The 57671-nt window shown below is 41.7% G+C and carries 55 protein-coding genes, 1 tRNA gene, 1 rRNA gene and 1 other RNA gene (1 of these 58 running past the window's edge); 52 read left to right on the plus strand and 6 right to left on the minus strand.

Features of this window, described 5'->3' with window-relative positions; genetic code table 11:
* Positions 1-10 precede the first annotated feature (10 nt).
* The 15 genes from rrf (at position 11) to LG369_RS00075 (ending at position 10350) form a co-directional block, all read left to right on the plus strand.
* Positions 11-126: ribosomal RNA gene (gene rrf / locus LG369_RS00005) — 5S ribosomal RNA — on the plus strand.
* Between the two features lie 5 nt (positions 127-131).
* Positions 132-205 (plus strand) — tRNA-Asn (locus LG369_RS00010).
* 198 nt (positions 206-403) lie between these two features.
* Positions 404-640 carry a sigma(X)-activator ComW gene (gene comW, locus LG369_RS00015; RefSeq protein ID WP_006149115.1) on the plus strand — a complete coding sequence of 79 codons (237 nt, stop codon included), beginning with the start codon at positions 404-406 and terminating at the stop codon, positions 638-640.
* A 240-nt stretch (positions 641-880) separates the two neighbouring features.
* On the plus strand, positions 881-2167 hold the full coding sequence (locus LG369_RS00020; RefSeq protein ID WP_225749904.1) for an adenylosuccinate synthase: 1287 nt from the start codon (positions 881-883) through the stop codon (positions 2165-2167).
* A 198-nt stretch (positions 2168-2365) separates the two neighbouring features.
* A complete protein-coding gene (gene tadA / locus LG369_RS00025; protein ID WP_004250346.1) occupies positions 2366-2833 on the plus strand; it encodes a tRNA adenosine(34) deaminase TadA in 468 nt (155 codons plus the stop codon).
* 32 nt (positions 2834-2865) lie between these two features.
* Positions 2866-2964: signal recognition particle sRNA small type (ffs, locus tag LG369_RS00030), an RNA gene on the plus strand.
* A 53-nt stretch (positions 2965-3017) separates the two neighbouring features.
* Positions 3018-3461, plus strand: coding sequence for a dUTP diphosphatase (locus tag LG369_RS00035; RefSeq protein ID WP_004250347.1), 444 nt, complete (start codon positions 3018-3020; stop codon positions 3459-3461).
* Positions 3412-3978 (plus strand): histidine phosphatase family protein, encoded by a 567-nt coding sequence (locus LG369_RS00040; protein ID WP_033630843.1) that lies wholly within the window; start codon positions 3412-3414, stop codon positions 3976-3978. Before LG369_RS00035 ends, LG369_RS00040 begins: the two co-directional genes overlap by 50 nt.
* Before the next feature lie 13 nt (positions 3979-3991).
* Entirely contained in the window at positions 3992-5353 is a 1362-nt protein-coding gene (gene radA, locus LG369_RS00045) for a DNA repair protein RadA (protein WP_080581389.1), read from the plus strand.
* Between the two features lie 71 nt (positions 5354-5424).
* Positions 5425-6120, plus strand: coding sequence for a TIGR00266 family protein (locus LG369_RS00050; RefSeq protein WP_225749905.1), 696 nt, complete (start codon positions 5425-5427; stop codon positions 6118-6120).
* 161 nt (positions 6121-6281) lie between these two features.
* Complete coding sequence (locus LG369_RS00055) at positions 6282-6776, plus strand: beta-class carbonic anhydrase (protein WP_004250355.1); 495 nt, start codon at positions 6282-6284, stop codon at positions 6774-6776.
* A 215-nt stretch (positions 6777-6991) separates the two neighbouring features.
* Positions 6992-7960 (plus strand): ribose-phosphate diphosphokinase, encoded by a 969-nt coding sequence (locus LG369_RS00060; protein WP_004250356.1) that lies wholly within the window; start codon positions 6992-6994, stop codon positions 7958-7960.
* 270 nt (positions 7961-8230) lie between these two features.
* On the plus strand, positions 8231-8860 hold the full coding sequence (gene abpA, locus LG369_RS00065) for an amylase-binding adhesin AbpA (RefSeq protein WP_225749906.1): 630 nt from the start codon (positions 8231-8233) through the stop codon (positions 8858-8860).
* 76 nt (positions 8861-8936) lie between these two features.
* Positions 8937-9779 (plus strand): class B sortase, LPKTxAVK-specific, encoded by an 843-nt coding sequence (srtB, locus tag LG369_RS00070; protein ID WP_004250360.1) that lies wholly within the window; start codon positions 8937-8939, stop codon positions 9777-9779.
* Between the two features lie 133 nt (positions 9780-9912).
* Positions 9913-10350, plus strand: coding sequence for a CoA-binding protein (locus tag LG369_RS00075; protein ID WP_004250362.1), 438 nt, complete (start codon positions 9913-9915; stop codon positions 10348-10350).
* Between the two features lie 28 nt (positions 10351-10378).
* Here the strand turns inward: LG369_RS00075 and LG369_RS00080 are convergent, their stop codons facing one another.
* The gene (locus tag LG369_RS00080) at positions 10379-11389 is read right to left on the minus strand and encodes a YeiH family protein (RefSeq protein WP_225749907.1); all 1011 of its coding nucleotides are present in this window, start codon (positions 11387-11389) and stop codon (positions 10379-10381) included.
* Positions 11390-11543: 154 nt separating this feature from the next.
* Here LG369_RS00080 and LG369_RS00085 point away from each other — a divergent pair, with 154 nt between their 5' ends.
* From LG369_RS00085 to purB, 16 genes are all read left to right on the plus strand, one after another.
* A complete protein-coding gene (locus LG369_RS00085) occupies positions 11544-12713 on the plus strand; it encodes a pyridoxal phosphate-dependent aminotransferase (protein WP_225749908.1) in 1170 nt (389 codons plus the stop codon).
* Positions 12710-13480: a DNA repair protein RecO gene (gene recO, locus LG369_RS00090; RefSeq protein WP_225749909.1), complete on the plus strand. Its 771-nt coding sequence runs from the start codon at positions 12710-12712 to the stop codon at positions 13478-13480. The genes LG369_RS00085 and recO overlap by 4 nt, the downstream gene beginning before the upstream one ends.
* Positions 13477-14469 carry a phosphate acyltransferase PlsX gene (plsX, locus tag LG369_RS00095; protein WP_225749910.1) on the plus strand — a complete coding sequence of 331 codons (993 nt, stop codon included), beginning with the start codon at positions 13477-13479 and terminating at the stop codon, positions 14467-14469. Before recO ends, plsX begins: the two co-directional genes overlap by 4 nt.
* Positions 14470-14479: 10 nt before the next feature.
* The gene (locus LG369_RS00100) at positions 14480-14716 is read left to right on the plus strand and encodes an acyl carrier protein (protein WP_070676964.1); all 237 of its coding nucleotides are present in this window, start codon (positions 14480-14482) and stop codon (positions 14714-14716) included.
* Positions 14717-14915: 199 nt separating this feature from the next.
* On the plus strand, positions 14916-15623 hold the full coding sequence (purC, locus tag LG369_RS00105) for a phosphoribosylaminoimidazolesuccinocarboxamide synthase (protein ID WP_004250372.1): 708 nt from the start codon (positions 14916-14918) through the stop codon (positions 15621-15623).
* A 55-nt stretch (positions 15624-15678) separates the two neighbouring features.
* Positions 15679-19404, plus strand: a complete 3726-nt coding sequence (locus LG369_RS00110) for a phosphoribosylformylglycinamidine synthase (protein WP_225749911.1) — start codon at positions 15679-15681, stop codon at positions 19402-19404.
* A 168-nt stretch (positions 19405-19572) separates the two neighbouring features.
* Positions 19573-21015: an amidophosphoribosyltransferase gene (gene purF / locus LG369_RS00115; RefSeq protein ID WP_074324917.1), complete on the plus strand. Its 1443-nt coding sequence runs from the start codon at positions 19573-19575 to the stop codon at positions 21013-21015.
* A gap of 220 nt (positions 21016-21235) precedes the next feature.
* Entirely contained in the window at positions 21236-22258 is a 1023-nt protein-coding gene (gene purM, locus LG369_RS00120; protein ID WP_074324918.1) for a phosphoribosylformylglycinamidine cyclo-ligase, read from the plus strand.
* Complete coding sequence (gene purN / locus LG369_RS00125) at positions 22258-22812, plus strand: phosphoribosylglycinamide formyltransferase (RefSeq protein WP_074324919.1); 555 nt, start codon at positions 22258-22260, stop codon at positions 22810-22812. Before purM ends, purN begins: the two co-directional genes overlap by 1 nt.
* An 82-nt stretch (positions 22813-22894) precedes the next feature.
* Positions 22895-24442 carry a bifunctional phosphoribosylaminoimidazolecarboxamide formyltransferase/IMP cyclohydrolase gene (purH, locus tag LG369_RS00130; RefSeq protein ID WP_225749912.1) on the plus strand — a complete coding sequence of 516 codons (1548 nt, stop codon included), beginning with the start codon at positions 22895-22897 and terminating at the stop codon, positions 24440-24442.
* A 122-nt stretch (positions 24443-24564) separates the two neighbouring features.
* The gene (purD, locus tag LG369_RS00135) at positions 24565-25827 is read left to right on the plus strand and encodes a phosphoribosylamine--glycine ligase (protein WP_070676970.1); all 1263 of its coding nucleotides are present in this window, start codon (positions 24565-24567) and stop codon (positions 25825-25827) included.
* A gap of 93 nt (positions 25828-25920) precedes the next feature.
* Positions 25921-26037 carry a phosphoribosylaminoimidazole carboxylase gene (locus tag LG369_RS00140; protein WP_080980075.1) on the plus strand — a complete coding sequence of 39 codons (117 nt, stop codon included), beginning with the start codon at positions 25921-25923 and terminating at the stop codon, positions 26035-26037.
* Positions 26038-26067: 30 nt separating this feature from the next.
* Positions 26068-26556 (plus strand): 5-(carboxyamino)imidazole ribonucleotide mutase, encoded by a 489-nt coding sequence (gene purE, locus LG369_RS00145; RefSeq protein ID WP_000805610.1) that lies wholly within the window; start codon positions 26068-26070, stop codon positions 26554-26556.
* Positions 26543-27634, plus strand: coding sequence for a 5-(carboxyamino)imidazole ribonucleotide synthase (purK, locus tag LG369_RS00150; RefSeq protein WP_070676971.1), 1092 nt, complete (start codon positions 26543-26545; stop codon positions 27632-27634). Before purE ends, purK begins: the two co-directional genes overlap by 14 nt.
* Before the next feature lie 9 nt (positions 27635-27643).
* A complete protein-coding gene (locus LG369_RS00155) occupies positions 27644-27871 on the plus strand; it encodes a hypothetical protein (RefSeq protein ID WP_004250386.1) in 228 nt (75 codons plus the stop codon).
* A 55-nt stretch (positions 27872-27926) separates the two neighbouring features.
* A complete protein-coding gene (gene purB, locus LG369_RS00160; protein WP_225749914.1) occupies positions 27927-29225 on the plus strand; it encodes an adenylosuccinate lyase in 1299 nt (432 codons plus the stop codon).
* 44 nt (positions 29226-29269) lie between these two features.
* Here purB and LG369_RS00165 read toward each other — a convergent pair whose 3' ends face one another.
* Positions 29270-29728, minus strand: a complete 459-nt coding sequence (locus LG369_RS00165) for a YSIRK-type signal peptide-containing protein (protein ID WP_225749915.1) — start codon at positions 29726-29728, stop codon at positions 29270-29272.
* Between the two features lie 269 nt (positions 29729-29997).
* Entirely contained in the window at positions 29998-30714 is a 717-nt protein-coding gene (locus LG369_RS00170) for a GntR family transcriptional regulator (protein ID WP_004250391.1), read from the minus strand.
* 321 nt (positions 30715-31035) lie between these two features.
* Here LG369_RS00170 and LG369_RS00175 point away from each other — a divergent pair, with 321 nt between their 5' ends.
* From LG369_RS00175 to LG369_RS00205, 7 genes are all read left to right on the plus strand, one after another.
* Positions 31036-32823: a glycoside hydrolase family 35 protein gene (locus tag LG369_RS00175; protein WP_004250393.1), complete on the plus strand. Its 1788-nt coding sequence runs from the start codon at positions 31036-31038 to the stop codon at positions 32821-32823.
* Positions 32820-33296 (plus strand): PTS sugar transporter subunit IIB, encoded by a 477-nt coding sequence (locus LG369_RS00180; protein ID WP_004250394.1) that lies wholly within the window; start codon positions 32820-32822, stop codon positions 33294-33296. The genes LG369_RS00175 and LG369_RS00180 overlap by 4 nt, the downstream gene beginning before the upstream one ends.
* 26 nt (positions 33297-33322) lie before the next feature.
* Complete coding sequence (locus tag LG369_RS00185) at positions 33323-34228, plus strand: PTS mannose/fructose/sorbose/N-acetylgalactosamine transporter subunit IIC (protein ID WP_006149155.1); 906 nt, start codon at positions 33323-33325, stop codon at positions 34226-34228.
* A complete protein-coding gene (locus LG369_RS00190) occupies positions 34215-35036 on the plus strand; it encodes a PTS system mannose/fructose/sorbose family transporter subunit IID (RefSeq protein WP_074324929.1) in 822 nt (273 codons plus the stop codon). Before LG369_RS00185 ends, LG369_RS00190 begins: the two co-directional genes overlap by 14 nt.
* 3 nt (positions 35037-35039) lie before the next feature.
* Positions 35040-35444, plus strand: a complete 405-nt coding sequence (locus LG369_RS00195) for a PTS sugar transporter subunit IIA (protein WP_000167445.1) — start codon at positions 35040-35042, stop codon at positions 35442-35444.
* A gap of 219 nt (positions 35445-35663) precedes the next feature.
* Positions 35664-36827 carry an SIS domain-containing protein gene (locus LG369_RS00200; RefSeq protein ID WP_070676974.1) on the plus strand — a complete coding sequence of 388 codons (1164 nt, stop codon included), beginning with the start codon at positions 35664-35666 and terminating at the stop codon, positions 36825-36827.
* A gap of 13 nt (positions 36828-36840) precedes the next feature.
* Complete coding sequence (locus LG369_RS00205) at positions 36841-37878, plus strand: aldose epimerase family protein (protein ID WP_225749916.1); 1038 nt, start codon at positions 36841-36843, stop codon at positions 37876-37878.
* A gap of 42 nt (positions 37879-37920) precedes the next feature.
* Here the strand turns inward: LG369_RS00205 and rnjA are convergent, their stop codons facing one another.
* Positions 37921-39600: a ribonuclease J1 gene (gene rnjA, locus LG369_RS00210; protein ID WP_004250408.1), complete on the minus strand. Its 1680-nt coding sequence runs from the start codon at positions 39598-39600 to the stop codon at positions 37921-37923.
* Position 39601: 1 nt separating this feature from the next.
* On the minus strand, positions 39602-39835 hold the full coding sequence (locus LG369_RS00215) for a DNA-dependent RNA polymerase subunit epsilon (protein WP_070676976.1): 234 nt from the start codon (positions 39833-39835) through the stop codon (positions 39602-39604).
* A 270-nt stretch (positions 39836-40105) separates the two neighbouring features.
* Here LG369_RS00215 and LG369_RS00220 point away from each other — a divergent pair, with 270 nt between their 5' ends.
* The 12 genes from LG369_RS00220 (at position 40106) to LG369_RS00275 (ending at position 49492) form a co-directional block, all read left to right on the plus strand.
* Positions 40106-40321 (plus strand): hypothetical protein, encoded by a 216-nt coding sequence (locus tag LG369_RS00220; RefSeq protein ID WP_070676977.1) that lies wholly within the window; start codon positions 40106-40108, stop codon positions 40319-40321.
* A gap of 110 nt (positions 40322-40431) precedes the next feature.
* Positions 40432-41115: a tRNA (adenosine(37)-N6)-threonylcarbamoyltransferase complex dimerization subunit type 1 TsaB gene (gene tsaB, locus LG369_RS00225; protein ID WP_070676978.1), complete on the plus strand. Its 684-nt coding sequence runs from the start codon at positions 40432-40434 to the stop codon at positions 41113-41115.
* The gene (rimI, locus tag LG369_RS00230; RefSeq protein ID WP_070676979.1) at positions 41112-41549 is read left to right on the plus strand and encodes a ribosomal protein S18-alanine N-acetyltransferase; all 438 of its coding nucleotides are present in this window, start codon (positions 41112-41114) and stop codon (positions 41547-41549) included. Before tsaB ends, rimI begins: the two co-directional genes overlap by 4 nt.
* Complete coding sequence (gene tsaD, locus LG369_RS00235; protein ID WP_070676980.1) at positions 41539-42549, plus strand: tRNA (adenosine(37)-N6)-threonylcarbamoyltransferase complex transferase subunit TsaD; 1011 nt, start codon at positions 41539-41541, stop codon at positions 42547-42549. Before rimI ends, tsaD begins: the two co-directional genes overlap by 11 nt.
* Before the next feature lie 66 nt (positions 42550-42615).
* Positions 42616-43218, plus strand: a complete 603-nt coding sequence (locus LG369_RS00240) for a hypothetical protein (RefSeq protein WP_070676981.1) — start codon at positions 42616-42618, stop codon at positions 43216-43218.
* Positions 43219-43288: 70 nt separating this feature from the next.
* On the plus strand, positions 43289-43984 hold the full coding sequence (locus tag LG369_RS00245; RefSeq protein WP_148131961.1) for an AzlC family ABC transporter permease: 696 nt from the start codon (positions 43289-43291) through the stop codon (positions 43982-43984).
* Positions 43974-44297 carry an AzlD domain-containing protein gene (locus LG369_RS00250; protein ID WP_070676982.1) on the plus strand — a complete coding sequence of 108 codons (324 nt, stop codon included), beginning with the start codon at positions 43974-43976 and terminating at the stop codon, positions 44295-44297. Before LG369_RS00245 ends, LG369_RS00250 begins: the two co-directional genes overlap by 11 nt.
* Positions 44298-44399: 102 nt before the next feature.
* Entirely contained in the window at positions 44400-45242 is an 843-nt protein-coding gene (locus LG369_RS00255; RefSeq protein ID WP_070676983.1) for an amino acid ABC transporter substrate-binding protein, read from the plus strand.
* 153 nt (positions 45243-45395) lie between these two features.
* The gene (locus LG369_RS00260; protein ID WP_070676984.1) at positions 45396-46250 is read left to right on the plus strand and encodes a MetQ/NlpA family ABC transporter substrate-binding protein; all 855 of its coding nucleotides are present in this window, start codon (positions 45396-45398) and stop codon (positions 46248-46250) included.
* Between the two features lie 120 nt (positions 46251-46370).
* The gene (locus tag LG369_RS00265; protein WP_225749917.1) at positions 46371-47744 is read left to right on the plus strand and encodes a M20 family metallopeptidase; all 1374 of its coding nucleotides are present in this window, start codon (positions 46371-46373) and stop codon (positions 47742-47744) included.
* Positions 47737-48798: a methionine ABC transporter ATP-binding protein gene (locus LG369_RS00270; RefSeq protein WP_225749918.1), complete on the plus strand. Its 1062-nt coding sequence runs from the start codon at positions 47737-47739 to the stop codon at positions 48796-48798. Before LG369_RS00265 ends, LG369_RS00270 begins: the two co-directional genes overlap by 8 nt.
* A 1-nt stretch (position 48799) precedes the next feature.
* Complete coding sequence (locus tag LG369_RS00275; protein WP_070676987.1) at positions 48800-49492, plus strand: methionine ABC transporter permease; 693 nt, start codon at positions 48800-48802, stop codon at positions 49490-49492.
* Positions 49493-49514: 22 nt separating this feature from the next.
* Here LG369_RS00275 and LG369_RS00280 read toward each other — a convergent pair whose 3' ends face one another.
* Entirely contained in the window at positions 49515-50087 is a 573-nt protein-coding gene (locus LG369_RS00280) for an MptD family putative ECF transporter S component (RefSeq protein ID WP_070676988.1), read from the minus strand.
* 195 nt (positions 50088-50282) lie between these two features.
* Here LG369_RS00280 and hisS point away from each other — a divergent pair, with 195 nt between their 5' ends.
* Positions 50283-51560 carry a histidine--tRNA ligase gene (hisS, locus tag LG369_RS00285; protein WP_225749919.1) on the plus strand — a complete coding sequence of 426 codons (1278 nt, stop codon included), beginning with the start codon at positions 50283-50285 and terminating at the stop codon, positions 51558-51560.
* A gap of 273 nt (positions 51561-51833) precedes the next feature.
* On the plus strand, positions 51834-57671 hold the 5' portion of the coding sequence (locus LG369_RS00290; RefSeq protein ID WP_225749920.1) for a G5 domain-containing protein. The gene runs 465 nt beyond the window's last position; 5838 of the gene's 6303 nt are visible here — the first part of the coding sequence; the start codon lies at positions 51834-51836; the stop codon falls past the right edge of the window.

Raw genomic sequence — 57671 nt, forward strand, 5'->3', positions numbered from 1 at the left:
TTACTCAGAGTTAAGTGACGATAGCCTAGGAGATACACCTGTACCCATGCCGAACACAGAAGTTAAGCCCTAGAACGCCGGAAGTAGTTGGGGGTTGCCCCCTGTGAGATATGGAAGTCGCTTAGCTTTTATCCGCCATAGCTCAGTTGGTAGTAGCGCATGACTGTTAATCATGATGTCGTAGGTTCGAGTCCTACTGGCGGAGTAGTTAAACGTTCTAAGGAACGTTTTTTTGTTTCCTTGGGTTTATTTACGAGAATTTTTCAGTATTTTTTTCATCTATTTTTACTTCTTTTCTTTGTTTTAAGTTTGTTCAGCTTAAAATTTTTACTTTATAGAAATATTTATCTATTTATTTAGCCTTTCTGATAAACTTGTTTTATCAATAAGAAAGGTTTTTTATATGCTTCAAAAATATTACGATCGATCTTTGGTTTTTCTAAAGCAAATCGAAAATGAATATTCAATTTTATTTCAAAGTACTGATGAATGGGAATTACTTCATCTTAAATTTTTACTTTATTATTTAATTCGTTTTAAGATAAAGAATGAGAAGGATTTTCTCCTCTGTCATTTTCGAGCAGCGTACCGGATCTATCTTAATTATCTATTAGGGCAAAATTTAAATTATTCATTTTAATAAAATTTCATTTCATCTATTACGAACAATAATAATTAATTTTAAAAAAATATTTAGATTATGCTAATTTTTTGTATTTTTTTAAATCAAAAGTAAAAGAATTCCCTAATCTTTTCTAGTGTTAATTCTTGATAAAATAGGCTTTTTTTCTTATAATAAATTGTAAGATATTATTGTGGGTGAGACTCCCACCATGTATATGAGAAAGGACGAGCCTTTTGGCTCAGACGAAAATTTATTATGACTTCAGTTGTTGTTGTAGGTACCCAATGGGGTGATGAAGGTAAAGGGAAAATTACAGATTTTCTTTCAGCTAATGCGGAAGTGATTGCTCGTTACCAAGGCGGAGATAATGCAGGTCACACAATTGTTATTGATGGAAAGAAATTTAAATTGCACTTGATTCCTTCAGGTATTTTCTTCCCAGAAAAAATCTCTGTTATTGGTAATGGGATGGTTGTCAACCCTAAATCTCTTGTGAAAGAATTGTCTTATTTGCATGAAGAAGGTGTTACAACAGATAATCTTAGAATTTCTGATCGTGCGCATGTTATTTTGCCTTATCACATTGAGTTAGACCGTCTTCAAGAAGAAGCTAAGGGTGATAACAAGATTGGGACGACAATTAAAGGAATTGGTCCAGCCTATATGGACAAGGCAGCTCGTGTTGGAATTCGTATTGCGGATCTTTTGGATAAAGAAATCTTCCGTGAACGTTTAGAACGTAATCTTGCTGAGAAAAATCGTCAATTTGTAAAATTGTATGATAGTGAACCTATTTCAATTGATGATATTTTTGAAGAATACTATGAGTATGGCCAACAAATCAAGCAATATGTGACTGATACTTCTGTTATCTTGAACGACGCGCTTGATAATGGTAAACGGGTTCTCTTTGAGGGTGCACAAGGTGTCATGTTGGATATTGACCAAGGTACTTATCCATTTGTTACTTCATCAAACCCAGTGGCTGGTGGTGTGACAATTGGTTCTGGAGTAGGTCCAAGCAAGATTGACAAAGTTGTCGGTGTATGTAAGGCTTATACAAGTCGTGTAGGTGATGGTCCTTTCCCAACCGAGCTATTTGATGAAGTTGGTGATCGTATTCGTGAAGTGGGGTATGAGTATGGGACAACTACTGGGCGTCCTCGCCGTGTAGGTTGGTTCGACTCAGTTGTTATGCGTCATAGCCGTCGTGTTTCTGGTATCACAAATCTCTCTTTGAACTCTATTGATGTTTTGAGTGGCTTGGATACAGTAAAAATCTGTGTGGCCTATGATCTTGACGGTCAACGTATTGATTACTACCCAGCTAGTCTCGAACAATTGAAACGTTGTAAACCAATCTACGAAGAATTGCCTGGTTGGTCTGAAGATATCACTGGAGTACGTAATTTGGAAGACCTTCCTGAAAATGCACGCAACTATGTTCGCCGTGTTAGCGAATTGGTGGGTGTTCGTATTTCAACATTCTCAGTAGGTCCTGGTCGTGAACAGACAAATATTTTAGAAAGTGTTTGGTCATAGCAGATTTTTAAGATTTGTTTAAGACAGGTTGGATATACTATAGACAGTTACAAGAAGACCTCCTAACTTGTTGTAACAAATTTCCTAAACTTTTCTTTTTCATAATAATCTCCCTATAAAGTCACCGCATTCGGTGGCTTTTTTTGTGTTGAGAAACATGGTATAATGATAGAATTGATAGCTAGGAAGAGAGAAGAGATGAATTACACGCTTGAAGAAAAAGAAGCTTTTATGAGAGAGGCCTTAAAAGAGGCAGAGATTGCTTTAGAGCATGATGAAATCCCGATTGGTTGTGTAATTGTCAAGGATGGAAAAGTCATTGGGAGAGGACACAATGCTCGAGAGGAGTTGCAACGGGCAGTCATGCATGCGGAAATTATGGCCATAGAGAATGCTAATTTGAGCGAAGAGAGTTGGCGTTTGCTCGATTGTACGCTTTTTGTGACCATAGAGCCGTGTGTCATGTGTAGTGGGGCAATTGGTCTCGCACGGATTCCAAACGTGGTCTACGGGGCTAAAAATCAGAAATTTGGCGCCGCTGGGAGCTTGTACGATATTCTAACAGATGAGAGGCTCAATCACCGTGTGGACGTTGAAACAGGTGTTTTAGAGAATGAGTGCGCAGAGATTATGCAAGACTTTTTCCGAAATCGACGTAAAAAATAATTTCTCTTTAAAAATAGAGGGGAATGTGGTATAATAACTAGTGGAGCAACAGTTCTGCGTGAAGCGGGTCAGGGGAGGAATCCAGCAGCCCTAAGCGAGTGTGAATTGTGTGCTCTTTTTTCGTGCTTTTTTCGAATAAATAAGATAAAATAGCCTAGAATAAAAGATTAAAAAGAGGAATAATATGAAAATTCGTGGTTTTGAATTAGTTTCTAGCTTTACAGATGAAACTTTGTTACCTAAACGAGAGACAGCACACGCAGCTGGCTACGACTTAAAGGTGGCAGAGCGCACAGTGATTGGACCAGGAGAAATCGTCCTCGTCCCAACAGGTGTTAAGGCTTATATGCAGCCGACTGAAGTGCTCTATCTTTATGACCGTTCATCAAATCCTCGTAAAAAAGGTTTGGTCTTGATTAACTCTGTGGGTGTCATTGACGGAGATTATTATGGCAATCCAGGGAATGAGGGACATATCTTTGCACAGATGAAGAATATCACAGATCAAGAAGTTGTTCTTGAAGTTGGAGAACGTGTAGTTCAGGCTGTCTTTGCACCATTTTTAATTGCAGATGGAGATGAGGCAGACGGAGTTCGTACTGGTGGGTTTGGATCAACTGGGCACTAAGATGAAGATTATCTTTGTACGTCATGGAGAGCCAGATTACCGTGAGTTAGAGGAGCGTTCTTATACGGGATTTGGGATAGACTTGGCCCCTTTATCGGTAAAAGGAAGACAACAAGCTCAGGAACTTTGCAAAAATCTTTTGTTTGGCTCAGCTGATATACTGGTGTCTTCTGCAGTGACGCGAGCATTAGAAACGGCTTCTTATGTATCTTGTGCTACTGGGCTTCCTTTGAGAGTGGAGCCATTATTGCATGAATGGCAGGTCTATGAAAGTGGCATAGATAGATTTGAAGAAGCTAGAAGACTATTTTTAGAAAATAATGGGGAGTTGCTCCTAAATTCTCCTGTTCAATATGAGACAGCTGTAGAGATGAAGACTCGTTTTCTAGAATGCATGGCTAAGTATCGGGAACATCAAACTGTGGTAGTTGTAGCCCATCGAATGCTGATACGGCAGTTTGTACCAAATGAGAAGATTGATTTTTGCCAAGTGATTGAATGTGAGATAGAGATATAGAAAGAGGTTTATTATCGCAAAGAAAAAGGCGACATTTGTGTGTCAAAATTGTGAATATAATTCACCAAAGTATTTAGGACGCTGTCCAAACTGTGGAGCTTGGTCTTCTTTTGTTGAGGAGGTTGAGGTTGCAGAAGTCAAGAATGCGCGTGTGTCCTTGACAGGTGAGAAAACCAAGCCCATGAAATTGGCAGAAGTAACTTCTATTAATGTCAATCGAACCAAGACTGAGATGGAGGAATTCAACCGTGTACTCGGTGGAGGTGTGGTGCCAGGGAGTCTCGTCCTAATTGGTGGAGATCCAGGTATTGGAAAATCAACCCTTCTCTTACAAGTATCAACTCAGTTGTCTCAAGTAGGGACAGTTCTCTATGTCAGTGGGGAGGAGTCTGCTCAACAGATCAAACTCCGTGCAGAGCGCTTGGGGGATATTGATAGCGAGTTTTATCTCTATGCTGAGACCAATATGCAGAGCGTGAGAGCTGAGGTGGAGCGAATCCAACCAGACTTTCTTATCATCGATTCGATCCAGACCATTATGTCTCCTGAGATTTCAGGGGTACAAGGGTCGGTTTCCCAAGTACGCGAGGTGACAGCTGAACTCATGCAGCTGGCCAAGACCAATAACATTGCTATCTTTATCGTAGGGCATGTGACCAAGGAAGGAACTTTGGCTGGTCCTCGTATGTTGGAACATATGGTGGATACGGTGCTTTACTTTGAAGGGGAACGTCACCATACCTTCCGGATTCTGAGAGCAGTCAAGAACCGTTTTGGATCGACCAATGAAATCGGGATTTTTGAAATGCAATCAGGTGGTTTGGTTGAAGTCCTGAATCCTAGTGAAGTGTTTCTGGAAGAACGCTTGGATGGAGCGACTGGTTCGTCCATCGTTGTGACTATGGAAGGAACACGTCCAATTCTTGCTGAAGTGCAGGCCTTGGTGACGCCGACCATGTTTGGGAATGCTAAGCGTACGACGACAGGGCTTGATTTCAATCGTGCTAGTCTGATTATGGCTGTCTTGGAAAAACGGGCTGGTCTCTTGCTTCAAAATCAGGATGCCTATCTTAAATCAGCTGGTGGTGTCAAATTAGATGAACCTGCTATTGACCTGGCTGTTGCAGTTGCTATTGCTTCTAGCTACAAGGACAAGCCAACCAATCCCCAGGAATGTTTTGTAGGAGAGTTGGGCTTGACGGGAGAGATTCGGCGCGTAAATCGTATCGAACAACGGATCAATGAAGCCGCTAAGCTTGGATTTACAAAAATCTATGTACCAAAAAACTCCCTAACAGGTATAAAGCCACCTAAGGAAATTCAGGTGATTGGGGTGACGACTATTCAGGAAGTCTTGAAAAAAGTATTCTCCTAATCGTTATGGTCAGTTTTAGATGACTAATTATTTTATTGCTAACATTTATTAAAAATAAGGAGGAATTTCTGATGAAATTTTCTATGGATAGTAAAATGCAGTTTCCTTTGGTAGAGTTGTCGCTCAATCAGGGGGAAACGGTCTTTATTCAGCGTGGTAGCATGGTCTACCATACACCTAATGTAAGTCTCAATACCCAGCTCAATGCAAGCGGTTCTGGTTTGGGACGTTTTGTCAAAGCTGTAGGGCGTTCAATGGTTTCTGGTGAAAGTACCTTTATCACTCAAGCTGTTGCAGAGTCTGACAACGGCAACCTTGCTTTAGCACCAGATACTCCTGGTCAAGTGATTGCTCTTGAGCTAGGCGAAAACCAGTACCGATTGAATGATGGGGCCTTTTTAGCTCTTGATGGTACAGCTTTCTATACAATGGAGCGCCAGTCTATTGGGAAAGCTCTGTTCGGAGGGCAAGGCGGTCTCTTTGTGATGACAACCCAAGGTCAGGGAACTCTTTTGGCCAATGCTTTTGGATCTATTAAGAAAATTGAGCTACAAAACCAAGAAATAACCATCGACAATGCCCATGTGGTGGCTTGGAGTCAATCTCTGGACTATGATATCCACTTAGAAAATGGCTTCTGGCAGTCTATTGGTACAGGCGAAGGAGTGGTGAATACCTTCCGAGGTACCGGTGAGGTCTATGTACAAAGTCTCAATCTTCAGAGCTTTGCAGGCTCTCTTAACAAGTATATCCAAAAAGGTTCATAATATTAAAAAACTAGGACAGAAACCCAAGCTAGTTGCTGGATGTCTCTGTCCCAGTTTTTTTATATGAAAGTTAACAGCTGACAAGACAAAGAAAAGATGGTAAGATAGGAGATAAATAATTTGGTGTTCAAATTATCTGGCAGACTAGAAAGTGAGTTGTCATGTCCTATTTTGAAAATTTTTTAAAAGCCAATCAAGCTTATGTAGAACTACATGGAGATTTGCATTTATCCATTAAACCCAAGACCAAGGTTGCAATCGTAACTTGTATGGATTCGCGTCTACACGTTGCGCCAGCTCTGGGGTTAGCTCTGGGAGATGCCCATATCTTACGGAATGCGGGTGGTCGAGTGACTGAGGATATGATTCGCTCACTTGTAATTTCCCAACAACAAATGGGGACAAGAGAAATTGTGGTTCTTCATCATACAGACTGCGGGGCTCAAACCTTCAATAACGAGGATTTTCAAGAGCACCTAAAATGTGAATTGGGAGTTGATGTATCTGGGCAGGACTTTTTACCGTTTCAAGACATCGATGAGAGTGTTCGAGAGGATATGAAATTGCTGCGAGAATGCCCCTTAATTCCAGATGATGTTATTATTTCAGGAGCTGTTTACGATGTGGATACAGGTAGTATGAGGGAGATATACTAACTTTTTAATTAAAAGCTTCTGGAGTAGCATGAAGTAGGATGATAAGATTGACACATTTCATCCTCAATATCACTAATATAAAATAGCATAAGACAATAGTATAAAAGTCTACTCTTGTCTTATTTTTTATTGAAAAATCGAGAAAAAAGCGCTACAATGGTAGATGGAAAAATGTTGTGAAAAACACAAGTGATACATAAATACTGGAGGAAATCATGTCTTTTTCTGATTTAAAGCTATTTGCCCTTTCTTCAAATAAAGAATTGGCAGAACGTGTGGCACAAGAGATTGGGATAGAATTGGGAAAATCGACTGTTCGTCAATTTTCAGATGGAGAAATTCAAGTTAATATCGAAGAATCGATCCGTGGAAAACACGTCTTTATTCTACAATCAACTAGCTCACCAGTAAATGATAATCTACTTGAGATTTTGATTATGGTAGACGCTTTGAAGCGCGCCAGTGCAGAATCTGTCAACGTTGTTATGCCTTACTATGGTTATGCACGTCAGGATAGAAAGGCAAGAGCGCGTGAGCCAATCACTTCAAAACTCGTTGCAAATATGCTTGAAGTAGCTGGAGTTGATCGTTTGTTGACAATCGACTTGCACGCAGCACAGATTCAAGGGTTCTTTGATATTCCGGTGGATCACTTGATGGGTGCTCCATTGATTGCGGATTACTTTGAGCGTCGTGGCATGGTTGGTTCTGACTATGTCGTTGTCAGCCCGGACCACGGTGGGGTGACTCGTGCTCGTAAATTAGCAGAATTTTTGAAAACTCCAATTGCCATTATCGACAAGCGTCGTAGTGTAGACAAGATGAATACTAGTGAAGTTATGAATATCATTGGTAAGGTAGAAGGTAAGACTTGTATCTTGATTGACGATATGATTGATACAGCTGGAACCATTTGTCATGCGGCTGATGCTCTAGCAGAAGCAGGAGCTGTTGAAGTTTACGCAAGTTGTACGCACCCAGTTCTTTCTGGTCCAGCAATGGAGAATATCCAGAAATCAGCCATTAAAAAATTGGTTGTTTTGGATACTATCTATCTTCCAGAAGAACGTTTGATTGATAAGATTGAACAAATTTCTATCGCTCATCTTTTAGGCGATGCAATCATCCGTATCCACGAAAAACGTCCTCTTTCTCCATTGTTTAGTATCGAGAAGACTATTTAAAATTACAGCTGAAAAAATAAAATATACTCTTAGAAATACAGAACCTAACACTCGCAAAACTCTGCATTGTTCGGATTTCAAACATTTTTATATCAATTATTTCAAGAATTTTATTTGATTTTTGTAATTCGAATGAATTTTACTTGTTTTTACCAGAAAATATAAATTTATTTTTAAAAAAGCTTGACAACTCTAATATATGTGATATAATTTGAGTTAGTAAGGATTATCCTTATAATTAAATTTTAAAATTAAAGAGGAGATAAAACAATGAAGAAAGTTTTATTATCATCAGTAGCAGCTCTTGCAGTATTTTCTGCAGCAGCTCCAGCATTTGCATCTGACAATTCATATAGCTCAAATGCATTGATTCAAAAACACTACGTTTCAGAACGTGATATCGCTGACGAAGCAAACACACAAGTAGCAGCACACGAAGCTGAAATTAACGCTGAAGCTGAAAACGATGCAGCAGTTGTAGCAGCAAAACAAGCTCTTGAAGCATACGGATCAGGTCACCTTTACGGTGATTACGTTGCTAAACTTGAAGCAGCTCGTACTGAAGCACGTAATGTTGTACGCAACAAATATGTAGCTCGCCTTCAAGATGCATACCGTGACACTGCTTATGCTGAAGGTAAATACTGGAACGATCCAACTGGCGTTCAAGACAACAAAACAAAAGACATGCGTGATCAAGAAGATAAAGCTCTTAACCATGGTGTAGCTGAACAAGTATCTCCTGATCAAGCAGCAGCTGATCAAGCAGCAACTCAACCAGAAGGTGGTAAACCAGGTGCTGTAGACCAAGCTAAAAAAGCAGATTCAGCAGCTAAAAAAGCAGGAGCTTCTGCAAAAGCAGGTCAAAAAGCCCTTCCAAAAACACACGCTGTTAAATAATTTATTTATTTGGTGAAGTATACTATCACTGAAACTTTGTTTCAGTGATTTTTTTAGTAAATAACGAGGTAGAAAAATGAGTGGACACTCTAGAACAAAGAAAACACCAATTACTAAAATAATTGCTTCTATCGCAGCAGTAGCTATCGTTGCTTTGGGAGGCTTGTTTATATATAATAACAGCTTCTCAGCATCAAGTGAGAATAAGACGACTGAAACTACCGTTACCCAGGAAGCGTCAAAGCAAGCTTATACTGCTAGCGAGGAAGAAAAGGAATATCTCTCTAATAAATTTAAAGGTTTACTTGCAACAAACTCTGAAACTGTGGGGTATGTATATATTCCGGGTACACAGTTAGATGAACCAGTCGTTCAAACAACGGATAATGCGACTTATTTAGATAAGCGCTTTGATGGAGTTAACGAGCCTTTAATGGGGACAGTCTTTATGGACGCTGATAACAAGAAGGATTTTAGCGATCGATTAACTTGGTTATTTGGTCACGCTCGTGGTAGTAAAGTTCCTGATCACCGTATGTTTAAAGATGTGAACTATTTCAGTCGCCAAGAATATTTTGATGCACACCCTTATGTTGTCATTGAAACTCCAGAGAGAAAGTACTATTATGAAGCTGTTGCCATGATTATTGTTCCAGAAGAAACAGCTTTTTACCGTACTTCTTTTGATGATGATGCAGATTTTGAGAAACAGCTAACTACTATTTATGATACTGCAGAGGTTAAGAAACCAAATGTCAAGGTATCAGCTAAGGATAAATATCTTGTGCTTTCTACTTGTCGTGAAGAAGATGATACGATTCGTGCCAATCTCTACCTTCGACAAATTCCTGATTCAGAGTTGAGTGACTTTGTCAAACAACACGGAGAAAGCCTTCAGTATAAACCAACAAGAGAATAATCTTTAAATAAAATCTTTATGATCCTCTTAAAATTAAATGAATAGTTTAATTTTAAGAGGATTTTTTATTTTCATAGCAAATTTCTACAAACCCTTTCAAAATATGCTATACTGATGAAAAAGGAGGGTTTCTATGACTCAAGAATTTATCAATCCAAGTGATGGAGTGATCCGTCGGTATCTAGCAAGCAGTAAAACTCTAGCTGTAGTAGGCTTATCCGATCGTGAGGAAACAACTAGCAATCGAGTGACTAAAGAAATGCAGGCTCGTGGCTATAAAATTATTCCAGTTAACCCTAAAGCTGCAGGTGGCGAGATTTTGGGAGAAAAGGCTTATGCCAGTCTAGCTGAAATTCCTTTCCCTGTAGATATCGTCAATGTCTATCGTCGCAGTGAATTTTTACCTGATGTAGCACGAGACTTTCTCAAGGCGGATGCCAAGATTTTCTGGGCACAATTAGAACTTGAAAGTTTGGAAGCAGCAGAAATCTTGCGTGCTGGGGGATGCGATGACATCGTGATGAACCGTTGTATTAAGAGAGAACATACACGTTTAATTCTTGAACAATAAAAAGGTAGCCTAAAGGCTACCTTTTTTATTAGAAAATACCGATGAGTATTTGCATGCCAAGACTAGTCAGGATGATAGCAATCCAGCAAAGGGCTCCAAGAAGAATGGATTTTCCACTGGATTTGATCATAGCAACGAGGTTGGTTTTGAGACCGATAGCACTCATGGCCATGATAATAAGGAATTTAGAGAGTTGTTTGAGAGGTGCAAAGAGGCTATTGCTAACACCAAAAGAAGTAAGGACGGTAGTTAGCAGAGAAGCTAGGATAAAGTAGAGAATGAAAACGGGGAAGATTTTTTTGAGTTTTACTCCTTGGTTATCACCTTGTTGGCGACTTTGCCAGTATGAGAGAAAGAGAGTAATAGGGATAATAGCTAAGGTACGAGTCAGTTTGACAATAGTAGCAGATTCGAGAGTATTGCTTTGGTAGAGGCTATCCCAGGCGCTAGCTGTGGCTGTTACAGAGGACGTATCGTTGACCGCAGTACCCGCAAAGAGAGCAAAACCTTCGTTGGAAAGATGGAGCCAAGAACCTAGAGTTGGAAAGATAAGAGCTGCCAAGACATTGAAGAAAAAGATAACAGAAATGGCTTGGGCTACTTCTTTTTCCTTGGCGTGAATAACAGGAGCAGTCGCTGCAATGGCAGAACCGCCACAGATAGAAGATCCAACTCCAATCAAGGTAGCTAGCTTTGTATCAAGGTTAAAAAATCGTTGGAAAAAGAAAGCTATAATCAAAGCGATAGAAATAGTCGAAAGGATAACAGGGAGGGAAGATTTTCCAACTGCGAAAACTTGTGAGATATTGAGTCCAAACCCAAGCAAGATAACAGCATATTGAAGCAGTTTTTTGGAGCTATAAGTCAAGCCGGCATCCAGTTGTTTATAAGAAGTGAGAAAGGGATGGAGAATCATTCCGATAAAAATGGCGAAAACAGGTGCTCCCACAACAGGCAGAAAGCCTCCTAAAACCCAAGAGATGATAGAAATGATTAGACAGACTAGCAGTCCTGCCCAATTTTTTGATAGAAATGACATAAAAACCTCCGAAAATAAATACTACTTATTATAATCTTATCTGTCAGAAAAGTAAAATAGAAAGTAGGAATAAGGTTGTAAATTAACGGAATTTTGCGGTCAGAGAGCTTTTGTAGTATAATAGATATATGTTCTTTGATCAAGGAGGATATATATGGACTTAACCAAACGCTTTAATAAACAATTAGATAAGATACAAGTTTCCTTGATTCGTCAATTTGACCAGGCTATTTCAGAGATTCCTGGTGTCCTGCGATTGACCTTGGGAGAACCAGATTTTACAACGCCAGATCATGTCAAGGAAGCTTCAAAGCGAGCCATTGATCAAGATCAATCCTACTATACAGGTATGAGTGGTTTGTTGACATTGCGTCAGGCGGCGAGTGATTTTGTAAAAGAGAAATATCAGCTGGACTACAATCCAGAGAATGAAATCTTGGTCACAATTGGTGCGACAGAGGCTCTATCAGCCACTCTGACAGCTATTTTGGAGGAAGGAGACAAGGTTCTCTTGCCAGCTCCTGCCTATCCTGGCTATGAGCCAATAGTTAATCTAGTTGGTGCAGAGATTGTCGAGATTGATACGACTGAGAATGGTTTTGTCTTAACTCCAGAAATGCTAGAAAAAGCGATTTTAGAGCAAGGTGACAAGCTCAAGGCAGTTATTCTCAACTATCCAGCCAACCCTACAGGAATTACTTATAGTCGCGAGCAATTAGAAGCCTTGGCAGCTGTTTTACGCAAGTATGAGATTTTCGTAGTCTGTGATGAAGTCTACTCAGAATTGACCTATACAGGGGAAAATCATGTATCTTTGGGAACTATGTTGAGAGATCAGGCAATTATCATTAACGGTCTTTCTAAATCCCATGCCATGACAGGTTGGCGTTTAGGTTTTATCTTTGCACCAGCAAACTTCACAGCTCAACTCATCAAGAGTCATCAGTATTTGGTAACTGCTGCAAACACCATGGCACAACATGCTGCGGTGGAAGCATTGACAGCTGGTAAAGATGATGCAGAACCCATGAAGAAGGAATATATCCAGCGTCGGGACTACATTATCGACAAGATGACTGACCTCGGCTTTGAGATTATCAAACCAGATGGGGCTTTTTATATCTTTGCTAAGATTCCGGCAGGCTATAATCAAGATTCCTTTGCTTTTCTGAAGGATTTTGCCCAGAAGAAGGCTGTTGCTTTTATTCCTGGTGCTGCCTTTGGTCAGTATGGAGAGGGCTATGTTCGCCTATCTTATGCAGCTAGCATGGGAACCATCAGAGAAGCTATGAAACGACTTGAGGAGTACATGAGAGAAGCATGATTCAATCGATTACGAGTCAGGGTTTAGTACTTTACAATCGAAATTTTCGAGAGGATGATAAGCTTGTTAAAATCTTTACAGAACAGGCAGGGAAGCGCATGTTTTTTGTCAAACACGCCGGCCAATCCAAACTAGCTCCTGTCATTCAACCTTTAGTCTTAGCCCATTTTCTCCTAAAAGTCAATGACGATGGACTTAGTTATATAGAAGATTATCATGAGGTGAAGACTTTTCCGAAAATCAATAGTGACCTCTTTGTTATGGCTTATGCGACTTACGTTGCAGCCTTGGCAGATGCGAGTTTGCAGGATAACCAAGAAGACGCTCCCTTATTTGCTTTTTTGCAAAAGACTTTAGAGCTGATGGAAGAGGGTCTGGATTATCAAGTTTTGACCAATATTTTTGAAATTCAAATATTGACACGTTTTGGAATCAGTCTCAACTTTAATGAGTGTACCTTTTGTCATCGTGTGGGGCAAGCCTTTGACTTTTCATTCAAATACGGGGCTTGTCTTTGTCCCGATCATTACCATGAAGATGAGAAACGATGTCATCTAAATCCCAATATTCCTTATCTGCTCAATCAATTTCAAGCCATTGATTTTGAGACCTTGGAGACTATCTCACTTAAGGCCGAAATCAAGCAAGACTTGCGCAAGTTTATGGACCAAATCTACGAGGAATATGTCGGCATTCATCTAAAATCAAAGAAATTTATTGATTCCCTAGCCGACTGGGGACAACTACTGAAAGAGGAAGACAAATGAAAAAAATCGCAGTTGATGCAATGGGTGGCGATTACGCACCACAAGCTATTGTAGAGGGAGTTAATCAAGCCCTTGCTGACTTTTCAGATATTGAAGTCCAACTTTATGGAGATGAAAGCAAAATCAAGCAATATCTAACAGCTACAGAGCGCGTCAGCATTATCCATACGGATGAAAAAATCGACTCAGATGATGAGCCTACAAAAGCCATCCGCAAGAAGAAAAATTCCAGCATGGTATTGGCAGCTAAGGCTGTCAAAGATGGAGAGGCAGACGCAGTTCTTTCTGCAGGAAATACAGGTGCCTTGTTAGCAGCAGGATTCTTCATCGTTGGTCGTATCAAAAATATCGATCGACCAGGTCTTATGTCAACCTTGCCAACTATTGATGGAAAAGGTTTTGATATGCTTGACCTTGGTGCTAATGCAGAAAATACAGCTCATCACCTGCATCAATACGCTATCTTGGGTTCCTTCTATGCTAGAAATGTTCGTGGTATTGAAAAACCTCGTGTAGGTTTGCTTAATAACGGGACAGAGAGCAGCAAGGGAGATCCACTTCGCAAGGAAGCCTATGACCTATTAGTGGCTGACGAGAGTTTGAATTTCGTCGGGAACGTGGAAGCGCGTGATTTAATGGATGGTGTTGCCGATGTAGTCGTAACAGATGGTTTCACGGGAAACGCTGTGCTCAAAGCTATTGAAGGGACTGCTATGGGTATCATGGGCTTGCTTAAAAATGCTATTGTAGGTGGCGGTCTTAGAGCTAAGCTAGGAGCTTTCCTTCTTAAGGATAACCTCAGAGGTTTGAAAAAACAGCTCAACTATTCAGATGTTGGAGGCGCGGTTCTGTTTGGTGTTAAAGCACCAGTAGTTAAGACTCATGGTTCAAGTGATGCCAAGGCTGTCTATAGCACAATACGCCAGATTCGTACCATGCTTGAGACAGATGTAGTTGCTCAAACTGCGCGTGAATTTTCAGAGGAATAAGGAGAACAATATGACAGAACAACAAATTTTTGACCGTATCGTAACCATCATTCAAGAGCGTCAAGGAGAGGACTTTGTAGTTACTGAAAACTTGAGTTTAAAGGATGATTTAGATGCTGATTCAGTAGATTTGATGGAATTTATTCTAACAGTTGAGGATGAATTTGGAATCGAGATCAGTGATGAAGAAATTGACAACCTCCAAAGTGTTGCAGACGTATTAGCAATCATCAAAAATAGAATATAAGAAAAAGCAACATGCTGGTCATGTTGCTTTTTTGATTGTGTGAAGTTTGAATGATTGTGGTCTGGTTATCTAAATAGTCTGATTTGATTTTTTTCTAAATGTTTTAGAGTGAAGAATACGTTTACGTTCGTAAAACATTTGATTTATGCTTATTTTTGTGTTAGAATGAGGCAAAGTAATACGAAAGGCGAATAATAAAATGTCCAGCAAACTTATTTATACGGGAAAAGCTAAAGATATCTATACTACAGAAGACGAACATGTGATTAGGTCCGTTTATAAGGACCAAGCTACCATGCTTAATGGTGCTCGTAAAGAGACCATCGAAGGCAAAGGTGTGCTCAATAATCAGATTTCGTCTCTTATTTTTGAAAAATTGAATGCTGCAGGTGTGGCTACTCACTTTATCGAACGTATCTCTGACACAGAACAACTCAACAAGAAAGTGACCATCATTCCTTTGGAGGTTGTGCTTCGTAACGTGACTGCGGGTTCTTTCTCAAAACGTTTTGGCGTGGAAGAAGGTTTGGACTTGAAAACTCCAATCGTTGAATTTTACTACAAGAACGATGAGTTGGATGATCCATTCATCAATGATGAGCATGTGAAGTTCTTGGATATTGCCAATGATGAACAAATCGCTTATATCAAGGAAGAAACACGTCGCATCAATGGATTGCTGAAAGATTGGTTTGCACAAATTGGTCTTCGTTTGATTGACTTCAAATTGGAATTTGGTTTTGATAAGGATGGCAAGATCATCTTGGCAGATGAATTTTCACCAGATAACTGCCGCCTTTGGGATGCTGAAGGGCACCATATGGACAAGGATGTTTTCCGTAGAGATTTGGGCAGTCTAACGGATGTTTATAAGGTCGTGTTAGAAAAATTGCAAGGATTGAAGTAAAGTTTTACTTGGTCGTCACTACAATCTTTAAGTAGAAATAGATAAAGGAACTAAAATGGATAAACGTATTTTCGTTGAGAAAAAAGCTGATTTTCGTGTCAAATCTGACTCTTTAGTAAAAGAATTACAGCATAATCTTCAGTTGAAAACCTTGAAGGATCTTCGGATTGTTCAGGTTTACGATGTCTTTAATTTGGCAGAGGACTTGTTTGCGCGTGCGGAAAAACATATTTTTTCTGAGCAGGTGACCGATACTGTTTTGGATGAAGCTGAGGTTAAGGCTGATCTTGAGAAGTATGCTTTCTTTGCTATCGAAAGTTTGCCTGGTCAATTTGATCAACGTGCGGCGTCTTCACAAGAAGCTTTGCTTTTGTTGGGTAGTTCAAATGATGTAACAGTGAACACAGCACAACTTTACTTGGTCAATAAGGATATTGATGCGAATGAATTGGAAGCTGTTAAAAACTATCTCTTGAACCCAGTGGATTCTCGTTTCAAAGACATCACTCTTGGTATTGCGAAACAGGATTTCTCTGAGTCTGACAAGACCATTCCAAATTTGGATTTCTTTGAAACATATACAGCAGAAGATTTTGCACAGTATAAGGCTGAGCAAGGATTGGCCATGGAAGTGGATGACCTTCTCTTCATTCAAGATTACTTCAAGTCTATTGGTCGTGTACCAACTGAGACTGAGTTGAAGGTGTTGGATACTTACTGGTCTGACCACTGTCGTCACACAACTTTCGAGACTGAGTTGAAAAACATCGACTTCTCAGCTTCTAAATTCCAAAAACAATTGCAAGCGACTTATGACAAGTATATTGCCATGCGTGATGAGTTGGGACGTACAGAAAAACCTCAAACCTTGATGGATATGGCGACTATTTTTGGTCGTTATGAGCGTGCCAATGGTCGTTTGGACGACATGGAAGTGTCTGATGAAATCAATGCCTGCTCCGTTGAAATTGAAGTGGATGTCAATGGTGTGAAAGAACCATGGCTTCTCATGTTCAAAAACGAAACTCACAACCACCCAACGGAGATCGAACCATTTGGTGGAGCGGCAACTTGTATCGGTGGTGCCATTCGTGACCCATTGTCAGGTCGCTCCTACGTTTACCAAGCCATGCGTATTTCAGGTGCTGGCGATATTACAGCTCCAATTTCAGAAACTCGCGCTGGGAAATTACCACAACAAGTGATTTCTAAAACAGCGGCTCACGGTTATTCTTCATATGGGAACCAAATTGGTCTGGCGACGACCTATGTTCGTGAATACTTCCACCCAGGTTTCGTTGCTAAACGTATGGAGCTAGGTGCAGTTGTCGGTGCAGCTCCTAAGGAAAATGTTGTCCGTGAAAAACCTGAAGCAGGTGATGTGATTATCTTGCTCGGTGGTAAGACTGGACGTGACGGTGTCGGTGGTGCGACAGGTTCTTCTAAAGTTCAAACAGTTGAATCTGTTGAAACAGCTGGTGCTGAGGTTCAAAAAGGGAATGCCATCGAAGAACGTAAGATCCAACGTCTTTTCCGTAATGGGGAAGTGACACGTCTGATCAAGAAATCAAATGACTTTGGTGCTGGTGGTGTCTGTGTGGCTATCGGTGAATTGGCAGATGGTCTTGAAATTGATCTAGACAAAGTGCCATTAAAATATCAAGGCTTGAACGGTACAGAAATTGCCATCTCTGAATCTCAAGAACGGATGGCTGTAGTGGTTCGTCCAGAAGATGTAGATGCCTTCATTGCAGCATGTAACAAAGAAAATATTGACGCGGTTGTCGTTGCGACAGTGACCGAAAAACCAAATCTTGTCATGCACTGGAATGGTGAAACCATCGTTGATTTGGAACGTCGTTTCCTTGATACAAACGGTGTACGTGTAGTTGTGGATGCTAAGGTGGTTGACAAGGATGTCAAGCTTCCAGAAGAACGCCAAACATCTGCCGAAACCCTTGAAGCTGATACTCTTGAAGTCTTGTCTGACCTCAACCATGCTAGTCAAAAAGGGCTACAAACCATCTTTGATAGTTCAGTTGGACGTTCAACAGTCAATCACCCACTAGGAGGTCGCTACCAAATCACACCAACGGAGGCTTCAGTACAGAAATTGCCAGTCCAACATGGTGTGACTCATACGGCATCAGTCATGGCACAAGGCTTTAACCCATACATCGCAGAATGGTCTCCGTACCACGGTGCTGCTTATGCGGTTATCGAAGCAACTGCTCGTTTGGTTGCTGCTGGTGCAAACTGGTCTAAGGCTCGCTTCTCTTATCAAGAATACTTCGAGCGTATGGATAAACAAGCAGAGCGTTTTGGTCAGCCAGTAGCAGCTCTTCTTGGATCCATTGAAGCTCAGATTCAACTTGGGTTGCCATCTATCGGTGGGAAGGACTCTATGTCTGGTACCTTTGAAGAATTGACAGTACCACCAACCTTAGTTGCTTTTGGTGTCACAACTGCAGATAGCCGTAAGGTTCTTTCTCCAGAATTTAAAGCTGCTGGTGAAAATATCTATTACATCCCAGGTCAAGCTTTGGCACAAGAAATTGACTTTGATCTGATCAAGTCTAACTTTGCTCAATTTGAAGCCATCCAAGCTGATCACAAAGTAACAGCAGCATCAGCTGTCAAATATGGTGGTGTCCTTGAAGCCCTTGCCCTTGCAACATTTGGTAACCATATTGGTGCCACTGTAACCCTTGAAAATCTTGAGACTGCCTTGACAGCTCAATTGGGTGGATTCGTCTTCACATCTCCGGAAGAGATTTCAGGTGTTGCCAAGATTGGACAAACAGCAGCTGACTTTACACTTACTGTCAACGATGTAACGCTTGATGGACACAAACTTGACAGTGCCTTCCAAGGTAAATTGGAAGAAGTCTACCCAACGGAATTTGCACAAGCAACTGAGTTGGAAGAAGTACCTGCGGTGGCGTCAGATGCTGTTATCAAAGCTAAAGAAACTATTGAAAAACCAGTGGTTTACATCCCAGTGTTCCCAGGTACCAACTCCGAATATGACTCCGCTAAGGCATTTGAAAAAGAAGGCGCAAAAGTCAACTTGGTACCATTTGTAACACTGAATGAAGAAGCAATTGTCAAATCTGTTGACACTATGGTTGAAAATATCGAAAAAGCTAACATTATCTTCTTTGCCGGTGGCTTCTCAGCAGCGGATGAACCAGATGGATCAGCTAAATTCATCGTTAATATCTTGCTTAACGAAAAAGTACGTGCAGCCATCGATAGCTTCATCGAAGGTGGTGGTTTGATTATCGGTATCTGTAACGGGTTCCAAGCTCTTGTCAAATCAGGTCTTCTTCCATACGGTAACTTTGAAGATGCAAGCAGTACGAGTCCAACTCTCTTTTACAATGATGCCAACCAACACGTGGCTAAGATGGTTGAAACACGTATTGCCAATACGAACTCACCATGGCTTGCTGGCGTGAAAGTTGGTGACATCCATGCCATCCCAGTATCACACGGTGAAGGTAAATTTGTCGTGACAGCTGAGGAATTTGCAGAGCTCCGTGATAATGGTCAAATCTTTAGCCAATATGTTGACTTCGAAGGCAAACCAAGCATGGATTCTAAATACAATCCTAACGGTTCTGTGAATGCTATTGAAGGTATCACAAGCAAGAACGGTCAAATCATTGGTAAGATGGGACACTCAGAACGTTTCGAAGACGGTCTTTTCCAAAATATTCCAGGAAATAAAGACCAACACCTCTTTGCGTCAGCGGTTAAATACTTTACTGAAAAATAGGCTTTGCAGATTTTCTAATAGATAACCATCCGTGAATGTAAAATCAAGTAGATCTAACTTACGACAATTGCAAATGATTTATTGTTGTGAGTGAAACGAGCTTCTGCCGTATCATTCCGCTCTAGTATCGTTAAGGAATGATACACAAATAAAAATTAGGTATATAAAATGACATACGAAGTAAAATCTCTTAATGAAGAATGTGGTGTTTTTGGTATCTGGGGCCACCCAGACGCTGCCAAATTAACCTATTTTGGACTCCATAGTCTTCAGCACCGTGGTCAGGAGGGGGCAGGAATCCTCTCCAATGACCAAGGGAAATTGAAGCGTCATCGTGATATGGGGCTTTTATCAGAAGTCTTCAAAAATCCTGCGAATTTGGATAAATTGACAGGAACTGGAGCGATTGGGCACGTGCGTTATGCGACTGCGGGAGAAGCTTCTGTAGACAATATCCAACCTTTCCTCTTCCGCTTTCACGACATGCAGTTTGGTTTGGCTCATAATGGGAATCTGACCAATGCAGAATCGCTCAAGCAAGAATTGGAACAAAGAGGAGCGATTTTCAGCTCAACTTCTGACTCTGAAATCTTGGCTCACCTTATTCGCCGTAGCCACAATCCAAACCTGATGGGTAAAATCAAGGAAGCACTCAGTCTTGTTAAAGGTGGTTTTGCTTATCTCTTGATGTTTGAAGATAAGTTAATTGCAGCGCTTGATCCAAATGGCTTCCGTCCTCTGTCAATCGGGAAAATGGCTAATGGAGCAGTAGTGGTTTCATCTGAAACCTGTGCCTTTGAAGTAATCGGTGCTGAGTGGATTCGCGACGTAAAACCAGGCGAGATTGTCATTATTGATGACAATGGCATCCAGTATGACAGCTATACAAACGATACTCAGTTGGCTATCTGTTCCATGGAGTATATCTACTTCGCACGTCCTGACTCCAATATCCACGGAGTCAATGTCCATACAGCTCGTAAGAGAATGGGAGCTCAACTGGCACGTGAGTTCAAGCATGAAGCCGATATCGTAGTCGGGGTGCCAAACTCCTCTCTTAGCGCAGCTATGGGATTTGCGGAAGAATCAGGTCTGCCAAATGAAATGGGGCTCATCAAAAACCAATATACGCAACGAACCTTTATCCAGCCGACTCAAGAATTGCGTGAGCAAGGGGTTCGAATGAAATTGTCTGCCGTTTCTGGTGTCGTGAGAGGCAAACGCGTTGTCATGATTGATGACTCGATTGTACGAGGCACGACATCTCGTCGCATTGTCCAACTTTTGAAAGAAGCGGGGGCATCAGAAGTACACGTTGCCATCGGGAGTCCTGCTCTTGCCTATCCATGTTTTTACGGGATTGATATCCAGACACGTCAGGAGCTGATTGCGGCCAATCATACGGTCGAAGAGACTTGCCAAATCATTGGTGCGGATAGCCTGACCTATCTTTCGATTGATGGCTTGATTGATTCTATCGGCATCGAAACAGATGCGCCGAATGGTGGTCTCTGTGTCGCTTACTTTGACGGTGACTACCCAACTCCTCTCTATGACTATGAAGAAGAATATCGTAGAAGTTTGGATGACAAGATCAGTTTTTACAAATAGACGGCTAAAGACTCTCGATTAAAGAAAAGGAATGAATAAAATGACGAATAAAAATGCTTATGCGCCACGTCTCACTACTGACTAAAAGCTAAAGCATTTGTCAGTAGACGCTTTCTCCTATGGGACCAAAGCTAGAGACCTGACTAGTATTTTTAGATAAAATAATTGTTTACCTAAAAATACGTCGCAGTCTTTCTCAAAAAAAGAAAAGGATTAAAAAATGACAAATAAAAATGCATACGCTCAATCAGGTGTGGACGTTGAAGCGGGTTATGAGGTTGTAGAACGGATTAAAAAACATGTGGCACGTACAGAGCGTGCTGGTGTTATGGGCGCTCTTGGCGGTTTTGGTGGCATGTTCGACCTTTCAAAAACAGGTGTTAAAGAGCCAGTTTTGATCTCAGGAACTGACGGTGTTGGAACCAAGCTCATGTTAGCTATCAAGTACGACAAACACGATACTATCGGACAAGACTGTGTGGCTATGTGTGTCAACGATATCATCGCTGCAGGTGCTGAGCCCCTTTACTTCCTTGACTACGTAGCAACTGGTAAAAATGAACCAGCTAAGCTAGAACAAGTGGTCGCTGGTGTGGCTGAAGGTTGTGTACAAGCAGGTGCAGCCCTCATCGGTGGTGAAACGGCTGAAATGCCTGGTATGTATGGAGAAGACGACTATGATTTGGCAGGTTTCGCGGTAGGTATCGCAGAAAAATCTCAAATCATTGACGGTTCAAAAGTAGCAGAGGGAGATGTCCTGCTAGGACTTGCTTCAAGCGGTATCCACTCAAATGGTTATTCACTCGTGCGTCGTGTCTTTGCTGATTACACAGGGGAAGAAGTCTTGCCAGAATTGGAAGGCAAGAAACTCAAGGACGTTCTTTTGGAACCTACTCGCATCTATGTCAAGGCTGCCTTGCCACTCATTAAAGAGGAATTGGTGAATGGGATTGCCCACATCACAGGTGGTGGTTTCATCGAAAATGTCCCACGTATGTTCTCAGATGATTTGGCGGCTGAAATTGATGAAAGCAAAGTTCCAGTTCTTCCAATTTTCCAAGCCCTTGAAAAATATGGCCAAATCAAACACGAAGAAATGTTTGAAATCTTCAACATGGGTATTGGTCTCATGCTTGCGGTTAAACCAGAACATGTGGAACGTGTCAAAGAACTTCTTGACGAACCTGTTTATGAAATCGGTCGGATTGTGAAGAAGACAGATGCAAGTGTGGTGATAAAATAATGGCTAAAAAAATTGCTGTTTTTGCTTCTGGAAATGGTTCAAACTTTCAGGTCATTGCAGAGCAATTTCCAGTTGAATTTGTCTTTTCAGATCACCGGGAAGCCTATGTACTTGAGCGTGCCGAAAAGCTAGGGGTTTTATCTTATGCCTTTGAACTTAAAGAGTTTGAGAATAAGGCAGACTATGAAGGAGCCATTGTCGAGCTCTTGGATGAGCACGAGATTGACCTAGTCTGTTTGGCGGGTTATATGAAAATCGTTGGTCCAACCTTGCTAGCGGCTTATGAAGGTCGCATCATCAATATTCACCCAGCTTATCTCCCTGAATTTCCAGGCGCTCATGGTATTGAGGATGCCTGGAATGCAGGTGTGGACCAGTCTGGCGTGACTATTCACTGGGTGGACTCTGGTGTTGATACCGGTAAGGTCATCAAGCAAGTCCGTGTGCCACGCCTTGAAGGGGATACCCTTGATACTTTCGAGACTCGCATCCACGAAACAGAGTACAAACTATATCCAGAAGTCTTGGATAGTTTGGGGGCTGCACGAAAATAAGGAAGCCCTCGAGCTGAAAGAAAATTTTCGACTGTAGCACTGTAGCAAAGAAAGAACTTTTTTAAAAAGGAAAAGAAAGAACATGACTAAACGAGCGCTTATTTCAGTCTCAGACAAAGCGGGCATTGTTGAATTTGCCCAAGAACTTAAAAAACTTGGTTGGGATATCATCTCAACAGGTGGTACCAAAGTTGCCCTTGATAATGCCGGTGTTGATACCATTGCCATTGACGATGTGACTGGTTTCCCAGAAATGATGGACGGCCGTGTCAAGACTCTCCATCCAAATATTCACGGTGGTCTCCTCGCTCGTCGTGACCTCGATAGTCACTTGGAAGCGGCTAAAGACAACAAGATTGAGCTCATTGACCTTGTGGTGGTCAACCTTTACCCATTCAAGGAAACCATTCTTAAACCAGACGTGACTTACGCTGACGCGGTTGAAAACATCGATATCGGTGGTCCATCAATGCTTCGTTCAGCAGCGAAGAACCACGCTAGCGTAACAGTTGTTGTAGACCCTGCTGACTATGCTGTTGTGCTTGATGAATTGGCAGCGAAAGGCGAAACCACTTACGAAACTCGTCAACGTTTGGCAGCTAAGGTTTTCCGTCACACAGCAGCTTACGATGCTTTGATTGCAGAATACTTCACAGCTCAAGTGGGTGAAGCAAAACCTGAAAAACTCACTTTGACCTATGACCTCAAGCAACCAATGCGTTACGGTGAAAACCCTCAACAAGACGCAGACTTCTACCAAAAAGCCTTGCCAACGGATTACTCCATTGCATCAGCGAAACAGCTCAATGGTAAGGAATTGTCCTTTAACAATATCCGTGACGCTGATGCTGCTATCCGTATTATCCGCGATTTCAAAGAACGTCCAACGGTTGTAGCTCTCAAACACATGAACCCATGTGGAATCGGTCAAGCTGATGACATCGAGACTGCTTGGGACTACGCTTATGAGTCTGACCCAGTGTCTATCTTTGGTGGAATCGTCGTTCTCAACCGTGAGGTAGATGCTGCGACAGCTGAGAAGATGCACGGCGTTTTCCTCGAAATCATCATTGCACCAAGCTATACGGATGAAGCGCTAGCTATTTTGACTAACAAAAAGAAAAACTTGCGCATTCTTGCCTTGCCATTTGATGCCCAAGATGCTAGTGAAGTGGAAGCAGAATACACAGGTGTTGTCGGTGGACTCCTCGTTCAAAACCAAGACGTGATCAAAGAAAGCCCAGCTGACTGGCAAGTTGTAACCAAACGCCAACCAACTGAGACAGAAGCAACAGCCCTTGAGTTTGCTTGGAAAGCTATCAAGTATGTCAAATCAAATGGAATCATCGTGACTAATGATCACATGACACTTGGTGTTGGCCCAGGTCAAACTAATCGTGTGGCCTCTGTTCGTATCGCCATTGACCAAGCTAAAGACCGCCTTGATGGTGCTGTTCTTGCTTCAGATGCCTTCTTCCCATTTGCGGATAACGTGGAAGAAATCGCTAAAGCAGGTATCAAGGCCATCATCCAGCCAGGGGGCTCTGTCCGTGACCAAGAGTCTATCGAAGCTGCTGATAAATACGGCTTGACTATGGTCTTCACAGGCGTGAGACATTTTAGACATTAAGAAAATAAAAGGGAAGAAAACAGTTTCTTTCCTTTTTTTTGCTTTAAAAGCGAAACGAAACAAGATTAAAACGAACGTTTATGGTATAATATTAGTAAATAATTCGCAAAAGAGGTTGAAAGATGAAGCTGTTAGTTGTCGGCTCGGGTGGTCGTGAACATGCCATTGCTAAGAAGTTGCTTGAGTCAAAAGATGTTGAAAAAGTCTTTGTAGCTCCTGGGAACGACGGGATGACTCTGGATGATCTGGAATTGGTAAATATCTCTATTTCCGAACATTCTAAATTGATTGAGTTTGCAAAAGCCAACGATATTGCTTGGTCCTTCATTGGTCCAGATGACGCCCTTGCGGCTGGGATTGTGGATGAGTTCAATGCAGCTGGCCTCAAAGCCTTTGGTCCGACAAGATTGGCAGCGGAGTTGGAGTGGTCCAAGGATTTTGCTAAGGAAATCATGGTCAAATACGATGTTCCGACAGCAGCCTATGGGACCTTCTCAGATTTCGAGGAAGCCAAGGCCTATATCGAAGAAAAAGGCGCTCCAATCGTAGTCAAGGCAGACGGTTTGGCCCTTGGGAAAGGTGTCGTCGTTGCTGAGACAGTCGAGCAAGCAGTAGAAGCCGCTCACGAGATGCTTTTGGACAATAAATTCGGGGACTCAGGTGCGCGTGTGGTTATCGAGGAGTTTCTTGCAGGAGAGGAATTTTCACTTTTTGCCTTTGTAAATGGTGACAAGTTCTACATCATGCCAACAGCTCAGGACCACAAACGTGCCTATGATGGCGACAAGGGGCCTAACACGGGTGGTATGGGTGCCTATGCGCCAGTTCCACACTTGCCAGAGAGCGTGGTTGCTACAGCGGTTGACACCATTGTCAAGCCAGTCCTCGAAGGGATGATTAAAGAAGGGCGCCCCTATCTTGGTGTCCTTTACGCAGGTCTTATCTTGACAGCTGATGGGCCCAAAGTCATCGAGTTTAACGCTCGTTTCGGAGATCCAGAAACGCAAATTATCTTACCTCGTTTGACATCTGACTTCGCGAATAACATTACTGACATTTTGGAAGGCAAAGAGCCAGCCATCACTTGGATGGACAAGGGTGTGACACTAGGCGTTGTTGTAGCCTCAAACGGATACCCACTCGCTTATGAGAAAGGTGTCAAGCTTCCTACCAAGACAGAAGGCGACATCATCACTTACTATGCCGGAGCTAAATTTGCTGAAAATGGGGAAGACCTCCTCTCAAACGGTGGACGTGTCTATATGTTAGTCACCACAGCAGATACTGTCAAAGACGGCCAAAACATTATCTACAACCAACTCAACAAACAAAATACAGAAGGCCTCTTTTACCGAACAGATATCGGAAGCAAGGCAATTAGATAAAGATATAAGAAAAAGCGACGCAGTCGCCAAACCCGATAATGGTCGTTTAATTTGCGAGCATTAGCGAGCTGATATAGAGCAATCACCGCCGTTGTGAAAGAACGATTGGATTATAAGCCAATCGTTCAGGGAAATCGGAAGACCTTGGGCTTCCGATTTAGGCATGAGACACCTTTGGTGGCTGCTGCCGTCCCTCACAACCTAAGGTGATTGTCAAAAAAGGAAGAAAAAGGATTAAAAATGAAACCAGTAATTTCCATCATCATGGGCTCAAAATCCGACTGGGCAACCATGCAAAAAACCGCTGAAGTCCTAGACCGCTTCGGTGTAGTCTACGAAAAGAAAGTTGTTTCCGCTCACCGTACACCAGACCTCATGTTTAGACATGCGGAGGAAGCCCGTAGCCGTGGCATCAAGGTTATCATCGCAGGTGCGGGTGGCGCAGCCCATTTGCCAGGTATGGTAGCTGCCAAAACAACCCTCCCTGTCATCGGTGTACCAGTCAAATCACGAGCGCTTAGTGGCGTGGATTCTCTTTACTCGATTGTTCAGATGCCGGGTGGTGTGCCTGTTGCGACAATGGCTATTGGTGAAGCAGGTGCGACCAATGCGGCCCTCTTTGCCCTCCGTCTCCTTTCAGTAGAGGATCAGGCTATTGCAACAGCATTGGCAGATTTCGCAGAAGAACAAGGAAAAATCGCAGAGGAGTCGACGAATGAGCTCATCTAAAACAATCGGAATTATCGGTGGTGGTCAGCTGGGTCAGATGATGGCCATTTCTGCTATCTACATGGGACACAAGGTTATCGCGCTGGATCCTGCGGCGGATTGCCCAGCCTCTCGTGTGGCGGAAATCATCGTGGCGCCTTATAATGATGTGGACGCCCTCCGTCAGTTGGCGGAGCGTTGCGATGTCCTGACCTATGAGTTTGAGAATGTCGATGCCGATGGTTTGGATGCTGTCATCAAGGATGGTCAACTCCCTCAAGGGACAGATTTGCTCCGCATTTCCCAAAATCGCATCTTTGAAAAGGACTTTCTCTTAAATAAGGCTCAAGTCACCGTGGCACCCTACAAGGTTGTGACTTCAAACCAGGATTTGGCAGATATCGACCTTTCTAAAAACTATGTCCTCAAGACTGCGACTGGTGGCTACGATGGCCATGGACAAAAGGTCATTCGTTCAGCGGAAGATTTAGAAGAAGCTTATGCGCTAGCAGATTCAGCAGATTGCGTTTTAGAAGAATTCGTCAATTTCGACCTTGAAATTTCTGTCATTGTGTCAGGAAATGGCAAGGACGTGACAGTTTTCCCGGTTCAGGAAAATATCCACCGTAACAATATCCTGTCTAAGACCATCGTGCCAGCTCGCATTTCAGAAAGTCTGGCTGAAAAAGCCAAAGCCATGGCAGTGCGAATCGCTGAACAGCTGAACTTGTCTGGAACTCTTTGTGTGGAAATGTTTGCGACAGCTGATGACATTATTGTCAACGAAATCGCGCCACGCCCACATAACTCTGGACACTACTCAATCGAAGCCTGTGATTTTTCACAATTTGACACACATATCTTGGGCGTTCTCGGAGCGCCACTTCCAACAATCCACCTCCATGCTCCAGCAGTCATGCTCAACGTCCTCGGCCAACACGTCGAAGCAGCTGAAACATATGTGACAGAAAATCCAAGCGCCCACCTCCACCTATATGGTAAAATAGAAGCGAAGCACAACCGCAAAATGGGACATGTGACTTTGTTTAGTGATGTGCCAGATGAGGTTGAAGAATTTGGGAAAGGGATTGATTTTTAGGACATGCCTATGATTCAACTCATTGTCAACGCATTTGTTGAAAAAGAAAAGACGGGAGCAGTCGTCGAAGTCTTGTATGCTAGTAGCAATCACGAAAAAGTGAAAGCTAAGTATGAAGAGCTGACTGCTCAATATCCTGAAAACTATTTAGCCATCTATGATCTACCGTTAGATACGGATTTGAATACACTGGATCATTATCCATCGGTGTGGATTGGGAAAGAGGAATTTGAATAAAGCGACAGTCGATTGCTAACTGATGTAAAACATCAAAAGAAAGGAAAATAAAAACATGATCGAACGTTACTCTCGCCCCGAAATGGCGAACATTTGGACTGAAGAAAATAAATACCGTGCTTGGCTTGAGGTAGAAATCTTGGCTGACGAGGCATGGGCTGAGTTGGGGGAAATCCCTAAGGAAGATGTGGCTTTGATTCGCGAGAAGGCGGACTTTGACATCGACCGTATTTTGGAGATTGAGCAGGAGACTCGCCACGATGTGGTGGCTTTCACACGTGCGGTTTCTGAGACTCTTGGTGAAGAGCGCAAGTGGGTTCACTACGGTTTGACATCTACTGACGTGGTAGATACGGCCTATGGTTACCTCTACAAACAAGCCAATGACATCATCCGCAAGGACCTTGAAAACTTCACCAACATCATCGCTGATAAGGCTAAGGAGCACAAGTTCACCATTATGATGGGTCGTACCCACGGTGTGCACGCTGAGCCGACAACTTTTGGTCTGAAATTGGCTACTTGGTACAGCGAAATGAAGCGGAACATTGAGCGTTTCGAGCATGCGGCTGCTGGTGTAGAGGCAGGTAAGATCTCTGGTGCGGTTGGTAACTTTGCCAATATCTCACCATTCGTTGAAAAATACGTCTGCGACAAGCTTGGTATCCGTGCTCAAGAAATCTCAACACAGGTGCTTCCTCGTGACCTTCATGCTGAGTACTTTGCAGTTCTTGCTAGCATCGCAACTTCTATCGAGCGTATGGCGACTGAAATTCGTGGTTTGCAAAAATCAGAACAACGCGAAGTAGAAGAGTTCTTTGCTAAAGGGCAAAAAGGGTCTTCAGCAATGCCTCACAAACGCAACCCTATCGGTTCTGAAAACATGACAGGTCTTGCGCGTGTTATCCGCGGTCACATGGTGACAGCTTATGAGAATGTTGCTCTCTGGCACGAACGTGACATCTCTCACTCATCAGCTGAGCGTATCATCACACCAGATACGACCATCTTGATTGACTACATGCTCAACCGTTTTGGAAATATCGTCAAAAACTTGACGGTCTTCCCAGAAAACATGATCCGCAACATGAACTCAACTTTTGGTCTTATCTTTAGCCAACGTGCCATGTTGACCTTGATTGAGAAAGGTATGACCCGTGAGCAAGCCTATGACTTGGTACAACCAAAAACAGCCTACTCTTGGGACAACCAAGTAGACTTCAAACCACTTCTTGAAGCAGATCCAGAAGTAACATCACGTTTGACTCAAGAAGAAATCGACGAAATCTTCAACCCAACTTACTACACCAAACGAGTGGATGAGATCTTCGAACGCATCGGTTTGGGTGACTAATCATAAAATAAAAAGCGAGATTCAATCTCGCTTTTTATTTGTGCTTAATCTTTTTTCTTGCTAAGTCCATAAGCTGTAAGTGCAGCCATCAAACCTGTAGCCATCAACCATTCTGAACCTTGGCTTCCTGTTTCAGGAAGTTTATATTCTTTGGCTGAAGGAGCCTCAACTGTAGCAACTTTTTTATTTTCTACCTCTTCTGGTTCTGACTTCTTAGCTTCTCCAGTTACTTCTGATTTTGTTGGAGCTTCAGTATTTGTTACTGGAGCGACTGGAGACGCTTGAGCTACATTTTCTGTTGAAGGAGTAGTCTCGAGTTTTTCTTCACTCGTTGGTGGAGTGACTTCTCCAGTGGTTTGGACAGCAGGTTGATTCTCTGTTGTAGCAGGCACAACTCCGTCAGCAGCAATAGCTTGAGCCTGAAAGGCAAAGCCAATCAATACAGAAGCGGCCCAAATTGCATATTTACGAATAGAGAAGCGCTGTTTATTTTCTGGTTTCATTAAAAACCTCCCTTTTGAATTCTTTGATAACGTTTTCATACATTGATCCTATTGTATGTTCTTACTAAAATAAAGTCAAGTTTTTGAGGGAATTACTATAAAAAATAGAATAATTTATAAATTAAGATATATTTTTCTAATTTTGACTATTTTTTAGTAAAAAGGTTACTAATTATAGAATTGCTTGAAATGCTATTCTCAGGAAAGTGAGCTGATGCTATAATGGGTATATAAAAAACCTGAGACAGTCGCCTCAGGATTTTTAAAGATTAGTGGTCACGATCACAAGAAATGAATTTGATTTTGTAGAAATCAGATCGTTTATATGTCTCGATATATTCCAAAACTTGACCAGTTGCTTCAAGCTTAGTTGTCTTAGTTTGGAAAACAGTTGGGAAATGAGTGTCGATTCCTAATACAGAAGCGGCATGTTCTGGAGTTGGAAATACAATTTCATTAATTTCTTCAAAATGCTCATCATTCATGTGAATGTGGTAGTCCAATTTGAAACGAGTATAGATAGAACTATAGTATTCAAGATTTGGATAGTTGGCATTGATGTACTGTTCAGGAATGTATGAACTGTGATAGATATAGGTGATGCCATTTGTTTCACGAACACGTTCAATCTTGTAGTAGAATTGATCGCCACGTAGGCCGAGCTTTTCTAGATATTTAAGATCGTTCCCGCGTTCGATAGAAAGAACAGTTACCTTATCGTCTTTGGTCTCGAAGATTTCTACATCAGAAAATTCAACGAGTTTATGCTTGCGGGCACGAGCTACGAAAGTTCCTTTACCTTGTTGACGAACAATGTATCCGTCTTTAGCAAGATCATTCAAGGCACGAACCACTGTGATTGAGCTAACATCATACATGGAAATCAATTCTGCTTCAGTGTAGAATTTATCTCCACTAGCAAATTGACCAGAAATAATCTTGTTTTTCAATTCATCTTTAATATATTGATACTTTGGAATTGCCATAATTTCACCTCATTTTTTCCTTCTCCACCTATGATTTTAACATAAAATCGAAAAAAAGAGTAGAAAAGCGATGAAAAAATTTAAAATATCGGAATAAGAAATTAGGATACATATAAATAATTTGAGTTTTAATTCCTATTTTTGCTTTCTATTTAGAACGTTGATTTTATGGCATTTTGATATTTTTTAGAAAAAATTTAGTAAAAGACAGAAAATTTTTAAAGAAAATTTCAAAAAGTATTGACATTAATCCCCGATTAGTTTATAGTTGATATAACAACAAATGAAAGCGCAATCTTTTTCGTTTTCAGAGGAGGAAGAATGGCAAGATTTGAAATTAAAGATGATTTCTATCTGAATGGAAAACCATTCAAGGTTTTGTCTGGTGCCATTCACTATTTTAGAATTCCTGTGGAAGATTGGCATCATTCATTGTATAACCTCAAGGCTTTAGGTTTCAATACAGTTGAGACTTATGTCGCCTGGAACATGCATGAACCTGCTGAAGGAAAATTTAACTTTGAAGGTAATCTTGATTTAGAGAGATTTCTTCAAACTGCACAAGATTTGGGCTTATATGCAATTGTACGTCCTTCTCCATTTATCTGTGCAGAATGGGAATTCGGTGGTTTACCAGCATGGCTCTTGACCAAGGATATGAGAATTCGGTCATCTGACCCAGCTTTCATTGATATGGTTGGTCGCTACTATGATCAGTTGCTTCCACGTCTAGTTCCGAGATTATTGGAAAACGGTGGGAACATTCTCATGATGCAAGTCGAAAATGAGTACGGATCCTATGGCGAGGACAAGACCTACTTGAGGGAAATTCGACGTTTGATGGAAGGACGAGCAGTTACTTGTCCGCTTTTCACATCAGATGGACCATGGCGAGCAACTCTTAAGGCTGGAACCTTAATTGAGGATGATCTCTTTGTGACAGGGAACTTTGGTTCCAAGGCTACTTATAATTTCTCACAGATGCAAGAATTCTTTGATGAGCACGGCAAGAAATGGCCACTCATGTGTATGGAATTCTGGGATGGCTGGTTCAATCGATGGAAAGAACCAATCATCAAGCGTGAACCTGAGGAATTAGCAGAAGCTGTCCACGAGGTTTTAGAGCAAGGTTCTATTAATCTTTACATGTTCCACGGTGGGACCAACTTTGGTTTTATGAATGGTTGTTCAGCTCGAGGAACCATTGATTTACCACAAGTAACATCTTATGATTATGACGCTCTTCTTGATGAAGCTGGAAACCCAACTGCTAAATATTTTGCAGTCAAAGACATGATGGCGACTTACTATCCTGAGTATCCGCAATCTGAGCCACTTCACAAGGCAAGTATGGAAGTTGACGCGATTCCGCTAGTTGAAAAAGTTTCCTTGTTTGAAACCTTGGATAGCCTATCCAGTCCGATTGAAAGTCTCTACCCTAAGAAAATGGAAGAGTTAGGACAAGGTTACGGCTACCTACTCTATCGTACGGAAGCAAGTTGGGATGCGGATGAAGAACGCATTCGAATTATTGACGGACGAGATAGAGCTCAGCTCTTTATCGATGGTAAATGGGTGGCGACACAGTACCAAACAGAAATCGGTGAAGATATCTTTTATCAAGGTAAAAAGAAAACGCTATCCAATATTGATATACTTATTGAAAATATGGGGCGTGTCAACTATGGACACAAATTCTTAGCAGATACACAGCGAAAAGGAATTCGCACAGGTATTTGTAAAGATTTGCATTTCTTGCTCAACTGGAAGCAATATCCACTTCCTCTTGATAACCCAGAGAATATTGATTTCTCTAAGGGATGGACAGAAGGACAACCTGCCTTTTACGCTTATGACTTTGAAGTTGAGGCGCCAAAGGATACCTACTTAGACTTATCTGAGTTTGGTAAAGGGATTGCTTATATCAATGGACATCATCTAGGTCGCTTCTGGAATGTCGGTCCAACCTTATCTCTTTATATTCCACATAGCTATCTCAAAGAAGGTGCCAACCGCATCATTATCTTTGAAACAGAAGGGGAGTATAAGGAACACATACATTTAACTTGTAAACCTACACTAAAACTTATAAAGGGGGAAAACTTATGACAATTGTAGGATGCCGTATCGATGGGCGCTTAATTCACGGACAAGTCGCAAACCTTTGGTCTGCTAAACTTAATGTTTCACGTATCATGGTCGTTGACAATGATGTTGTGAACAATGACGTTGAAAAAAGCGGCTTGAAACTTGCAACACCACCAGGTGTAAAACTTAGTATTTTGCCAGTTGATAAAGCAGCAGCGAATATCCTTGCTGGTAAATACGATAGCCAACGTCTTTTGATTGTAGCACGCAAACCTGACCGTTTCCTCGGTTTGGTAGAAGCAGGTGTGCCACTTGAAACTGTCAATGTCGGCAACATGTCTCAAACACCAGAAACACGTGCAATCACACGTTCTATTAACGTTGTTGATAAAGACGTAGAAGATTTCCACAAATTGGCGGAAAAAGGTGTTAAACTTACTGCTCAAATGGTTCCAAATGATCCAGTTTCAGACTTTTTGAGCTTATTAAAATAGGAAAAAATTTTTAGGAGGTCATTGTTATGATACAATGGTGGCAAATTTTACTTCTCACTTTGTACTCAGCTTATCAAATCTGTGATGAGTTGACGATCGTTTCTTCTGCAGGTTCCCCTGTATTCGCTGGTTTCATTACTGGTTTAGTCATGGGAGATTTGACAACTGGTTTGTTTATCGGTGGTAGCTTGCAGTTATTCGTACTTGGGGTAGGTACCTTTGGTGGTGCTTCTCGTATCGACGCAACTTCTGGTGCGGTTCTTGCGACAGCTTTCTCAGTTTCACAAGGAATCGAAACAGATCTTGCGATCACTACAATCGCTGTACCAGTAGCGGCACTTTTGACTTACTTCGACGTACTTGGTCGTATGACTACAACATTCTTCGCTCACCGTATTGATGCTGCGATCGAACGCTTTGACTACAAAGGAATCGAACGTAACTATCTTCTTGGTGCAGTTCCTTGGGCTCTTTCTCGTGCCCTTCCAGTATTCTTCGCCCTAGCTTTCGGTGGAGAATTCGTACAAGGTGTTGTAAACCTTGTTAAAGAATACCAATGGGTTGCAGACGGTTTGACTCTTGCAGGTCGTATGCTTCCAGGTCTTGGATTCGCTATCTTGCTTCGTTACCTTCCAGTTAAACGTAACCTTCACTACCTTGCTATGGGATTCGGTTTGACAGCTATGTTGACTGTACTTTACTCATACGTAACAGGTCTTGGTGGAGCAGTTGCTGGTCTCATTGGCACTCTTCCTGCTGACGTTGCTGAAAAAATTGGCTTTGCTAACAACTTCAAAGGATTGTCTATGATCGGTATCTCTATCGTGGGTATCTTCCTTGCAGTTGTTCACTTCAAGAACAGCCAAAAAGTTGCTGTAGCAGCACCTTCTACACCATCAGAAAGTGGGGAAATTGAAGATGACGAATTCTAATTACAAATTAACAAAAGAAGATTTTAATCAAATTAACAAACGTAGCTTGTTCACTTTCCAATTGGGATGGAACTACGAACGTATGCAAGCATCAGGTTACCTTTACATGATCTTGCCACAATTGCGTAAAATGTATGGAGATGGAACTCCTGAGTTGAAAGAAATGATGAAAGTTCATACTCAATTCTTCAACACTTCACCATTCTTCCACACAATTATCGCTGGTTTTGACCTTGCTATGGAAGAAAAAGATGGCGTTGGCTCAAAAGATGCGGTTAACGGTATCAAGACAGGTTTGATGGGACCATTCGCTCCTCTTGGAGATACTATCTTTGGTTCACTTGTTCCTGCTATCATGGGATCTATCGCTGCAACAATGGCTATCGCTGGTCAACCTTGGGGTATCTTCCTTTGGATCGCAGTTGCAGTAGCCTATGACATCTTCCGTTGGAAACAGTTGGAATTTGCATACAAAGAAGGAGTTAACCTTATCAACAACATGCAAAGTACTTTGACAGCTTTGATTGAAGCTGCATCTGTACTTGGTGTATTCATGATGGGTGCTCTTGTAGCAACAATGATCAACTTTGATATTTCATACAAATTGCCAATCGGTGAAAAGATGATTGACTTCCAAGATATCTTGAACTCAATCTTCCCACGTTTGCTTCCAGCAATCTTCACTGCCTTCATCTTCTGGTTGCTTGGTAAGAAAGGTATGAACTCTACAAAAGCTATCGGTATCATTATCGTGCTTGCCTTGGCTCTTTCTGCTCTTGGTAAATTTGCACTTGGAATGGGCGCATAATTTATGACTAAATCATTAATTCTAGTGAGCCACGGTCGTTTCTGTGAAGAACTTAAAGGTAGCACAGAGATGATTATGGGACCACAAGACAACATTCATGCGGTTGCTCTTCTTCCAGAAGATGGACCAGAAGAATTTACTGCTAAATTTGAAGCTGCTGTTGAAGGATTGGATGATTTCCTAGTCTTTGCGGATCTTCTTGGCGGAACTCCATGTAACGTGGTGAGCCGTTTGATTATGGAAGGTCGTGACATTGAACTTTATGCAGGAATGAACCTTCCAATGGTCATTGAGTTTATCAATGCAAGCCTAACTGGAATGGATGCGGACTATAAGAGTCGTGCTTCAGAAAGCATTGTGAAAGTTAATGATTTATTGGCGAGCTTCGACGACGATGAAGATGAATAATACTCTTCAAAAATCAAATTCAAACCACGTCAGCTTCGCCTTGCCGTACTTGAGTACAGCCTTCGGCTAGCTTCCTAGTTTGCTCTTTGATTTTCATTGAGTATAAGATGTGATTGCGTTAAAACGTTAAATCATCTTATAGAAAATATACATGGGAATGGGAGCGACTCCCATTCCCATGTTTTCAATCATGAAACAATATTAGATTAGAGGTTTTCAATGCTAGATTATACAAAAGAAGATTTGCTTGAGTTGGGAGCAGAGATCACCACACGCGAAATTTACCAACAACCAGATGTTTGGAAGGAAGCTTTTGAATCATACCAAGCACGCCGTGATGAAATTGCAGCCTTTTTGCAAGGAATTGCAGATAAACATGACTATATCAAGGTTATCCTGACTGGTGCTGGAACTTCAGCTTATGTAGGTGATACCTTGGTTCCATACTTCAAGGAAGTCTATGACGAACGTAAATGGAATTTCAATGCTATTGCGACAACAGATATCGTTGCCACCCCACAAACCTATTTGAAAAAAGATGTGGCAACTGTTTTGGTATCATTTGCACGTAGCGGGAACTCACCTGAGAGTGTGGCAACAGTTGACTTGGCTAAGGCTTTAGTTGACGATCTTTATCAAGTAACGATCACTTGTGCGGCTGAAGGGAAATTAGCACTTCAAGCTCACGGTGATGATCGCAACCTCTTGCTCTTGCAACCGGCAGCTTCTAACGATGCTGGATTTGCTATGACATCAAGCTTTACTTCAATGATGTTGACAGCACTTTTGGTCTTCGATCCAACTGAATTTGCTGTTAAAGCTGAACGTTTTGAAGTGCTTTCTAGTCTTGCTCGTAAAGTTCTTGACAATGTGGCAGATGTGAAAGAGTTGGTTGACCTAGACTTTAACCGAGTGATTTACTTAGGTGCAGGTCCATTCTTCGGACTTGCTCATGAGGCACAACTGAAAATTTTGGAATTGACTGCTGGTCGGGTTGCGACAATGTATGAAAGTCCAGTCGGCTTCCGTCACGGTCCAAAATCTCTTATCAATGAAGATACTGTAGTTTTAGTTTTTGGTACTACAACGAACTATACTCGTAAGTATGACTTAGACTTGGTTCGTGAAGTTGCAGGGGACCAAATCGCTCGTCGCGTTGTTCTCTTGAGTGATCAAGCTTTTGGTCTTGAAAACGTTAAGGAAGTAGCACTTGGCTGTGGCAGTGTCTTGAATGACGTTTACCGTGTATTCCCTTATATTGTTTATGGTCAACTATTTGCTCTCTTGACTTCGCTTAAGGTTGGCAACAGACCTGATACACCATCACCTACAGGTACAGTAAACCGCGTCGTTCAAGGTGTTATTATTCACGAATTCAAATAATAAGGAGAAAAGGATGAAAACATACACAGAACGTGTATTTGGGAAAGTTGATGACAAGGATGTTGTCGCTTATCGCTTTGAAACAGAAGCAGGCTACCAACTAGAAATCATGACCTATGGTGCAACGATTCTACGCTATGTAACTCCTGATAAGGCTGGTAATTTTGCCAATGTTATCCTAGGTTTTGATGATTTTGACAGCTATGTAGGTAACAGTCCTAAACATGGAGCGAGTGTAGGTCCAGTTGCAGGTCGTATCGCAGGTGCGACATTCGAATTGAATGGGGAAACCTATGAACTCGAAGTCAATAACGCAAGCAACTGTAACCACAGTGGCTCAACAGGTTGGGATTCTAGTTTGTTTGAGCTAGTCGAGGTGAGCGACCATGGTTTGACTCTTTACACAGAAAGAACAGACGGTACAGGAGGCTTCCCAGGTAATCTTAAGATTTGGATTAGCTACAAATTAGAAGAAAATGGGGCCTACGAAGTTAGCTACAAGGTGACGACGGACCAGGATACCTTGGTCAATCCGACCAACCATAGCTACTTTAACTTGTCTGGCGATTTCACTCAGACGGTTGACCGCCATGTTTTCCAACTGAATACAGAAGGTATTTATCCAATCGCTCCTGACGGTGTCCCAGCTAAAGCTCCAGATGCTAATCGTGATGTGGTCAAACATATCTACAATGGCGCCTTGTTGAAAGATATCTTTGCAGAAGAAGATGAGCAAATCCAACTCGTATCTGGTTTGGACCACCCATTTGCTCTGCCTGCAGGACATGACAATGCTGGTTTCCTCTATGACCAAAATTCAGGTCGCTTCCTTCTCTTCAAGACAGAAGCACCTTGCTTTGTAGTTTACACCGCAAACTTTGCCGATGATAGTGTCATTATTGCGGGTCAGCCAATGATGCAGCACAATGGAATTGCTCTTGAAGCACAGGCTTTACCAGATGCTATTCACAGTGACCTGAAAGATCAAGTCATTCTAAAAGCAGGTGAAACTTTCACTAGCAAAACTCGTTACGAAATTGTCGTTAAATAATAAAAAATTCTCTGAAGTCATAGGATTTCAGAGAATTTTTTATTATTCTTCATCTGGTGTGAGAATCATCGGAATGATGATTGGTTCACGTTCAGTGTTTTCGTAAAGGAATGGTCGAATGGCGTTTACGATAGCACCATTGACAGATTGGACGCTGGCATCCTTGTTTTTCAAAGCGATACGAATAGCATTGAAAAGGATGCGTTGACTTTGACGGATCAAGTCGCCAGATTCGCGCATGTAGACGAAACCACGACTAAGGATATCTGGTCCAGAAATAATCATCTGAGACTCAAAGTCTACCGTTGCGACGGCAAGTACGACACCATCTTCGGATAGGTCTCGACGGTCTTTTAGGACTGCTGCTCCGATTTCACCGATTCGATTTCCATCGACGTAGATATCTTGAGCATTGAAATGACCAGCGATACGAGCAGAGTTTGCAGTAAGGGCAAGGACATCACCATTGCTCATGATAAAGATATTGTCTTTTTCAACTCCAGTATCTACGGCAAGTCCAGCATGGACTTTTTGCATGCGATATTCACCGTGAACAGGCATGAAGTATTTTGGTTTGATGAGGCGGAGCATGAGTTTTTGCTCTTGCTGACCACCGTGTCCAGATGTATGGATGTTGTTAATCTTACCATGGATAACTTCAACACCAGCTTCAGAAATGATGTTAATCAGCTTGTTAACGCTAGTGGTGTTTCCTGGGATTGGACTAGATGAGAAGATAACCGTATCGCCAGGTTGGAGTTGCACTTGACGATGGGTTCCGTTAGCGATACGAGAGAGAGCCGCCATAGGTTCACCCTGGCTACCCGTACAGAGGATAAGAATCTCACCCGCAGGGTAATCTTTGATTTCATTTGGTTCGATGAAGGTTCCCTTTGGCGCCTTGATGTAGCCAAGCTCGATTCCGTTAACAATAGCCTTTTCCATAGAACGTCCAAAGACAGCAATCTTACGCCCTGTTTTGACTGCGGCATCAGTCGCTTGTTGGAGACGGAAGATATTTGAGGCAAAGGATGCAAAGATGATACGTCCCTCTATACCTTGAATAATCTTCATAATAGACTGACCAACGACCTTTTCAGAGTTTGTAAAGGTTGGCACTTCAGCATTTGTCGAGTCAGAGAGTAAGCAAAGCACTCCGTCTTCACCTAGGGCTGCCATACGGTGCAAGTCTGCAGGTTCACCAACTGGTGTAAAGTCAAACTTAAAGTCACCGGTACAGACGATTTTTCCTTGAGGTGTATGGATAACAATTCCCAAAGGCTCTGGGATAGAGTGAGTAGTTCTAAAGAAAGTTGCTTTAAGATTTTTAAAGGTCAACTCAGTGTTGTGGTTGATTTCGTGAAGTGTAGCATTGCGCAAAAGGCCATGTTCTTCGAGTTTTCCACGGATTAAAGCGAGAGCTAGTGGACCTGCATAGATAGGTATATTTGCTTGCTTGAGCAAGAAAGGAATCCCACCAATATGGTCCTCGTGTCCGTGTGTAATCAAGAGAGCCTTGACGCGGTCGATGTTTTCGACAATATAAGAGTAATCAGGGATAACGTAGTCGATACCAAGCAAGTCATCCTCGGGGAATTTAATCCCTGCATCAACAATGATGATTTCGTCTTGGTATTCGATTCCGTATGTATTTTTACCGATTTCTCCTAGACCACCAATGGCAAAAACGCCCACTTCTTCTGGTTTAAGAGTATAGGCCATATTAGAACTCCGTAATTTCGAATGCGCCAGTTTCTTTTTCGTAGTCTAGCAATTTGTCAGACAAGAGCTCGATATATTCAACGTTGAATTCTGGACGATTTTCTTCCACAAGTTGGCGAGCAATGATGCGTCCCTCAAGTTCTGAGCTAGCATCGATATCTAAGTAGAGTGAGCGTGTTGTTTCACGACGTGGGCTACGGTCTTTTGTTTCTTGATAAAAAACTTTGTAAATCATTTGTTTCCTTTCTGTTTTCAGGTCAGCTGTATTCAAAAAATTACCAGCTTGAAGCTGTTTATTTCTATTTCAGTTTCTGTCTGGATTGACCTTGATTCGTTACAATTATCTCAATTATAACATAAAAAGGGGAATTAGTAAAAGCAGGAAACATGAAAGTAAGGAGCTTGGAATACGTTTCATTTTGCCATGTATAAGCATTTGAAACTTTAAGATGCAAGTGCTATAATAAAGTTATAAGAGACGTTTCCATATCAAGGAGGTTGCCCTATGTATAACTTATTTTCTTTTGCTATCGGAGTTCGTTTGGTAGCTTTTATGATTTTTGTTGCTTGTGTATACGGTGGCAATGTTTTGTATACTCTCCTAGAGAATCGAAATGCCAAACTCCTGTGGAAGATTGGCTTCGTGACTCTGTATTCGTTTTTCCTACTTCTCGTAACCTACGTGGTCTGGTTTGTATTTTACTTTGGCTTGAATACTTAAGTGCTTGTCTTGTCTATTTGGCAGGACATTTTTGTTTCAAAACAAAGAAAATTCCCTTGTGTCGGCTTTTGTAGTATAATAGTAAACAGACAAAAAGATAGGAATGTGTTATGAAAGTATTAGCTTTTGATACGTCCAGCAAGGCTCTGTCTTTAGCAGTTTTAGAGGACAAGCAGCTTCTTGCCGAGACCACGATTAATATCAAGAAAAATCACAGTATCACTCTGATGCCTGCCATTGATTTTTTGATGGCCAGTCTAGATTTGACACCCAAAGATTTGGATCGAATCGTGGTAGCAGAGGGACCGGGTAGCTACACAGGTTTGCGAATCGCGGTGGCAACTGCAAAGACCTTGGCTCATACCCTAAATATCGAGCTAGTTGGGATGTCTAGCCTTTTATCTCTGGTACCTAGCCAGCAGGAAGGTTTGGTTGTCCCCTTGATGGATGCGCGTCGTAACAATGTATATGCAGGGTTTTATGAAAATGCCCAGTCAGTCTTTCCAGAAGCTCACCTGTCTTTCGAGGAGGTCCTAGAGCAAGTCAAGGATGCCGACCAGGTAACCTTTGTCGGAGAAGTTGCCCCCTTTGTCGAGCAGATTCAAGAGCACTTGCCACAGGCTAACTATCAAGAAACCTTACCAAACGCAGCGAATCTAGCTCTTTGGGCCTGGGACAAGGAAGCAGACTCCCTGCACGATTTTGTGCCGAATTACCTCAAACGTGTCGAAGCTGAGGAAAATTGGCTCAAGAACCACGCCGAGTCTGGCGAGTCCTACATTAAACGCCTATGATAGAAATCAAACGAATCCAACAGCAACCTGACGTAGCACAAACTATCTATGAAGTGATGACGGATGTTTATCCCGTCAGTCCTTGGACGTTGGAACAAATCCAAGCAGACCTGTCTCAAGATCAGACTTGGTACGTTCTAGCTTATGATGGGGAAGAAGTGATAGGTTTTCTAGCAATTCAGGAGAATAACTTTGAAGCAGAAGTCTTGCAAATCGCTGTCAAGAAAGCTTATCAAGGTCAGGGAATAGCCTCAGACTTGTTTGCAACATTGCCGACAGACAGGGAGATTTTCCTTGAAGTCAGAAAGTCCAACCACCGAGCGCAAGCATTTTACAAGAAAGAAAAAATGGCAGTCATCGCTGAGAGAAAGTCCTATTACCATGATCCAGTTGAGGACGCCATTATCATGAAGAGAGAAATAGATGAAGGATAGATATATTTTAGCATTTGAGACATCCTGTGATGAGACCAGTGTCGCCGTCTTAAAAAACGATGACGAGCTCTTGTCCAATGTCATTGCTAGTCAAATTGAGAGTCATAAACGTTTTGGGGGCGTAGTGCCAGAAGTAGCCAGTCGTCACCACGTCGAGGTCATTACAGCCTGCATCGAGGAGGCACTAGCAGAAGCAGAAATTAGCGAAGAGGATGTGACAGCTGTTGCGGTTACCTACGGACCAGGATTGGTCGGAGCCTTGCTAGTTGGCTTGTCAGCTGCTAAGGCCTTTGCTTGGGCACATGAACTACCTCTAATTCCCGTTAATCACATGGCTGGTCACCTCATGGCAGCTCAAAGTGTCGAACCTTTGGAGTTTCCCTTGCTAGCCCTTCTAGTCAGTGGTGGACACACAGAGTTGGTCTATGTTTCTGAAGCTGGTGATTATAAGATTGTTGGGGAGACCCGTGATGATGCAGTTGGTGAAGCCTATGATAAGGTCGGTCGTGTTATGGGCTTGACCTATCCAGCAGGTCGTGAGATTGACGAGTTGGCTCATCAAGGTCAGGATGTGTATGACTTCCCACGTGCTATGATCAAGGAAGACAATCTGGAGTTTTCATTTTCAGGTTTGAAGTCTGCCTTTATCAATCTCCACCACAATGCCGAGCAAAAGGGAGAAAGCTTGTCCAAGGAAGACCTATCTGCCTCTTTCCAAGCAGCAGTTATGGATATTCTCATGGCAAAAACCAAGAGGGCCTTGGAGAAATACCCTGTTAAAACCCTAGTCGTGGCTGGTGGTGTGGCGGCCAATAAAGGTCTTAGAGAACGTTTGGCGGCTGAAATCACCGATGTCAAGGTTATCATTCCACCTCTACGTCTTTGCGGAGACAATGCAGGAATGATTGCCTATGCTAGCGTTAGCGAGTGGAACAAAGAGAACTTTGCAGACTTGGAACTAAATGCCAAACCTAGCCTCGCTTTTGATACTATGGAATAAAGAGTTAGCTCAGCGTTAACTCTTTTATCTTGGACAAATACGCGAGTTTTTTAGTATAGTAGAAATATGAGATTTAAAAAAATAATTAGTGTAGCACTTGCCCTAGTGGTATTGTTGCTGTCTCTGCTGGTTTTTCAGCTGTTTCAAAAGACGCAATTGGTCATGTTTGAAACTATTTCATTTAACATGCCCCTCGAATCCTTTGAAAAAGTGTTTGGAAAACCTCATGAAATAGTAGAAGAAACAGAAATAGGCTATCACAATCCTTGGCGTGCAAAAGATCCCTATCTCTATAAAACAGGGCGTCTTTTCTACGACTATGAAAATTTTAAATGGAAAGGTTATAGTGGTCGCGTGATCTTTACTTTTTCAAAATCACATCGTTTACAAGGGGCTGCGGTTTATTTCCCTGTGGCGTCCAAGGCTCAACAGAAGGAAGTGCTTTATAAGATAACCCAAGATATGAAAGCAGAAATTGAAGCTCTTCCAGATTACCAGTCCATGACCACTGATACGGTAGGGCTCTATGATGACGGTTATCGCTACAAGGTTAAACTGAAAGGGCAAAAGAGAGAGCTCTGGATTGATGTCTATCCCACAGAATATGAGGATGATGACAATCCTGAGAATAATCAATATCATATTCGAATCGATCAATCTCGATGCTAGTCGCCCTAGGGTTCTTGTTTTGAACGCTTTGTGACAATAGAATGATGTATTTGTAAGAATGAGGAGGTTTATGAAAGAAAAAGGATTTTGGGAGGGAGTACAGGCTGCGATGCCGACCGCTTTAGGCTATGTCAGTATCGGCCTTGCTTGTGGGATTATCGGTTCGCCCTACGTAACACCTGTTGAGATGGGCTTGATGAGTCTCTTTGTCTATGCTGGAAGTGCCCAGTTCGCTATGATAGCCTTGATAGCAGTTCAAGCGCCTGTGGCAGCCATTGCTATGACGGTCTTTTTGATTAATCTGCGTCTCTTTTTATTGAGTTTGCATGCGTCGACCTATTTCCGTCATACTAGTCTCTGGCATAATATCGGAATGTCTAGCCTCTTGACGGATGAGACATACGGGGTCTTGATGGGAGAGCTGATTCATAGGGACAAGGTCAATCCTATGTGGATGCACGGAAACAACCTTAACAGCTATCTAGCTTGGTTTGTGGGGACAGTTGTCGGAACTGCCTTAGGTGGCCTTTTGCCAAATCCTGAGATTTTCGGTCTTGACTTTGCCCTAGTCGGAATGTTTATTGGAATTTTTACATCTCAGTTTCAGATTATGCAAAGAAGAATTCCCTTGCGCAACCTCTTCATCATTTTAGGAGTTGTTGCCCTTTCCTTCTTTGTACTGTTGACAGTGGTGTCTCAGTCACTAGCTGTACTGTTTGCGACCTTGCTAGGTTGTACTATGGGGGTGATTTTGGATGGTCAGTAAGTATATTTTAATGGCAATTATCTTCTCTGGCTTGGTGACCTGGATTCCGAGAATGATTCCTTTCATACTTGCTAAGTACAAAGGATTGCCAGCAATCGTAGAGCGCTTTTTGAAATTCCTACCAGTCTCTATTATCTTTGCCTTGATTCTTTCAAGTGTGGTGACAGGAAAAATCGGAAGCTTACCACAGATAAAATGGTTAGACTTTCTAGCAGTCTTTCCGACAGCCTTTGTCGCCTTTCGTTACCGCAATCTGGTGGGGACGGTTATCTTTGGAGTGGTCTTGATAGCAGTCCTACGCTTGGTTTTTTAATCAGCCATAAAGAAAACCTATGGCAAATATAGAAATCATATAATGGCGCAATCCTAATTTTTCTGTTAAGATAAGACTGTATTTTATTTTGGAGGAAATATCATGAAAAAAATCGTTAAATATTCATCACTTGCTGCCCTAGGGCTTGTTGCTGCAGGTACATTAGCAGCTTGCTCAGGTGGTGAGAAGAAAGATGCTGCATCTGGTGAAGCAACATCTGGTAAGAAAGAAATCGTTGTAGCAACTAATGGATCGCCAAAACCATTTATCTATGAAGAAAATGGTGAATTGACAGGTTACGAGATTGAGCTTGTTCGTGCTATCTTTAAAGACTCAGACAAGTATACTGTCAAGTTTGAAAAGACAGAGTGGTCAGGGATTTTCCCAGGACTTGATAGCGATCGTTACCAAATGGCCGTTAACAACCTTAGTTATACCAAAGAACGTGCAGAGAAATACCTCTACGCAGCGCCAACTGCTAAAAACCCTAACGTTCTTGTTGTGAAGAAGGACGACACTAGTATCAAGTCTCTTGATGATATCGGTGGAAAATCCACTGAAGTCGTTCAAGGAACAACCTCAGCTAAACAATTGGAAGCATACAACACAGAACATGCGGACAATCCAACTATCCTTAATTATACTAAGGCAGATTTCCAACAAATCATGTCTCGTTTGAGCGATGGACAATTTGACTATAAGATTTTTGACAAGATCGGTGTAGAGACAGTTATCAAAAACCAAGGTTTGGACAATTTGAAAGTCATCGAACTCCCAAGTGACCAACAACCTTATGTTTACCCACTTCTTGCCAAAGGTCAAGATGAGTTGAAGGCTTTTGTGGACAAACGCATCCAAGAACTCTATAAGGATGGAACGCTTGAAAAATTGTCTCAACAGTTCTTTGGTGGTTCTTACCTGCCAGCAGAAGCTGACATTAAATAAGTTTGTAAATCATCCACTCTCTCGTAGGTGGATGATTTTGCAACTTTTAGACATATAGTTTCAAACTATATGTCTGCCTATCTAATAACAATTTGCGAAATCAAATAAAGTATGAGATACTATTACGGTATTATTTTTAAAGGAGAATGAATCATGAAAATCAAAAAATGGTTAAGCGTAGCAGCTATCGCTACAGTAGCAGGCCTTACACTTGCAGCTTGCGGAAATTCAGACAAGAAAGCGGACAATAAAACTACAGTTAAAATTGCGACTGTTAACCGTAGCGGTTCAGAAGAAGCACGTTGGGACAAAGTCCAAGAATTGGTTGAAAAAGACGGAATTAAATTGGAATTCACAGAGTTTACAGACTACTCACAACCAAATAAAGCAACTGCTGATGGTGAAGTAGACCTGAACGCTTTCCAACACTACAACTTCTTGAACAACTGGAACAAAGAAAACGGTAAAGATCTTGTAGCGATTGCAGATACTTACATCTCACCAATCCGTCTTTACTCAGGTTTAAACGGAAGTGAAAACAAGTACACTAAAGTGGAAGAAATCCCAGATAAGGGTGAAATCGCAGTACCTAACGATGCTACAAACGAAAGCCGTGCTCTTTACTTGCTTCAATCAGCTGGTTTGATCAAGTTGGATGTTTCAGGAACTGCACTTGCGACAATCGCAAACATCACAGAAAATCCAAAGAACTTGAAAATCACTGAATTGGACGCTAGCCAAACAGCTCGTTCATTGTCATCAGTTGATGCAGCTGTTGTAAACAACACTTTTGTTACAGAAGCAAAATTGGACTACAAGAAAGCACTCTTTAAAGAGCAAGCTGACGAAAACTCAAAACAATGGTATAACATCATCGTTGCGAAAAAAGATTGGGAATCATCACCTAAAGCTGATGCAATCAAGAAAATTATCGCAGCTTACCACACTGACGAAGTGAAAAAAGTCATCGAAGAAACTTCAGACGGCTTGGATCAACCAGTTTGGTAATAAACACAGGGAGGTGGGAGAGATTTTTCCACCTCTTGCTTTTATATAGAGCCTAAAACAAATGAAATCCACTTGTATTGATTCTAAAGGTACAAGTCCTAGTAGAAAGGTAGAGAGAAAATGGTTTTCCCTAGCCAAGAAGAACAAATTGAAAAGTTTGAAAAGGATCATGTAGCGCAACATTATTTTGAAGTTTTGCGTACCTTGATTTCTAAAAAATCAGTCTTTGCCCAACAAGTCGGCCTGAAAGAGGTGGCTCGTTATCTAGGTGAGATTTTTAAACGTGTTGGTGCAGAAGTTGAGATTGACGAGAGCTATACAGCGCCTTTTGTCATGGCACATTTCAAAAGTTCACGACCAAATGCCAAGACTATCATTTTCTACAACCACTATGACACAGTACCAGCAGATGGTGATCAAGTTTGGACCGAGGATCCTTTTACACTCTCTGTGCGTGATGGCATTATGTATGGACGCGGGGTTGACGATGACAAAGGGCATATCACTGCTCGCTTGAGCGCTCTGAGAAAATACATGCAAAATCACGATGATCTTCCGGTCAATATCAGCTTCATCATGGAAGGGGCAGAGGAATCGGCCTCTATGGATTTGGATAAATATTTAGAAAAACATGCGGACAAACTCCGAGGCGCAGATTTATTAGTCTGGGAACAAGGAACAAAGAATGCCTTAGAACAGTTAGAAATCTCTGGTGGAAACAAGGGGATTGTGACCTTTGATGCCAAGGTCAAGAGTGCAGACGTCGATATCCATTCTAGCTATGGTGGAGTCATCGAATCAGCTCCATGGTATCTCATTCAAGCTTTGACAAGTCTTCGCGCTGCCGACGGCCGTATCTTGGTAGAAGGTTTGTACGATGATGTGCAGGAACCAAACGAACGTGAGTTAGCCTTGGTTGAAACCTATGCCCAACGCAATCCAGAGGAAATCAGCCAGATTTATGGCTTGGAATTGCCACTTTTACAAGAGGAACGTACAGCCTTTCTAAAACGCTTCTTTTTTGAGCCAGCGCTCAATATCGAAGGAATTCAGTCAGGCTATCAAGGTCAAGGAGTTAAAACGATTCTACCAGCAGAAGCTAGCGCTAAGCTAGAAGTCCGCTTGGTTCCTGGCTTAGACCCACATGATGTTTTGGAGAAAATTCGGAAACAACTAGACAAAAACGGTTTTGATAAGGTAGAATTGTACTATACTTTGGGTGAGATGAGCTATCGAAGTGACATGAGTGCGCCGGCCATTCTCAATGTCATTGAGCTGGCCAAGAAATTCTATCCACAGGGCGTATCTGTCTTGCCGACAACAGCTGGTACAGGTCCTATGCATACGGTATTTGATGCCTTAGAAGTACCTATGGTTGCCTTTGGTCTAGGAAATGCCAATAGCCGAGACCACGGTGGAGATGAAAATGTGCGAATCGCCGATTATTACACCCATATTGAATTAGTAGAGGAGCTGATTAGAAGTTATGAGTAGAGACATTATCAAATTAGACCAGATTGATGTGACTTTCCACCAAAAGAAAAGAACCATCACAGCGGTCAAGGATGTGACCATTCACATTCAAGAAGGGGATATCTACGGGATTGTAGGATATTCTGGAGCAGGGAAATCAACCCTGGTTCGTGTTATTAATCTTTTACAAAAACCATCTGCAGGTCGAATTACTGTAGATGATGATGTGATTTTCGATGGTAAAGAAACCTTAACTGCCGGGCAATTACGTCGTAAGCGTCAAGATATTGGGATGATTTTCCAACACTTTAACCTGATGAGTCAGAAGACAGCAGAGGAAAACGTAGCTTTTGCCCTCAAACACTCTGGACTCAGTGAGAAAGATAAGAAGGCTAAAGTGGCTGAATTATTAGACTTGGTCGGATTGGCTGACCGTGCTGAAAACTATCCTTCACAACTTTCTGGTGGGCAAAAACAGCGTGTAGCCATTGCGCGTGCCTTGGCCAATGGTCCAAAAATCTTGATTTCTGACGAGTCAACTTCTGCCCTAGACCCTAAGACAACCAAGCAAATCTTGTCTCTTTTACAAGATTTGAACCGTAAACTAGGTTTGACTATTGTCTTGATTACGCATGAGATGCAGATTGTCAAAGACATTGCTAATCGTGTGGCAGTTATGCAGGATGGCCACTTGATTGAAGAGGGCAGCGTTCTTGAAATCTTCTCAGATCCTAAGCAACCATTGACCCAGGACTTTATCTCAACGGCTACTGGTATCGATGAAGCTATGGTCAAGATTGAAAAGCAAGAAATCGTGGAGCACTTATCTGAAAATAGCATTTTGGTACAACTCAAGTATGCAGGCGCTTCTACAGATGAACCACTTCTGAATGAATTGTACAAGCACTATCAAGTAACAGCCAATATTCTCTATGGGAACATTGAAATTCTTGACGGCACTCCTGTGGGTGAGCTTGTGGTTGTTTTGTCTGGAGAAAAAGAAGCACTGGCAAAAGCTCAAGAAGCTATCCATCAGGCTGGTGTACAACTAAAAGTATTGAAGGGAGGACAGTAAGATGGCAGACTTGATCCAAACATATTTACCAAACGTCTACAAGATGGGTTGGTTAGGCCAAGCGGGCTGGGGGACAGCTATTTACTTAACACTTTATATGACAGTTCTTTCCTTTATCATTGGAGGATTCCTAGGACTAGTTGCAGGACTTTTCCTCGTCTTAACTGGACCAGGTGGCGTCTTAGAAGATAAATTCGTCTTTTGGGTTTTGGATAAGATTACCTCAATCTTCCGTGCGGTTCCTTTTATCATTCTCTTGGCTGTCTTGTCACCCTTCTCTCATTTGATCGTAGGGACAAGTATCGGGCCAAATGCGGCTATCGTACCTCTTTCTTTTGCAGTTTTTGCCTTCTTTGCTCGTCAGGTTCAAGTAGTGTTATCAGAGCTTGATGGTGGTGTCATTGAGGCGGCTCAAGCAAGTGGAGCAACATTCTGGGATATCGTAGGAGTTTACCTATCAGAAGGACTTCCAGACTTGATTCGCGTGACGACTGTAACCTTGATTTCACTAGTCGGTGAAACAGCTATGGCGGGAGCAGTTGGAGCAGGTGGTATTGGTAACGTAGCTATCGCTTATGGTTTTAACCGTTACAATCACGATGTGACTATTCTTGCGACCCTCATCATTATCTTGATTATCTTTTCTATCCAATTTTTGGGAGATTTCTTGACCAAGAAATTAAGTCATAAATAAAAAAGAGCCAGATGGCTCTTTTTTATGATGTTTTATGTTCTAATTTCTTACTAAGTGCTTGTCCAATCAGGGCACCAAGTAAAGCGCCGATGAGAACACTTGTGATAAGGATGAGGATATTAGCAGGATTCGGTGCAACCATAATGCGGTCAATATAGTCCTGGGATTTCCCACGAGCGACAAGAGTTGCGATATAGGCTTGAGGGGTCAACCACATGAGTAGGATGGGACCAGTAGTACCAAAGGCAAAAACTAGGAAGGAAAGAAGGTTTTTAACCTTATCCTTGTAATGTCCTAGGTGAGCGATGCCATCTGCTGCAAGACCGCAGATAATACCTGGCAGAAAGGCTCCAGCTCCATGCTTGCTCCCGAGGAAAAATAGAGAAATTACAAGTCCAATCGTAGTAATCGCTCCAAAACGAGGAACCTTTGCTAAAAGGATCATATAGACGCTACCACCTACTAGGGCTGCAAAGGCAGGGGCGTAAAACATATTTCCAGTGTGGTCGACAAGGCTCCCTAGTAGAACTCCCACTCCGATACAGAGAAAGTAGACAAGGGCAGCAACAAGGGTTGTCAAGATATTCTTTTTCATAAGTTCTCCTTCGTATATCTGATGGTTTTCATTGTATCATGCCTGTGGCAGATTGTAAATGCTAGTTGAAATCAGGTATTTGGGTGAAAATGATTACAACTGTGCATGGTCAAAGCTATTTCTTTACTCCTCTGACTGTCCCAATCCCTTTATTTATGGTAAAATAGGACTATTAAGTTAGAAAGAGGATTCTCTATGAAATTACAAAAACCAAAAGGAACGCAGGATATTTTACCTACTGAGTCTGCCAAGTGGCAGTACGTTGAAGGCTTTGCGCGTGAAATCTTCAAACGCTACAACTACGCAGAAGTACGTACCCCAATTTTTGAGCATTACGAAGTCATCAGTCGTTCTGTTGGAGATACAACTGATATCGTAACCAAGGAAATGTATGATTTTTACGACAAGGGTGATCGCCATATTACCCTCCGTCCAGAAGGAACTGCTCCAGTCGTCCGCTCTTATGTGGAAAACAAACTCTTCGCACCAGAAGTGCAAAAGCCAAGCAAGTTCTACTACATGGGGCCAATGTTCCGCTATGAGCGCCCACAAGCAGGTCGTTTACGCCAATTCCACCAGATTGGTGTGGAGTGCTTTGGCTCTAGCAATCCAGCTACCGATGTAGAAACGATCGCTATGGCAGCTCACTTCTTGAAAGCAATTGGTATTCAAGGTGTCAAACTGCACCTCAACACCCTTGGAAATCCTGAAAGCCGTGTGGCCTATCGTCAGGCCTTGATTGACTATTTGACACCGCTCAAGGAGACCTTGTCTAAGGATAGCCAACGTCGTTTGGAGGAAAACCCTCTTCGTGTCTTGGACTCGAAGGAAAAAGAAGACAAGGAGGCAGTGGAGAATGCACCATCTATCTTGGATTACCTGGATGAAGAAAGCCAAGCCCACTTTGATGCTGTTCGTCAGATGTTGGAGAATCTAGGAGTAGACTATATCATCGATACCAATATGGTGCGTGGTCTGGACTACTACAACCACACCATCTTTGAGTTTATTACAGAGATTGAGGGCAATGACTTGACAGTCTGTGCAGGTGGTCGCTACGATGGCTTGGTTGCTTACTTCGGTGGTCCTGAAACTGCTGGCTTTGGCTTTGGACTTGGTGTAGAGCGTCTTCTTTTAGTCCTTGAAAAACAAGGAGTGGCCCTACCTATCGAAAACACTCTCGACGTCTATATTGCTGTCCTTGGTGAAGAGGCTAATCTGAAGGCCTTGGAGTTGGTACAAGCTCTTCGCCAACAAGGCTTCAAAGCGGAGCGTGATTACCTCAATCGTAAACTTAAAGCTCAGTTCAAGTCAGCAGATGTTTTTGGAGCTAAGACTCTTATCACTCTGGGAGAGAGCGAAGTCGAAAGTGGACAAGTCAAGGTTAAGAACAACCAAACTCGAGAAGAAGTAGAAGTTTCGCTTGAAACTATTAGCAAAAATTTCTCAGAAATCTTTGAAAAATTAGTATAAAAGAACCAAAAAAGCTAGGGAAAAACTCCTAGCTTTTTTGAATAAAAAGTACCAAAAAGACACAAATATTAGAAAAAATAGCAAATAAAAGGTATTAGTTGGATAAATCAAAATTTTGGTTAAAATTTATTGACTTTCCCTCTTGGTCACTGTATTATTGTATAGAATAGAATGAACATATTGCGCCCTAATTTAGGTATGATGAAAATATTTATGCATAATTCAAATCTTATAAAGAGATGATGGCTAAATGAGAATTTGGAGAAAAAGGAAATGAATATTAAAAAATCAACAAAATATTCACTATTGACAATTGGGATTTTAACTACCTTCCAATTAAGTCAAGTGCATGTCAAAGCTGATACAATTGATTTTTTAAATAATACAGTTGTTCAAAATCAGGATGAAAAAGACACTTCATTAAATAAGAACTTAAATGAAAAGAGTGCAACTACTGCTACAGACAAGAAAGAGGCGATAACTAATGAGGGTAAATCTGCAGTTTTAACGCCGGAAGACTCTACTACTACAACGGAAGTGGCAGAAAAGGAAGCAGACAAGGCTCCTGCTGAGAAGGAAGTTGCTGGAGAGAAACCAGCAACAGAACAACCTGTCCAAGAGAAACCACATGTAGAACAAGCAGATAAAGAAAAGTCAGATAAAGGGGAAAAAGAGCAACCAGAAGCTGAGAAGAAAAGTAAAGCAGAAACATCAGTTGCTGAGGGGGATAAGAAATTATCCGATGCTTCTAAAGAGAAAACTCAAGAGGCATCTACAACCCCTAAAGTTCGTCGCAGAAGAGCTGCTGCTAGCAATACAAAAGTATATGAAGATGCAACATACGGTAAGTATGTAAAAGCTACGGATTTCGGATTAGATACAACAGGTAAGGTTGAAGCAAGTGATTCTCTTCAAAAAGCTCTGAAAGCAGCCAATGAGGTCGAGGGAGGAGCTGCCGTAATGGTTTCAGGGAATGTCCTCTTGAAGAAAACCTTGGTTATCGATGAGAACTATGCCAATGTAAAAGGTTTGATTGGTAGTGGTCCAAGTCGTAACAATACAAAAATCGTGTTTAACAAAAAGCAAGATGGAGAGCACGATCCTGAAACAAACTTGACGGATAACCGTTACGAGTCTGCGGTCCTCATTCAAAATCAGAATAACTTTACTGTAGGCCGCTTAACTGTTGAGCACGCCTATGATTCATCAGACTACACTAAGGATAATGAGTTTTACCGTAAAGGAAAATCTTACTTTGGGCGTTCAAACGGTATCTACGTAAACGATTCTTCAAATGTTACGATCAATGATGTTCGTGCTATGAAATTCAACAGAGCCGGTGTCTTCTTTAGTTCAAGCAAGGCGACAGCTCAAGAGTATGATGCTAGCGGTAGACCAATCCGTTACAGCAGTATCTCTGAGAAGGTTTCAAATGAAGTCAAGTCTATTGGAGATCCAGATGTTCCTATCATGGACGGTAACAAGGTAACCAACTCTTTCCTTCATAACAACCGTGTTGCTGGTGTTATGTTCGGTTACCAACGTAATTTTGTGGTAGACAATAATATCCTGTCATACAACGGTCATGTGTTGGACGGTGGTACTGGATATGGTGCTGCCTCAATGGCAGGGTCTTATAATGATGGCATTACCTATACTGGAAACTATACAAACTACAACTACCGTAAAGGTTTGGATATTCACGACGGGAATAAGATTCTCATCGAAAATAACGTCTCACTCGGAGACCGTTTGAATGGTATTGAGGTCTATAACCGTGCCAATCCAATGACAGATGTCATTATTCGTAACAACAAGGTAACACAAGATCCGAACTCTAAGTTGGAAAACGATGATGATGATCCAGCTCGTTATCGTGGGTACACAGCCATCTCTATCCTGACAAATGAGAAAAACCATAAATGGACCAAACCTCTTGATAAAGGTCGTTATGTCATTTCAAATAACACCATTGAAGGTTTAACAAAATCATTTGAAAATGGACAACTAGGAACATTTGGTATTCTCTTTAGAAACAACGAGAGTTCAAATGATTATAGTCTAAACATTGAAGGAAACACCATCACTGGTGATTCGACAGACTATATCATCTCTGTCAACAACAATACTGCTCAAGCATCTAGAGGTGTTGAAGGTGGCGGTTCAGGTGATATCACTATTTCAAGAAACAAGGTTGAAGTAGATGACATCAAGCAGTTACCGATTTACATCAATGATGATACAACTTATGTAGCAAGTGTTATTGACCGTACTACTGGAAAACGTGTCAACAAGGTTACAAAAGTACCATTTACCAAGACTAGAGGAAGTATCAATATTGACAACAATGAGTTGACTGTATCGAAAATTAAATCAAGATGGAAGAATGCGGTCGCTATTGAAAGTACAAACGCAGCTTCTATTGACGTCAATAGCAATACCTTCAAGTATAAAGACAATGAGCCATGGCAACGTTACGATGTCACTCGTAAAACAGACGGAGCAGTTATCAAAGACTTGATGCAAGCTTTCTTTGGTATCAACCGTCTCAACGATAGTGTTAAAGTAACAGCAACAGACAACAAATTCATCGCAGACACACCAAACAAAAATGGTTTCTTTAGACTATACAATGGGGAATGGGTGAACTTGAATGCTAAGAGTAAGAATGTCTTCCTAGGACGTAACACCCTAGACGGCAAACCATTAGCTCCAGTGGATATCGTTGGTGATAAAACGGTTGAAACACTTCGTACAACGACAATAACAGAGTACATCATCGAAACTCGTGAGACAGACGAGCTTCCTATCGGATTTAAGGAGACTGTTCAAAAAGGTATCGCTGGTAAGAAAGTTAATGTATACAAGATTACCAAAGTTGGTGATACAGTAGTAGGACGTCAGATCATTTCTGAAGAAACAATTCTTGAACCTACAAAAGAGATTATCTTGATTGGTACAGCGACAGAAACCTTTGAAACTGTCTCTGAGAAAGAAACGGTCGAATACGATACAGAGGTTAGAACGGATCCAACAAAACCAAAGACTTACCAATTTGAAAATCAAGCTGGTAAGAATGGTTCTGTTGAAAAGACTTACCAAATCAGAAAACTGAATGGTAAGGAAGCTGGTAAGACTTTGACGTCTGAAAAAGTGATTGTTCAACCAGTCAAACGTATTATCACAGTTGGTAGTGCAGTAGAAAAAGTAGAATATACTACTGAAATCAAAGATGTAGACTTTGAAACTGTCATCGAATATGACTACACGAAACCAAAAGGTTACGAAGAAGTCCGTCAAAATGGTGAGAAAGGTCGAATTGAAAAGCAATACAAACTGACTTACCTCAATGATGAACTTGTTGACCGTGCCTTGGTCAATGAAAACACCCTCAAAGAGAAGAAAGACAAGATTATTGTTAAAGGTCTGGGTGTGGTTGTCTCAGTCAGATCCGTAGTTGTTGTCGAAGAAAAAGACTTCAACAAGGTCATTGAAAAAGACGAAACCCAACCTGAGGGTTACAACAAGGTTACTCAAGTGGGTTCCCCAGGGGCAATAACAATAACCTATGAAGTCACCTATGAGGACGATATTGAAGTTGCTCGCAAGGAACTTTCGAAAGTGGAAGATCCAAAAGCGATTGATGAAATCACTGTAATCGGAACTTCTAAAATGACAGAACGTACAGTGGATGAGCAGATTGATGTTCCATTCAAGACGGTTTATATCGCTGACAATACACTTCCTGCAGGTGAAAGTGTTGTCGAGGAAGAAGGTAGTCCTGGACAAATTATCCGAACATTCTTGGTAAGCTATAAGAATGGTAATGAGATTAGTCGTACTATCGTTTCGGAACACAAGGTTACAGATGCTGTCAATCGTGTCGTCCGTGTCGGTAATTCAACACCTATTGTTGAGACAACGGAACTTGTAGAAGAAACAGAAGTAATTGACTACAATACTGTTGAGGAATTTACAGACCAACTTCCTGCAGGAACAACTAAGATTATCCAGCCTGGTAAGAAGGGGCAAAAGACAAGTCGCTACTCTGTAACTAAGGTGAACGGTGAAGAAACTTCTCGAACATTTGTTGAATCTAACATCACTATAGAACCTGAGGATAAAATCATCCAAGTAGGAACTCGTGTTAAAGAGGTTAGAGAAGCAAGTGAGTCAAGTCCAATTCCATACACTGTAATAGTTCGCAAAGATATTACGAAACCAATTGGTTATAAGGTCGTGGAAGTTGAAGGTCAAGACGGAGAACAATCAGATCTCTATAAAGTTACCTATATCAACGGAGCAGAAACAAAACGCGAACATCTTAAGACAACAGTTGTTAAAGAAGCTATCAATAGGGTCATCGTCGAAGGTGCAGGCGTGGAACGAACTCTCTTAGAGATTCAAGAAGATAAAGTCGCCAGCACAACTGAGTATCGTAATGATGATACTCTTCCAGAAGGTGAAACAAAAGTTGTTCAGGTTGGTGAGGAAGGTCTCCTTCGCAAGACAATCGAAAAACAATACTTCAATGACGAATTGCGTTCTACGAAATTAGTAGACAGCAAACTGATTAAAGAAGCAACTCCAACTATCATCTTAGTAGGTACAAAACATGTACCGACGATCAAGGTAGAGCAAAATACTCAAATTGAGAATATTGCTTATAAGACCCAAAAGATCGAAGATCCTGACCTACCAAAAGGAGAGACCAAGGTAGTGCAAGTAGGTCAAAATGGAATCATAGAAAAAGTTTACCAACTGACCTACACAGACGGAGTCTTGATTAAGACAGACTTGATCAGTAGTAAGGAAGTTCAGAAAGTCCAAGATGAGATTATCCATATCGGTACTCAAGTCACTGAAACTAAGGAAATCAACGCAACAAGTCCAATTCCATACAATGTTATTATCCGCAAGGATAAGACCAAGCCAGTTGGATACAGCTTTGTTGAAGTAGAGGGCCAAGAGGGAATTCAAACAGACTACTATCAAGTAACTTACGTCAATGGCAAGGAAACTAAGCGTGAACACCTCAGAACAGTCATTACAGCTCAACCTGTCAATAAAGTCCTAGTTGAAGGTTCTGGTATCGAACGCACAATCTTCGAAATTCAAGAAGAGAGAATCACAAGATCAACGGTATTCCGTAATGATGACACTCTTCCAGAAGGTGAAACAAAGATTATCCAAGAAGGTCAAGATGGTCTAATCCATAAGACAATCGAGAAGCAATACTTCAATGATGAAGAACGTTCTTCAAGACTAATCGAAACTAAAGTTGTCAGAGAAGCAGTTCCAACCATCATTTTAGTCGGAACAAAACATGTTCCAAATATTACAGTCAAGCAAGAAACTAGAACCGAGGAAACTGATTTTAGAACTGTGACTGTTATAGATGAAAGTTTGCCGAAGGGTGAACATAAACTTGTTCAAGAAGGTCGTGCAGGTCTAGTTGAAAAAGTCTATCAACTAACCTACAGAGATGGTGTTCTGGTCAAGACTGATTTGATTAGCGTCAAGGAGTTACGTCCAGCTCTAGAACAGATCATCCATATCGGTTCTCAAGTTACTGAAACTAGGGAAATCAGCACAACAAGTTCAATTCCTTACAATATCATCGTTCGTGAGGACAAGACTAAGCCTGTTAGCTACCGTCTGGTCGAAGTAGAGGGCCAAGAAGGAACTCAAACAGACTACTATCAAGTAACCTATGTTAATGGTAAAGAAACTCAACGTGAGTATCTAAGAACTGTGATCACGACTCAACCTATCAACCAAGTTCTTGTAGTGGGTGCTGGAGTTGAGCGTACAGTCCTAGTAACTGAGGATGAGGTCATTACTCATCAAACAGAATATCGCAATGATGATAGCTTACCAGAAGGTGAAACTAGAGTCTTCCAAGAAGGTCAAGATGGACTCATCCATAAGACTTTTGAAAAATACTACTTCAATGATGAAGAACGTTCTGCAACATTGGTTGATACGAAAGTTATCCGAAAAGCAGTAAATCGTGTTATTTTGATAGGGACAAAACGAATTCCTACTATTACACAAGAGGAACTCATCCAAGTAGAAGAAATTGACTTTGAGAAACAAATAGTTGAAAAT

Source organism: Streptococcus sp. Marseille-Q4154, assembly GCF_916700545.1.
GTDB lineage: Bacteria > Bacillota > Bacilli > Lactobacillales > Streptococcaceae > Streptococcus > Streptococcus infantis_I.

Excerpts from the sequence above, each read along its gene's own strand:
- comW (WP_006149115.1), top strand. The coding sequence starts at position 404 with ATGCTTCAAAAATATTACGATCGATCTTTGGTTTTTCTAAAGCAAATC.
- LG369_RS00020 (WP_225749904.1), top strand. The coding sequence starts at position 881 with ATGACTTCAGTTGTTGTTGTAGGTACCCAATGGGGTGATGAAGGTAAA.
- tadA (WP_004250346.1), top strand. The coding sequence starts at position 2,366 with ATGAATTACACGCTTGAAGAAAAAGAAGCTTTTATGAGAGAGGCCTTA.
- LG369_RS00035 (WP_004250347.1), top strand. The coding sequence starts at position 3,018 with ATGAAAATTCGTGGTTTTGAATTAGTTTCTAGCTTTACAGATGAAACT.
- LG369_RS00040 (WP_033630843.1), top strand. The coding sequence starts at position 3,412 with ATGAGGCAGACGGAGTTCGTACTGGTGGGTTTGGATCAACTGGGCACT.
- LG369_RS00050 (WP_225749905.1), top strand. The coding sequence starts at position 5,425 with ATGAAATTTTCTATGGATAGTAAAATGCAGTTTCCTTTGGTAGAGTTG.
- LG369_RS00055 (WP_004250355.1), top strand. The coding sequence starts at position 6,282 with ATGTCCTATTTTGAAAATTTTTTAAAAGCCAATCAAGCTTATGTAGAA.
- LG369_RS00060 (WP_004250356.1), top strand. The coding sequence starts at position 6,992 with ATGTCTTTTTCTGATTTAAAGCTATTTGCCCTTTCTTCAAATAAAGAA.
- abpA (WP_225749906.1), top strand. The coding sequence starts at position 8,231 with ATGAAGAAAGTTTTATTATCATCAGTAGCAGCTCTTGCAGTATTTTCT.
- srtB (WP_004250360.1), top strand. The coding sequence starts at position 8,937 with ATGAGTGGACACTCTAGAACAAAGAAAACACCAATTACTAAAATAATT.
- LG369_RS00075 (WP_004250362.1), top strand. The coding sequence starts at position 9,913 with ATGACTCAAGAATTTATCAATCCAAGTGATGGAGTGATCCGTCGGTAT.
- LG369_RS00080 (WP_225749907.1), bottom strand. The coding sequence starts at position 11,389 with ATGTCATTTCTATCAAAAAATTGGGCAGGACTGCTAGTCTGTCTAATC.
- LG369_RS00085 (WP_225749908.1), top strand. The coding sequence starts at position 11,544 with ATGGACTTAACCAAACGCTTTAATAAACAATTAGATAAGATACAAGTT.
- recO (WP_225749909.1), top strand. The coding sequence starts at position 12,710 with ATGATTCAATCGATTACGAGTCAGGGTTTAGTACTTTACAATCGAAAT.
- plsX (WP_225749910.1), top strand. The coding sequence starts at position 13,477 with ATGAAAAAAATCGCAGTTGATGCAATGGGTGGCGATTACGCACCACAA.
- LG369_RS00100 (WP_070676964.1), top strand. The coding sequence starts at position 14,480 with ATGACAGAACAACAAATTTTTGACCGTATCGTAACCATCATTCAAGAG.
- purC (WP_004250372.1), top strand. The coding sequence starts at position 14,916 with ATGTCCAGCAAACTTATTTATACGGGAAAAGCTAAAGATATCTATACT.
- LG369_RS00110 (WP_225749911.1), top strand. The coding sequence starts at position 15,679 with ATGGATAAACGTATTTTCGTTGAGAAAAAAGCTGATTTTCGTGTCAAA.
- purF (WP_074324917.1), top strand. The coding sequence starts at position 19,573 with ATGACATACGAAGTAAAATCTCTTAATGAAGAATGTGGTGTTTTTGGT.
- purM (WP_074324918.1), top strand. The coding sequence starts at position 21,236 with ATGACAAATAAAAATGCATACGCTCAATCAGGTGTGGACGTTGAAGCG.
- purN (WP_074324919.1), top strand. The coding sequence starts at position 22,258 with ATGGCTAAAAAAATTGCTGTTTTTGCTTCTGGAAATGGTTCAAACTTT.
- purH (WP_225749912.1), top strand. The coding sequence starts at position 22,895 with ATGACTAAACGAGCGCTTATTTCAGTCTCAGACAAAGCGGGCATTGTT.
- purD (WP_070676970.1), top strand. The coding sequence starts at position 24,565 with ATGAAGCTGTTAGTTGTCGGCTCGGGTGGTCGTGAACATGCCATTGCT.
- purE (WP_000805610.1), top strand. The coding sequence starts at position 26,068 with ATGAAACCAGTAATTTCCATCATCATGGGCTCAAAATCCGACTGGGCA.
- purK (WP_070676971.1), top strand. The coding sequence starts at position 26,543 with ATGAGCTCATCTAAAACAATCGGAATTATCGGTGGTGGTCAGCTGGGT.
- LG369_RS00155 (WP_004250386.1), top strand. The coding sequence starts at position 27,644 with ATGATTCAACTCATTGTCAACGCATTTGTTGAAAAAGAAAAGACGGGA.
- purB (WP_225749914.1), top strand. The coding sequence starts at position 27,927 with ATGATCGAACGTTACTCTCGCCCCGAAATGGCGAACATTTGGACTGAA.
- LG369_RS00165 (WP_225749915.1), bottom strand. The coding sequence starts at position 29,728 with ATGAAACCAGAAAATAAACAGCGCTTCTCTATTCGTAAATATGCAATT.
- LG369_RS00170 (WP_004250391.1), bottom strand. The coding sequence starts at position 30,714 with ATGGCAATTCCAAAGTATCAATATATTAAAGATGAATTGAAAAACAAG.
- LG369_RS00175 (WP_004250393.1), top strand. The coding sequence starts at position 31,036 with ATGGCAAGATTTGAAATTAAAGATGATTTCTATCTGAATGGAAAACCA.
- LG369_RS00180 (WP_004250394.1), top strand. The coding sequence starts at position 32,820 with ATGACAATTGTAGGATGCCGTATCGATGGGCGCTTAATTCACGGACAA.
- LG369_RS00185 (WP_006149155.1), top strand. The coding sequence starts at position 33,323 with ATGATACAATGGTGGCAAATTTTACTTCTCACTTTGTACTCAGCTTAT.
- LG369_RS00190 (WP_074324929.1), top strand. The coding sequence starts at position 34,215 with ATGACGAATTCTAATTACAAATTAACAAAAGAAGATTTTAATCAAATT.
- LG369_RS00195 (WP_000167445.1), top strand. The coding sequence starts at position 35,040 with ATGACTAAATCATTAATTCTAGTGAGCCACGGTCGTTTCTGTGAAGAA.
- LG369_RS00200 (WP_070676974.1), top strand. The coding sequence starts at position 35,664 with ATGCTAGATTATACAAAAGAAGATTTGCTTGAGTTGGGAGCAGAGATC.
- LG369_RS00205 (WP_225749916.1), top strand. The coding sequence starts at position 36,841 with ATGAAAACATACACAGAACGTGTATTTGGGAAAGTTGATGACAAGGAT.
- rnjA (WP_004250408.1), bottom strand. The coding sequence starts at position 39,600 with ATGGCCTATACTCTTAAACCAGAAGAAGTGGGCGTTTTTGCCATTGGT.
- LG369_RS00215 (WP_070676976.1), bottom strand. The coding sequence starts at position 39,835 with ATGATTTACAAAGTTTTTTATCAAGAAACAAAAGACCGTAGCCCACGT.
- LG369_RS00220 (WP_070676977.1), top strand. The coding sequence starts at position 40,106 with ATGTATAACTTATTTTCTTTTGCTATCGGAGTTCGTTTGGTAGCTTTT.
- tsaB (WP_070676978.1), top strand. The coding sequence starts at position 40,432 with ATGAAAGTATTAGCTTTTGATACGTCCAGCAAGGCTCTGTCTTTAGCA.
- rimI (WP_070676979.1), top strand. The coding sequence starts at position 41,112 with ATGATAGAAATCAAACGAATCCAACAGCAACCTGACGTAGCACAAACT.
- tsaD (WP_070676980.1), top strand. The coding sequence starts at position 41,539 with ATGAAGGATAGATATATTTTAGCATTTGAGACATCCTGTGATGAGACC.
- LG369_RS00240 (WP_070676981.1), top strand. The coding sequence starts at position 42,616 with ATGAGATTTAAAAAAATAATTAGTGTAGCACTTGCCCTAGTGGTATTG.
- LG369_RS00245 (WP_148131961.1), top strand. The coding sequence starts at position 43,289 with ATGAAAGAAAAAGGATTTTGGGAGGGAGTACAGGCTGCGATGCCGACC.
- LG369_RS00250 (WP_070676982.1), top strand. The coding sequence starts at position 43,974 with ATGGTCAGTAAGTATATTTTAATGGCAATTATCTTCTCTGGCTTGGTG.
- LG369_RS00255 (WP_070676983.1), top strand. The coding sequence starts at position 44,400 with ATGAAAAAAATCGTTAAATATTCATCACTTGCTGCCCTAGGGCTTGTT.
- LG369_RS00260 (WP_070676984.1), top strand. The coding sequence starts at position 45,396 with ATGAAAATCAAAAAATGGTTAAGCGTAGCAGCTATCGCTACAGTAGCA.
- LG369_RS00265 (WP_225749917.1), top strand. The coding sequence starts at position 46,371 with ATGGTTTTCCCTAGCCAAGAAGAACAAATTGAAAAGTTTGAAAAGGAT.
- LG369_RS00270 (WP_225749918.1), top strand. The coding sequence starts at position 47,737 with ATGAGTAGAGACATTATCAAATTAGACCAGATTGATGTGACTTTCCAC.
- LG369_RS00275 (WP_070676987.1), top strand. The coding sequence starts at position 48,800 with ATGGCAGACTTGATCCAAACATATTTACCAAACGTCTACAAGATGGGT.
- LG369_RS00280 (WP_070676988.1), bottom strand. The coding sequence starts at position 50,087 with ATGAAAAAGAATATCTTGACAACCCTTGTTGCTGCCCTTGTCTACTTT.
- hisS (WP_225749919.1), top strand. The coding sequence starts at position 50,283 with ATGAAATTACAAAAACCAAAAGGAACGCAGGATATTTTACCTACTGAG.